This is a genomic window from Modestobacter italicus, assembly GCF_019799965.1.
GTDB classification, from domain to species: domain Bacteria; phylum Actinomycetota; class Actinomycetes; order Mycobacteriales; family Geodermatophilaceae; genus Modestobacter; species Modestobacter italicus_A.
The window spans coordinates 397,571-455,241 of record NZ_JABGCJ010000003.1; the positions used below are offsets into that span (position 1 = coordinate 397,571).

Here is a 57,671-nt window from a genome sequence, read left to right on the forward strand (position 1 = left end):
CACCGGCCACACCGAGACCTGGCCGAACGGCGAGCGCGCGACCTGGGCGGACAGCTCCCGCACCATGGCGACCCGCTCCTCAGCCAGCAGCGGGCCGTGCCGCTCGAGCAGGTCGGCCACCTCGTCCGGACCGTGGACGACGAAGACGCCCTTGCCGTCGTAGCCACCCCGCGGGGTCTTGAACACCACCGGCCAGCCGACCTCGTCGGCGAACGTGGTGGCGTCGTGGACCGTGCGCACCTCGGCCCAGGCCGGCTGCGGCTCCCCCGCCTCGGCCAGCGCCCGGCGCAGCACCAGCTTGTCCTGGGCGTGCACGAGTGCGGCCGGTCCGGGGGCGACCCGGGTGCCGGCGGCCTCGAGCGCGCGCAGGTGCTCGGTGGGGACGTGCTCGTGGTCGAAGGTGACCACGGTGGCGCCCTCGGCGAGGCGCTGCAGGTCGGCCAGCTCGTTGTGGTCACCGAGCTGCACGTCGGCAGCGACGAGCGCTGCGGACTCGGCGGGGTCGGCGGCCAGTACCCGCAGTGACTGCCCCAGCGCGATCGCCGCCTGGTGGGTCATCCGGGAGAGCTGGCCCCCGCCGACCATGGCCACCACGGGAAGGCCGGTCGTGCGGTGCAGGTACGGCTCGGACACGGTCCCGAACCCTAGTGACGAGACGGGGAGACCCTGCCACCGGTACCGCGGTGCGGCCGTGCACCTGCCTCTACTGCACGGCTCATCTGCATCTGACTTCCCACCTGCCCCATGCGGCGCGCATGCCAGCTCGCTTGGGCTCTCGACGACCCGCCTCGTGCAAACCTTCCCCGCGAGCCCAGCCGCGTCAGGTCGCTCCCCGCAGAGCCGCCCGACACCCGGCATGTGGACAGTCGAACGAGGGGTCTCATGCGAAGCAGTTACAAGGCGGCCTGTTTGGTCGCCTGCACATTGACGCTGGCATCGGCAGCCGCGTGCTCCTCGTCCTCCACCGAGGAGCAGCCACCCAGCGATGCAGAGCGACTGGCTGCAGCGGCCACCGCAGCCCCGGGCGAGTACGGCTCACCGGTCGATCCGTCGCTGCCGGCGCCGACCGACGTGGCCACCGACGCCCCGCTCGTGGGTACGGTTGCCGAGGGCACGGTGGTGGTGTCCTCGGCACTGTGGAACGGCGCCACCGCCGCCGTCGAGGTGGACGGTCTCGTCCCGGACGTGATCGAGTCCAGCGGCACCTGCACCCTCACGCTGTCGGGCGACGGGACGAGCGTCACGACGGAACGCCCCGGCACACCCGATGCCACCTCCACGGCTTGCGCCTCGCTGAGCATCCCTGGAGCCGACCTGTCCCCAGGGACGTGGACCGCCGTGCTGAGCTACGAGTCCCCCGTCTCCACAGCAGCGTCCAGCCCGGTCGAGGTGGAGATCCCGTGATGCGCATGCTGACCCGGGTGCTCGTCATCGCCTCGGTCGTCGCAGCGGCCTTGGTCGCACCCACCTCCGGTGTCGCGCCGACGAACTCGGCAGGGGCCGCGGACCTCCGGTACTTCGACCCGAGCAACATCATCAGCGACGCGGTCTTCTACGACTCCTGGTCGATGGACGGGCCGGCGATCCAGGCGTTCCTCAATGCCAAAGGCGCGAAGTGCTCCGCAGGCGAGATGCCTTGCATCAAGGACTACAAGCAGGACACCGCGGCCATGGCCGCTGACTCGCTCTGCGCCGGATATGCCGCGGGCAACGGGGAGAGCGCGGCGACCATCATCGCCAAGGTCGCCGTCTCCTGCGGGATAAGCCCGCGCGTCCTGCTGGTGCTGCTGCAGAAGGAGCAGAGCCTCATCACGCGGACCGCGCCAACGGTCTACGCATACACGCATGCCACGGGCTTCGGGTGCCCGGACACCGCACCCTGCAACCCGACGTTCTCAGGCTTCGTCAGCCAGGTCTACTTCGCGGCGCGCCAGTTCCAGAACTACCGCAAGAACGCGCAGAACTTCGGCAAGCGGGTGGGGCGGACCTCGACGATCTCCTACTACCCCGCCACCTCGGCGGCGAACAACCTCAACGACTCTCGCTGCGGCAACGCACAGGTCTACATGTCCAACGCAGCGACTGCAGGCCTGTACAACTACACGCCCTACCTGCCCAACCAGGCCGCACTCAACGCCGGCTATGGAACCGGCGACGCCTGCTCCTCCTACGGCAACCGGAACTTCTGGAACTACTTCACCGATTGGTTCGGCTCCACGCAGTCCACAGGCGGCGGTGCCATCATGACGAAGTACCAGAGCATGGGGGGGGAGAGCGGGGCCCTCGGTCCGGCCACGACGTCCTTCTACTGCGGCCTGGTCGGCGGCGGGTGTTGGCAGGCGTTCCAGGCGGGACGGATCTACTGGTCTCCGGCGACCGGGGCCAACGCCGTGATGGGTGAACAGGGTGAGCGCTTCCTGCAGCTGGGCAGCGAGAACGGCCTACTGGGCTACCCGGTCAGCGACAACGTGTGCGGCCTGCCCCAGGGGGGCTGTTATCAGCAGTTCCAGAACGCCACTCTGTACGGCACACCAGCCACGGGGACCCGCATCGTCCGCGGCGACATCCGCGCCGCGTTCCGCGCTCAGGGCTCGGAGTGGGGGCCGCTGGGCTACCCGACCACGGACGAGGTGTACGGCCTGCCGGGCGATGGCGTCTACCAGCAGTTCCAGAACGGCCGTGTCTACTGGTCACCGAGCACTGGAGCCCATCCGGTCGTCGGCGACCAGCTGGCCCGTCATGAGGCGCAGGGCGGCCCAGCAGGGCTCGGCTACCCGAGCAGTGACCTGACCTGCGGCCTGATCCAGTCCGGCTGCTACCAGGTCTTCACCGGCGGCAACATCTACACGACCCCCACGAGCGGCACTTTTGCGGTACGCGGCGGCATGTTGACCGCCTTCCGCGCTCAGGGTTCGGAGTGGGGGGCACTGGGCTACCCGACCGCCGACGAGGCCTACGGCTCCGCCGAGGGCGGCAGCAGCCAGCGATTCCAGAACGGCACGCTGTACTGGTCCCCCGCCACCGATGCCCATGCGGTGATCGGCGACCAGCTCGCGACCTATGTCGCCCAGGGGGCGGAGGCCGGCCCACTCGGCTACCCACGGAGTGAGCTGATCTGCGGGTTGATCCATTCCGGGTGCTACCAGCTGTTCACCGGCGGCACGGTCTACCGGACCGACGCCACCGGTACACACGCGGTGCGCGGCGGCATGTTGACGCTGTTCAAGGCCCAGGGCTCCGAGTGGGGCGAGTTGGGGTTCCCGACCACTGATGAGGTCTACGGCCTGCCTGGCGGGGGCAGCTACCAGGAGTTCCAGAACGGCCGCACGTACTGGTCACCGGCCAGCGGGGCACACGCGGTCACGGGACGGCTGCTGACCTACTGGCAGCAGCTCGGCGGCGAGAGCTCTGCCGCCGGGTATCCCGCCGGCGCAGCGAAGGTGAGCGGGACGGTCAGCACGCAGCAGTTCACCGGCGGACGGATCAGTTACGACACGGCCACCTCGTCCGGCACCTTCACCCCGCGCTGACCACCCGGTCACACGAACGGCCTGCCACGGGAGACACCGTGGCAGGCCGTTCGCGTTCCACCCGGGTCCGACGGAGGAGACGGACCGCGCGAGGCCTGCCAGCACAGGGTCACGCGGAAGTCCGGCACGACGGTGGGCGTTGTCGTTCGGGTACCGCAGGACCGTGGACACAGCCCCCCGCCCCGGGCCGAGCACGATCGGTGTTGCTCCACGGCGAACGGCGTGCCGAAGTCGGCCAGGCGGGACCGATGGCCGGCCCGGGGTCCCCTCGGCCAGGCGGACGCGTGTACGAGCCCCGCCGGTTGGCGGGGCCTGCGCCACGATGCCGTTCTAAGCGCGGCGGCGTCCCTGCCAGCGGGGACCCCGCTGTCCCGCAGTCAGTATGGTCGTGACGATGACGCCCCCCAGCCAACTGCGTCAGCGGGTCCAGTTGGCGTGGCGCACCCTCGCCAGGGAGCTCGGCGGCTTCGGCGTCGTCGGCGGCATCGCCTTCCTCATCGATCTCAGCGTGTTCCAAGCGCTCTACGCCCATGCCGGCATGGGCGCCGTCACGGCAAAGCTGAGCTCCACCCTCGTGTCGATGACGATCGCCTTCGTGGGGCATCGGTACTGGTCGTTCTCACACCGGGCGCGCACCGGCGTCAAGCGCGAGTACCTGCTGTTCGCCGTGGTCAACGGCCTGACCCTGCTGCTCGGTCTTGCCCTGGTTGCGTTCGTGCGGTACCCCCTCGGCCAGGAGAGCGCGTTCGTCCTCCAGGTCGCCAACATCGCTTCGATCGCGGTTGGCACCGTGATCCGGTTCTTCGCCTACCGACAGTGGGTGTTCCCTGTCGAGCACGCGGCCCCCGCGCCGACTCCGCGGTGCGAGCCACTCGACGGTGCCGCCTGAAACGCCGCTCCTGCCCTCCTGCAGAAACCGGCGCTGCCCCGGCACACGCCTCAACCGGCCAGGCGGGAGCCCTCCCGGCTGGCGATGACCTCCAGCCGGCTGCTGATCCGGCTGCGCAGCTCCTCCACGTGGCTGATGACGCCGACGGTGCGGCCGCCCCGGCGGAGCTCGTCCAGGACGGTCATCACCGCGTCCAGCGACCGCGGGTCGAGCGTGCCGAAGCCCTCGTCGACGAAGAGCGTGTCGATCTGCACCCCGCCGCTCTCGGCGGTCACCACGTCGGCCAGCCCCAGGGCGAGCGCCAGTGAGGCCATGAAGCTCTCCCCGCCGGACAGGGTCTTGGTGGGCCGCCGGACGCCGGTGTACTCGTCGAGCACGTCCAGGCCGAGCCCGCCGCGGGCGCCGTGCCGGCCCTGCGCATCGCTGTGCAGGAACGTGTAGCGCCCGCCGGACATGTCCCGCAGCCGCCGGCTGGCGACCTCGGCCACCTGCTCCAGCCGCGCGGCGAGCACGAAGGACTGCAGGCGCATCTTCAGGGTGTTGGCGCCCCGGCCGTTGACCAGGTCGGCGAGTGCGCTCGCCTGCTCGGCGACCGTGCGCCGCTCGTCCAGCTCCACCTCGACGGCGGTCAGCTCGGCGGCGAGGTCCTCCAGCGCCGAGGTGCAGCGCTGCACCTCGGCCAGGGCCGCGACGGCGTCCTCCCGGGCACGGGTGGTGGTCCGACAGGTGTCGGTCAGGGCCTCCAGGTCGGGCCGGGGGGCCAGGTCGGCGAGCTCGGGCTCGGCGAGGGTGGCGGTGACCACCGACCACCGCTCGTCGTGCTCGGCGACCCGTCGGCCTACGGTGGTGGCCTGCCCGCGCTCCAGCAGTGCGTCGGCCGCCGCGACCAGGTCCGGGAAGCCCGCCTCGGCGACCCGTTCCTCCGCATGCCGGCGAGCCGAGTCGGCGTCGACCCGGGCCCGCAGCTCCGAGGCCTCGGCCTCCATCAGCGCCTCGCAACGCTCGGCCACGTCGGTCAGTCGGCGGATCCGGGTGTGGATGTCGGGGTCACCACCCTGGGCGGCGGCGAGCCGCTGGCGGACCTCGGCCAGCGCCTCCTGCTGGGCAGCCAGCTCGGCCCGCCGCAGCACCAGCTCCTCCCGGGCCGCGGCGAGCCCGGCGACGGCTGCGTCGCGTTCGGCGGCCAGCGCGGTCAGCGCGAGGCGGGCCTGGTCGAGCGTGTCCGCCTGCCGGCGGACGGCGGCCTCCTGCTGCACGGCGGCGGCCACCGCGCGCTCCTGATCGGCCAGCGGTTCCTCGCCGGCCCGGGCGCGCAGCACCGCCAGCTCGCGCTCGCTCTCCTCCAGGGTCCGCTGGGCCCGCCCGTGCTCGGCCTCTCGTCGCTCCACCAGTGCCCGGGCGGCGTCCTCGTCGGCCTGGCTGACGACTGCACCCGCGGGTTCGGCCAGCCGCGGGTGCTCGACCGAGCCACAGACCGGGCAGTCGGCGCCGTCGACCAGACCGGCGGCCAGCTCGGCCGCCATGCCGTCCAGGCGGCGGGCGCGCAGGTCGAGCCAGTGCTCGCGGACGGTCGACCACTCTTCTCTGGCCGTGGCGGCCCGGGCGCGCTCCCCGTCCAGCCGCGTGGCCAGCGCAGCCACCGCACGGGCGGCGTCCAGCGCGGTCCGGCGGCGGGCCAGGTCCGCGGTCAGCCCGGGGAGTGCGGCTGCTGCGTCGGCGGCCGCAGCCACGACCTCCTCCTGGGCCGACAGGCGCGCGGGCCACTCCGCGACCGACTCCTCCGCACGGGTGCACCGGGTGACCAGGGCCTCGACCTGCCCGCGGCCACGGGTCACCTCGCCTGCGAGCCGGCCGGCGCGGTCGACCTCCGGCAGCAGCGCCCGCAGTGCGGCCACCTCGTCCCGCAGCGACCGGGCGAGCACCGCGTCGGCGGCCCGCCCGTTGGACACCGGAGTCCACGCCCGCTGCACCGCGGCCAGCCGCTCGGCGGCGACCTCGGCCGCCAGCGCCGCGCGGCCGGCAGCCTCCAGCACGTCCCGGACCGGCTCTGCCCGGTGGCCGGCCTCCAGCGCGGCACGCAACGGCTGCAGCTCGTCGGCCTCGGCCTGCAGCCGGGCCAGCTCCGCACGGGCGCGATCGCGCCTCGTGTGCCGCTCGGCCTCGGCGCGCGCGGCAGCGAGCAGGGCGTCGACCCGGGCCACCTCCGCGGCCGCCTGCTCCGCCGCCGCCTCCCGGTCGCGCAGCCGGCCGGCGACCTCCGCACGGACGCGTTGCAGCCAGGCACCGGCGCGCGCCGGCGGAGCTGCGCCGACCAGCTCGGCAGCCAGCTCCTCGGGCACGTCGACGTCGGCGACCTGGGCCACCCGGGCCAGCAGGTTGCTCGCCCGCTGGCCGACGTCCTTCAGCTGGTCCCGGGCGACACGGCGCTGCTCGTCGAGCCAGCCCTCGACGGAGGCGAAGCGCCCCACGTCGAACAGCGTGCGGAGCAGCCGTCCCCGGTCCTCCGGCTCGGCGCGCAGGAAACGCGCGAAGTCGCCCTGCGGCAGCAGCACGACCTGGCAGAACTGCTCGGCCGACAGCCCCAGCCGGCTGCGCAGGTGCTCGGACCCCTCGTCGATCCGGGTGCTCACCGGCTCCCACTGCTCCCCCACCCGGCGCTGCACGGTGAGCCGGGCCTGCTCGGTGGTCCAGCCGGTGCCCTTCAGCTTCGGCCGCTGCTGTTCAGGCCGGCGCGTGACCAGCAGCCGCTCACCGCCGAGGGTCACCTCGCACCGCACCTCCGTGCGCACCCCGGGGCCGGCGTGGTCGCTGCGCAGCCGGCGCTCCTCACCGCGGGCACCGGGGACGGTGCCGTAGAGCGCGTACACGACGGCGTCCAGCAGCGTCGTCTTCCCGGCCCCGGTCGGGCCCCAGAGCAGGAACAGGCCGTCGCGGCCGACGTCGTCCAGGTCGACCTCTACTCGGTCGGCGAACGGCCCGAATGCGGTCAGGCACAGGGTGTGGACCCTCACGCGAGCGTCTCCTCGTGCGCGGCAGCGGCCAGGGCGCGGCCGAGCAGGGCCAGCTCGCCGGGCGTCGCGGGGACGCCGCGGACGTGGCTGACGAACTCGCCGGCGACCTCCAGGTCACTGCGGCCGGACAGTCGCTCCTGGTAGCTGCGGGTGTCAGCGCCCTGCGCGGATCCCGCCCACTCCAGGTGGACGCAGTGCGGGAAGCGGGCCTGCAGCTGACGCATCGGGTCGACCGGGCGGACCGGGTCGGTCAGCTGCGCGGAGACGAAGTGCTCCTCGACCGCGGCCAGGTCGGGATCGGCGAGCAGCTCGGCCAGCTCGCCCCGCAGCACGGTCAGCTGACGCGGGGTCGGCAACGGCACGGCGCGCACCCCGGCCAGCCCACCGGCGTCCAGATCGACCAGCCAGGCCTGCTTCTGCTGCCCGGACTCGCCGAAGGAGTAGGCCAGCGGCGAACCGCTGTAGCGCACCCGGTCGCTGAGCGACTGCGGGCGGTGCAGGTGCCCGAGGGCGACGTAGTCGACCCCGTCGAACACGGGGGCGGGCACCAGGTCGACGCCACCCACACAGATGTCGCGCTCGCTGTCGCTGGGCACCCCACCGCCGACGAAGGCGTGCGCGAGCACGACCGAGCGGGTGCCCGGGCGGAGGAAGAGGTCGGCGCGCACCCGGTCCATCGCGGCGGTCAGCACCGCCTCGTGGCTGCGCGCCTCGCTGAGCCCGAGCTCGTGCCGGGCGACCTCCGGCTCCAGGTACGGCAGCCCGTAGACCGCGACGTCCCCGTGGGCGTCGGAGAAGAGCACCGGCTCGTCGAGCAGCCCGGTCGCGGCACGGACGTGCACGCCCGACACCGCCAGCAGCCCGGCGGCGAAGCCCAGCCGGCGGGCGGAGTCGTGGTTGCCCGGGGTCAGCACGACCGAGGCCCCGGCGGAGCGGAGCCGGGTCAGCACCCGGTCGAGGACGGCGGTGGCGTCGGCCGAGGGCACCGCCCGGTCGTAGACGTCACCGGCCACCAGGACGACGTCGACCCCCTCGGCCGCCACCACGTCGGCGAGCGAGCCCAGCACCGCCTCCTGCTCCGCGAGCAGGTCGGTGCCGTGCAGGGAGCGGCCGATGTGCCAGTCCGAGGTGTGCAGCAGCCGCATGTCCCGCACGGTAGGTCGACCCTCCGACAGAACCCGACCGGCACGCCGTGACGGACCGGTCCGGCCGGCACCGCCGGGGTGCCTGGGGCCGGTGGGTCAGAACTGCTGGGTCGGCTGCTGACCGTCCCAGCGGAACCCGCCGAGGTGACCGGCGGCTTCCTGCGCGCGGCGGTCGGCGTCCTCCTCGACGAGCTGGTTGAGCAGCTGCTGCACCCCCTCGCTGTCCGGGATGGACGAGAAGACCGTCGGGCCGCCCTCCCCCGCCGTCTCGATCGAGACCGTGCCGGAGTTGACCACCCGTTCCCACAGGCTCTGCCGGTAGGAGACGTCGGTGATCCGGGACAGGCCGATGTCCCGGCCGGACCGGGCCAGGATGCCGACTCGGTACAGCAGCCGATGGGTGGTGATCACGTAGTGCGTCGTCCGCCAGCGCAGCAGCGGGACGGCGACGAGGAACACCCCGAGGACGAGAGCGGCTGCCACGATGACCAGCCGCCAGGTCGCCTGCTGGTCCCCTGCCGGCACCAGCGCAGCCCCGAACGACGTCCCGCCGACCAGCACCAGGAACAGCACGATCGGCCAGAAGACGGTCAGCCAGTGCGGGTGCAGGTGACGGACGACCTCTTCGTCCTCGCCCAGCACCTTGTCGGGGTACGCCACCCCGCCAGGATGACCGACGACGCCGGCCCGGTCATCCGTCCCCGGTACTACTTCCTGCGGACGTGTCGCACGTCGCCCGAGGCGAGCTCGAGGACACCCGCCGGGGTGCGCACCACGAGCCGGCCGTCCCAGTCGACCGCCTCCGCCACGCCCTCGAGCGTCGACCCGTCCGGCATGGTCACCGTGACGGTGGTGCCGACGGTGCTGCACCAGGCGAGGTAGTCCTGTGCCAGCCCGGAGGCGACCGGGTCACCGAGAGCCGTTCCCCAGCGCTGGTACCGGCGCTCGAACGCCCGCAGGAAGGCCAGCAGCACCGTGGCGCGGTCGACCGGGGAGTCCGCGGCCAGCTCGAGCGAGGTGCCGGTGTCGGGCAGCTCGTCGCGGCGGGTGGAGACGTTGAGCCCCACCCCGACGACGACGGCGGTGCCCGCGGTCTCGGCGAGGATGCCGGCCAGCTTGGTGCCGTCGGCGGCGAGCAGGTCGTTGGGCCACTTCAGCGAGGCGCGGACGCCGGCGACCTCGGACACCGCCTCGGCCAGCGCGACCCCGGTGAGCAGGGACAGCCAGGCGCGCCGTGCGGCCGGGACGTCGGGGCGCAGCAGCACCGAGACGGTGAGCCCGGCCCGCGGCGGCGACGTCCAGACCCGGTCCAGCCGACCGCGCCCGGCGACCTGGTGCTCGGCTACCAGCACCAGCCCCTCGGGCTGGTCGCCGCCGGCCCGGGCGACCAGCTCGGCGTTGGTCGACCCGATCGCCTCGACCACCTCGACGGCGCGCCAGAGCCCGCTGGACCCGGCCAGCTCGGCGGTCAGCGCCGCGGCGTCCAGCGGCCGGCGGTCGGGAGGAGGAGCTGCGGTGCGGGAGCTGTCGGGCACGTCACCTACGCTACGGCGCTGTGAGTGCCGCCGAACTGGAGAGCGCGGGAGAACCCGTCCCCGCCGACGTCGACCTGCACACCACCGCCGGCAAGCTGGCCGACCTCGAGCGGCGGGTGGAGGAGGCGACGCACGCCGGGTCCGAGCGCGCCGTGGAGAAGCAGCACGCCGCCGGCAAGATGACCGCCCGGGAGCGGATCGACGCCCTGCTGGACCCGGGCTCGTTCACCGAGCTCGACGAGTTCGCCCGGCACCGGTCCACCAACTTCGGGATGGACGCCAAGCGCCCGTTCGGGGACGGCGTGGTCACCGGCTACGGCACCGTCGACGGCCGCCCGGTCTGCGTGTTCTCCCAGGACGTCACCGTCTTCGGCGGCAGCCTCGGCGAGGTCTACGGCGAGAAGATCGTCAAGGTGCTCGACCTGGCCGTGCGCAACGGCTGCCCGGTCATCGGCATCAACGAGGGCGGCGGGGCGCGGATCCAGGAGGGCGTGGTCTCCCTCGGCCTGTACGCGGAGATCTTCCGCCGCAACGTGCACGCCTCCGGTGTCGTCCCGCAGATATCGCTGGTGATGGGCGCCGCGGCCGGCGGGCACGTCTACTCCCCCGCGCTGACCGACTTCATCGTGATGGTCGACAAGACCAGCCAGATGTTCATCACCGGGCCCGACGTGGTGAAGACGGTGACCGGTGAGGACGTCACGCTGGAGGAGCTCGGCGGCGCCCGCACGCACAACACGAAGTCCGGCGTGGCGCACCACCTGGCCGAGGACGAGGCCGACGCCATCGACTACGTCAAGGCGCTGCTGTCCTACCTGCCCTCCAACAACCTCGACCCGCTGCCGGCCGTCGAGGTCCCTCCGGTGGACGTCGCGCTGCCCGAGGCGCTGACCGACGCCGACCGGGAGCTGGACACCTTCGTCCCGGACTCACCGAACACCCCCTACGACATGCACACCGTGATCGAGCACGTGCTCGACGACGGGGAGTTCCTCGAGGTGCAGGCGCTGTGGGGGCCGAACATCCTCACCGGTTTCGGCCGGGTCGAGGGCCGCCCGGTCGGCGTGGTGGCCAACCAGCCGACCCAGCTCGCCGGCACGCTGGACATCGACGCCAGCGAGAAGGCCGCCCGGTTCGTGCGCACCTGCGACGCGTTCAACATCCCGGTGCTCACCTTCGTCGACGTCCCCGGTTTCCTGCCCGGCACGTCCCAGGAGTGGGACGGCATCATCCGGCGCGGGGCGAAGCTGATCTACGCCTACGCCGAGGCGACCGTGCCGCTGATCACCGTGATCACCCGCAAGGCCTACGGCGGCGCGTACGACGTGATGGGCTCCAAGCACCTGGGCGCCGACGTGAACCTGGCCTGGCCCACCGCGCAGATCGCCGTCATCGGCGCGCAGGGCGCGGTGGGGATCCTGTACCGCAAGGAACTGGCTGCGGCCGAGGACCCCGACGCGCTGCGCGCCCAGCGGGTCACCGAGTACGAGGACACGCTGGCCAACCCGTACATCGCGGCCGATCGCGGGTACGTGGACGCGGTGATCCCTCCCTCGCACACCCGCATCCACATCGTCCGCGCGCTGCGGCTGCTGGCAAACAAGCGCCAGACGCTGCCGGCCAAGAAGCACGGGAACATCCCGCTGTGAGCGACGTGCAGAGCCCCCTGCTCACGGTGGTGCGGGGCGAGCCCACCGCCGAGGAGCTCGCCGCGCTGACCGTCGTCGTGGCGTCCCTGTCCCAGCGCCGTCCGCGGCGCCGGCCCACCCCGGTCGGTGCCTGGGCCGAGCGGGCCGACGTGCTCCGCCGTCCGCTGCTGACCGGCCCGGGTGGCTGGCGTGCGTCGGGGCGGCCGGCATGACCCGGCGCCTCGTCCTCGCCTCCCAGTCGCCGGCCCGGCTGCAGCTGCTGCGGCAGGCCGGGCTCAACCCGGAGGTGGTGGTCAGCGGCGTCGACGAGTCGACGGTGAACGCTCCGCGGGTCGGTGAGCTGGTCGCACTGCTCGCCGCGGCCAAGGCCGGCGCGGTGGCGAAGAACGAGACCGACGCCCTGGTGATCGGGGCCGACTCGCTGCTCGAGTTCCGTGGGCAGCCGCTGGGCAAGCCGGCCGACGCCGCCGATGCCCGGGTGCGGTGGCAGCGGATGGCCGGGCGCAGCGGCGTGCTGCACACCGGTCAGGCGGTCTTCGACGTGCAGGACGGCGGTGTGGTCCGGCGCGACGTCGGGGTCTCCTCCACCGTCGTCCACTTCGCCGACCCGACACCAGCCGAGCTGGACGCCTATCTGGCCACCGGTGAGCCGCTGGCCGTCGCGGGCGCCTTCACCCTCGACGGGCTCGGCGCCCCCTTCGTCCGCCGGGTCGAGGGCGATCCCGCCGCGGTCGTCGGCCTCTCGCTGCAGCTCCTGCGCACGCAGCTGGCCGCGCTGGGCCTCACGATCACCGACCTCTGGCAGCGCTGACCGTTCCGGCGCCCCCCCAGCCAGACATGCCACTCAAGGGAGTACTGACGTGCAGAAGGTCCTGATCGCCAACCGCGGCGAGATCGCGGTGCGGGTCGCGCGCGCCTGCCGGGACGCCGGGCTGACCAGCGTCGCCGTGTACGCCGAGCCCGACCGGGACGCCCTGCACGTGCGCACCGCCGACGAGGCCTTCGCCCTGGGCGGCAGCACCCCCGGCGACTCCTACCTGGTGATCGACAAGATCATCGACGCCGCCCGCCGGTCCGGCGCCGACGCAGTCCACCCCGGCTACGGCTTCCTCTCCGAGAACGCCGACTTCGCCCAGGCGGTCCTCGACGCCGGCCTGACCTGGATCGGCCCGTCCCCACAGGCGATCATCGACCTCGGCGACAAGGTCGCCGCCCGGCACATCGCCACCCGGGCCGGCGCACCTCTGGTGCCCGGCACCAAGGACCCGGTCGCGGACGCCGACGAGGTCATCGCCTTCGCCCGCGAGCACGGGCTGCCGGTGGCCATCAAGGCGGCCTTCGGCGGTGGCGGTCGTGGCCTCAAGGTCGCCCGCACGATCGAGGAGATCCCCGAGCTGTTCGACTCCGCCGTCCGGGAGGCGGTCTCCGCCTTCGGCCGCGGCGAGTGCTTCGTGGAGCGCTTCCTGGACAAGCCGCGGCACGTCGAGGCGCAGGTGCTGGCCGACACCCACGGGAACGTCATCGTGGTCGGCACCCGCGACTGCTCGCTGCAGCGGCGCAACCAGAAGCTGGTCGAGGAGGCCCCGGCGCCGTTCCTCACCGACTCCCAGCGCGAGCGGATCCACTCCTCGGCCAAGGCGATCTGCGCCGAGGCCGGCTACGTGGGCGCGGGCACCGTCGAGTACCTGGTCGGCACCGACGGCTCGATCTCCTTCCTCGAGGTCAACACCCGGCTGCAGGTCGAGCACCCGGTCAGTGAGGAGACCTCCGGCATCGACCTGGTGCGCCAGCAGTTCCGGATCGCCGAGGGCCTGCCGCTGGAGATCACCGAGGACCCCACCCCGCGCGGGCACAGCATCGAGTTCCGGATCAACGCCGAGGACGCCGGCCGCAACTTCATGCCCGCCCCCGGCCCGGTGACCCGCCTGGAGATCCCGCAGGGTCCCGGCGTGCGCTGGGACTCCGGCGTCCAGGCCGGCGGCGAGGTGGCCGGGGCATTCGACTCGATGCTGGCCAAGCTGATCGTCACCGGTGCCACCCGCGAGGAAGCCCTGCAGCGCGCCCGACGGGCCCTCGCCGAGCTGGTCGTCGAGGGCATGCCCACGGTCGTCCCGTTCCACCGCGCCGTGGTCGCCGACCCCGCCTTCACCAGCGAGCCGTTCACGGTGCACACCCGCTGGATCGAGACCGAGTGGGACAACCAGGTCCCGCCCTACGGCCCCGCCGCGGAGAGCGACGAGGCTGAGCCGCGCCAGACCGTGGTCGTCGAGGTCGGCGGCCGCCGACTGGAGGTGTCGCTGCCTGCCGGGCTGACCGCGGGGAGCGGCCCGGCGCCGGCCGCCGGTGGGGCCCCGCGGCGCAAGCGCAGCGGCAGCGGCGGGTCGGCCGCATCCGGCGACTCCCTGACCGCACCGATGCAGGGCACCATCGTCAAGGTCGCGGTGGCCGACGGCGCCACCGTCGCCGCCGGTGACCTGGTGGTCGTGCTCGAGGCGATGAAGATGGAACAGCCGATCGTGGCGCACAAGGCGGGCACGATTTCCGGGCTGTCCGCGGAGGTCGGCGCTGCCGTCACCAGCGGCGCCACCCTCTGCACCATCACCGACCCGGCGCAGTGACGTGCCGTTGACCCGGATCGGAGATGCTGACTTGGGTCAACGGCCCACCCAGACGGCCGTTCCGTCGCCCCGGTAGACGACCAGGTTCCCATCGTCCTGCATCACCATGGCAGAGGCGGAGTCGGGTCCGGTCCCGGTGGCCCAGAGCGCCGCCCCCCGGGTCGGATAAACCACCGCGTTGCCGTCGGTCTGCATGACCAGCCACGCACCCCGACCGCTCGAGCCCGAAGCCCACCGAACCGAACCCCCGGTTCGGTAGACGACGAGGTTCCCATCAGCCTGCATCACGGCCCGATATCCGCCGTTCGGCGACACCAGTTGGCCGGTGGACTGGAGTGCCCGGCCGGCCCGCAGCACGTCCATGCGCTCAGCTCGAGCCACCCACAGCGGACCCGCCGAGCCGTAGAGCACCAGATTGCCGTCGTCCTGCATGACCAGGACGGTCGACCCGGTGGCGCTGGTGCCGCTCGCCCACGCCGGGGCGCCTGAGGTCGCGTAGACCACCAGGTTCCCGTCGGGCTGGTTGACGAGCTGCCCCCCCGGAGCGGTCGACCCACTGGCCCAGACCACGCGCCCGCCACTCGCGTACACGACGAGGTTGCCGTCGCTCTGCATGATCACCCGGTAGGCGCCGTTCGGGGAGATCAGTGCCTGGGTGCTCCCCAGTCCCTGGCCGGTGGACAGGCGGTCGCGGCGGGCGCCTTCACTGGCCCAGACGACGGACCCGTCGGAGCGGGTGAGCACCAGCCTCCCGTCGTCGGCCAGAGCCAGCGAGACGCCGCCCACTGCGGCGGTACCGCTGGCCCAGACGGGGCTGCCGCTCGACGTGTAGATGACGAGGTTGCCGTCGGACTGCACGATGAAGCGGCCTCCAGCCGCCGCCGAGGCACTGGCCCAAACCACGCCACCATCGCCGTAGACGACGAGGTTGCCGTCGGACTGGAAGTAGGCCTCGTAGCGCCCGCTCGGCGAGACCAGGAACTCACCTGCCAGCATCGTGGTGCGGGAGCGCACCACGGCGACCGGTTCTGTCGCCCGCTGGGCGCGAGCGTCGGCGGCCGTGGTGACCTTCACCACCGTCCCGGCGGCGTCCACCGACTGCACGGTCACCCAGAAGTCGCCGTCGTCGACGGGTACCGCGGTCCCCACCGGGAGCACGACGCGGTTGTCGGCTGCCCAACCGGACCTGGAGGAAGGAGTGCCGTCGAGCAGGAGCGACGTGTCCGCGCCCCCGCGCGCCTGCCGCAGTGTGATCCCGCTCTGCAACCCGGGCCAGTTCGCCGAGGAGCCGAGCCAGCTGTCCTGGCCGACCGGCTGCCGGTTCTCGAGCCAGTAGACGTAGCCGCTGCCGTCGGTGTCCTTCAGGCGCAGGCCGCGGGTGCCGGTCGTGCCCCCCACCGGCGTGAGGGTGACACTCGTGCCGGGACCGGTATCGGTGAGCTCCGTGTAGCCGGCCGGGACCACTCCCAGGCGGGACGCCTGGACCGAGTTCAGCGTGCCGACCTGATCCCATGAGACGCCCATGACGTCGTAGTAGTCGTTGTAGGCCCTCACCTGGCAGGTGCCCACCTCGACCATTGCGTCACACTGCAGCGCCGAGGAGTGCCCCAGGCTCAGGTTGTGGCCGAACTCATGGGCGATGACCGAGGTCTCGGCCGCCTGCACGTACGACAGTCCCCCACTCCCCAGGCCGGAGCCCACACTGCCGAGGCCGTAGGAGCAGCCAGGCGTCCCGGCAGGCACGAACACGAGCAGGTGCTGGCCGTCGGCGGGCTGCAGGGAGGCCCATCCCGCCCGCTTCGCGGCCTCGGTCCAGAGTCCGATGGGATCCGTACAGCCGACCGAAGTGTTCGCCCAGTCGATGCCGCCGTGCAGGGACAGTCGCAGCCGCCCACCGGTCTGCTGCGACCAGAAGTCGGCGACGGGGCCACCGAGGACGGCCTGGACATCAGCGAGCGTGGTGGGATCCGCAGGCGCACCCGGCGGCCGCATCATGACCACCGTGATGCGGTGTTCGATCACGGCAGTAGACGGCGCCGTGACCGCGCTGTCGACTGCTGGCCGGGCCAGCACTTCGGCCGCCACCACCTCACGCGCCGGGGCGAACCCGGACTCGGCGGCTTCGTCGGTGACGAGCCTTCCGACGGTCACCTCGACCGTCGACCCGGAGTCGATGTCGGGGACGTCCTCGGTGTCGATGCGCACGGATGCACCAGCAGCGGGCTGGACCCAGCTCAACAGTCCCGCGGCCCGATCGTCCTCGGCGTGGTCGTGCACGGCCCCCGCGTCCGGACCGGGGTCGTCGTAGACCTGGACGAGTTCGCCGACGACCGTGTCCCCGGCGCGCACGCCCTCGGGCACTTCCTCGGCCCGGGCGTGCACGAGCGGGCCGGCGCCGGACAACGCCACGACGGCAGAGACCGCGACGAGCAGCGATGACCGGCGGCACCATGGCTGGGGAACGGAATGCACGCACGACTCCAGAGATGAGGGAACTCCTCACCTCATCGGCGGCTGGCACAAGAGACCGTACCGTTCTGTGCGGCGAGCCACCGGAAAGGGTCAGCTGTGTTCGTCGTCGATGCCCATCAGCCGGCGGCCGGCCTCGGTGATCGACCCGGACAGTGACGGATAGATCGCGAACGTCTGCGCCAGGTCGCCGGCGGTCAGCCCCTTGGTCACCGCCAGCGCGATGGGCAAGATGAGCTCGGAAGCACCGGGAGCGACGACCACTCCGCCGATGACCACGTCGGTCGAGCGGCGGGCGTAGAGCTTGACGAAGCCGCTGTGCAGGTCACCCATCTTCGCCCGCGCGTTGGTGACCAGCGGCAGACGAATGACCTCGACGTCCGCGCCCTCGGTGAGCGACTTCTCCTGCACCCCGACGGTGGCGATCTCCGGGTGGGTGAAGACGTTGGCCGAGACGGTCTTCAGCCGGATCGGCGCGACGGCCTCGCCGAGGGCGTGCCACATGGCGATCCGGCCCTGCATCGCCGCGACCGACGCGAGCTGGAACACCCCGGTGACGTCGCCGGCGGCGTAGATGCCGGCGACCGTCGTCCGGGACACCCGGTCGACGACGATGTGCCCGGCTTCGGTCACCTCGACCCCGCAGGCCTCGAGCTGCAGGCCGGCGGTGTTCGGCACCGTGCCCACGGTCATCAGGGCGTGCGAGCCCTCCACGACCCGGCCGTCGGTGAGCTCGACCCGCACGCCCTTCTCGGTGCGGACGACGCTCTTCGCCCGGCTGCGCTCGGCGATCCGGCCGCCGCGGGACTGGAAGACCTCCTCGACGACGGCAGCGGCGTCGGCGTCCTCCCCCGGCAGCACCTGGTCACGCGAGGACACCAGCGTGACCGGGACGCCGGCCTCCAGGTAGCCGGAGGCGAACTCCGCTCCCGTGACCCCGGACCCGATGACGACGAGGTGCTCGGGCATCTCGTCGAGGTCGTAGACGTCGCGCCAGGAGAGGATCCGCTCGCCGTCGGGCTCGGCACCCGGCAGCACTCGCGGGTCGGCGCCGGTGGCGATGAGGACGACGTCGCCCTCCAGCGTCTCGGTGACCTGCCCGTCGACGTCGAGGACCTCGACCCGATGCACGGTCAGCCCGCGCACCTCGTCGGCGAGCCGGGCGGCGCCCCGGATGATCCGCACGCCCTCGGACTCCAGGCGGTGGTGGATGTCGGTGGACTGGGCGACCGCCAGCCCCTTGATCCGGGTGTTCACCGCCCCCAGGTCGAGCGCAGCCCGGCCCAGTTCCGTGCCGGTGACGCCGAGGGTGACGGAGTCGCGGACCGCGGTCATCGCACCGGCGGAGGCGATGAAGGTCTTCGACGGCACGCAGTCGGTCAGCACGCTGGCCCCGCCGATGCCGTCGCGTTCGACGACGGTGACGTCCGCGTCGAGCTGGGCGGCGACGAGCGCGGCCTCGTACCCGGCCGGGCCGCCGCCGATGATGACGATGCGGGTCATGGGTGCTGCTCCAGTGCGGACTCGAGGCTGCAGATCAGGTCGTCTGCCATTGTCCCTGTCCCCGTGGACGTGCGGGGACAGGGACATGACTTCCGTGGGCGCCCGGTGCGCCGGCCTCTGCCAGGGTCTGCCCCGGCCCGAGGGTGGCGAGGGAAGAGACCAGGGTCAGGCCCCGCTGCCCGTCGCGACCACCCCGGGTTGCCCGGTCGACGGCTGCCTGTCAACCAGAGGACCCCGGCAGCGCGCCGTTCGCCGCACATCGTCACCCTGCATGGGTCTCGACCTTGGCCACCGACCCGAACTCCTCCCGGACGACGTCCTCGGACCCCGGGTCGGTGACGATGATGTACTCCTCGTCGTTGGCGGCGGCTATACGTGCACAGTCCTTGATCCCGCCTGGCAGCCACTCTTGCTCCGCCTCGGACCCGGTACCGAACGAGAGGGTGTCGTAGATCCTCCCGGCGCAAACCTTTGCGGCGTCCTCGTACTCGGACACGTCGTACTGCATCGCACCGGCCCAGTAGGCGATCTGCATGTGCGCGAACCACTTGTCCTGTTCGGCGTCGTAGTGCAGCAGCGTCGAGTTGTAGTGACTGATCTCCCCAGCCAGACCAAGCCGTTCATATGTGGCCAGGTCCGCGTCGAAGAAGGCCGGCTTCACCTGCTGCGCCTCCGTCCGGAACAGGTTCCGGACGTCCGTCACCGGATTGGTGGTCACCGCCAAGAGCGAGAAGACGACCACCGCCGGCACCACCGCGGCCACGCAGACCTTGCCGAGCGCACCGATGTCGACCTGACTCAGCGCAACTGCGATTAGGGAGGCCAGGAAGACGAAGTTCAGGGTCTCCAGCAGGAACGCACTCTTGATGACGTAGTACCGCACCTCCCCCTTGAGGAAGAGCTGCATGAGCGCGAGCACGCTGACGAACGCCAGGAGAGGCAGCAACAGGCCGATGCTCCTCTCCCGGACGTAGCGGTCGGTCTTCCGGTCCGCCGCCAGGGCCCCGATCACCAGGGCGCTCAGCAGGAGGCTGAGCCAATGGAAGTCGCGCAGGCTGCCCGTGAGGTTGATTCCACTGCCCCCCGCGGAGTACAGCAGCTGGAATGCGATGGGCACGAACTGGGCCACCAGGAGCACAACCAGTCCGAGCAGGTGAGGGTTGGGAAGCCCACGGAACTGGAGCAGGTAGCTCCGTTGGCACAGGACGATTAACAAGGTGGCAAGCACCGGGGGGACCAGGAGCGGCCAGGACATCCCGACCCCGAACAGCAGCACGAGGAACAGACCCGACGTCGAGAACAACCTGTCCTTCGATCCGGCGAGGAGGATCACGAAGGCGAGGAGGATCGTCGCGATGACGTAGTAGTAGTTGAGAAAACCCTGCTGCACGAACGGCCAGAGCAGGAACGGCCCGGCTGTGGCTCCCACCGCGACGCTCGTCGCGTACAACAGGAGACTGGCGTGCTGAACCTCGCGACGTCGGGAGAGAGTGGCGAAGACGGTGGCGAGGAAGTAGCCGATCGCACCGGCCAGCAACAACCCGAAGACCAGGTACTGGCCGATGAAGACGAATGTGCCCTCACGCCAGTCGGCGCTCACCTGCGGGATTGACCAAGCGTCCTGGAGGAACCCGAGGGTGATGTGAAAGCCCTGCGGGTAGTAATGCCCCTCGGAGTAGTTCAGACGCTGCTGGTCCATCATCTGCGCGGTGGTGATGTAGTGGTTGATCCCGTCGATCGCCTGACCGCCGCCGATCTGCGCCACCCTGGCCACGGTCTGATCACCCATGAGGAACGGTAGGAACGGCAACAGGAACACCGCCCCGACGATGACGCCCGGCACGTCGTGGCGGTTGCAGAGACCGTTGAACCGGTCGTTCAACGCATCGGGTGCACGACTCAGGACCACCGTGGCGACGAGGTAGGCCGCCGTGGTGAGGGCGGCCGACACAGGAAAGCGGGAATCGGGCAGGACGAGAAACAACAGCATCACGGCGCCCTGGAAGACGCCGAAGAAGACGAGGAAAGAGAAGAACAAGCGTCCGACGACGCTGTTGACGACCCCCAGCGGGGGCAGCAGGAATGCGCCGACGACGATGCAGACGATCGGCAGCACGAAGGTGATGTCCAGCAGGTACAGCCCGAGCGACACGACCAGCGAGACCGCGAGGATGAGGGTTGGCTTACCGATTCTTGTGATCACGTTGACCCCCGAGGAAGATGACGCGGCTGTAAAGGACGTAGTTCCACACGGTCGTGATCGCGATCGAGATCATCTTGCTCACCCGTGGGTCGACTCCCAAGTGCTGTTCCAGCGCCGCGATGAAGCAGTACGTGAAGGCGACGTTGAACGTGAGCAGTGCGACATAGAGGAAGACCTGCCTCATGCTGTGCGCGACGGAACTGTTGCTGTTCTCGAAGACCCACAGCTTGTTCAGGCCGAAGCTCACGATGAAGCCGGCCAAAAAGGACGCCACCGTTGCCACGCCGAGATCGACGTGACCAACGGTGAAGGTGAGGAAGAAGGTGGTGTAGTCGGCGGCCACCGTCAGCAGTCCGGTCGCGAGGAACTTCAGCTGCTGCACCGAGGCCAGCTTCCGGCGGAGCCGCCGGGTCACCCTCGCGTCCTTCGGTGACAACAGGGCACGGCGAGTACGGGACGCACGCGTGCCGACTCCGCGGCACGCTGGCGCAGCGTGTCTGTGTGCATCGTGAAGACTGTCGCTCCGATTGGTTCTGAACAGGGCCACACCGAGCAACGGCTCGCTCGACTCCTGCTCGCGGCTCGTCAGCTCCCGCCGCCGACGTGGTCAGGCGGGATCAGTGTCTGCGAGGTCTCGATTCGAGGCTAACACCGGCGAGACGCTGATCCGGGTCGTTGCCGACACCCTCGGCACACCCGTCCCGAGTGCACCAACAGCCTCGCCCCGCGCGGTCCGGGGCCGCTGATCGGGCCCTCGGTGACCGCCGGCGGGGACTGGCGGGGCGGTACGCGGTCCCGCACCGGCTGCCGCGTGCGCCGGGTCCGACGCCTTCCTCGATCAGGGGGCGGACCGGTGGCCGAACGCGCTGAGCATCCGCTGGGCGGCCTGAGCCGGCGTGAGCTCACCGTTCAGCACTGCCGCCTCGAGTTCCGGCGCCGCTGCCCGCACCGCCGGGTGCTCGCGGAGCTGGTGCTCCAACCCGTCGCGGACCAGCTGCCATGTCCAGCGCACCTGCTGACCCCGGCGCCGCTCATCCAGCTCCCCCGCGGCCCGCATCCGATCCTGGTGCTGGACGACCTGCGCCCAGACCTCGGCGAGCCCGGCACCGGTTAGCCCGGCGCAGGTGAGCACGGGCACGGCCTCCCCGCGCAGCATCCGCATCGCGCCGGCCAGCTCACGGGCGGCGCGGCGCGCGTCGACCTCACCCGGGCCGTCGGCCTTGTTCACCGCGATCACGTCGGCGATCTCCAGGATGCCGCGCTTGATCCCCTGGAGCTGGTCACCGGTGCGGGCGAGGGTGAGGAACAGGAAGGTGTCGACCATCTCGGCGACGGCCACCTCCGACTGCCCGACGCCGACGGTCTCCACCAGGACGACGTCGTGGCCGGCCGCCTCCACGACGACCATCGACTCCCGGGTCGCTTGCGCCACCCCACCCAGCGTCCCCGCGGTCGGCGCGGGCCGGATGAACGCGTTCGGGTCGACGGCGAGCCGGGCCATCCGGGTCTTGTCGCCCAGGATCGAGCCACCGGACCGGGCCGACGACGGGTCGACGGCGAGCACCGCGACCTTCGACCCCGCGGCGGTCAGGTCGACGCCGAGGGAGTCGATGAACGTCGACTTCCCGACCCCGGGTACCCCGCTGATCCCCACCCGCCGCGCCTTCCCGGCGTGCGGCAGCAGCTGCACCAGCAGCTCCTGGGCCGCCTCCCGGTGGTCGGCCCGCCGCGACTCGACCAGCGTGATCGCCCGCGCCACCGCCCGCCGCTCCCCGGCCAGCACCCCCTCGGCCAGCCCGAGGACGCCGACGGACCGGCCAGCCGAGCGGCCAAAGTCGCGACTTTGGCCCTCGGTCACGCGTGGCCGAGCCGGGTGGACAGGGTGTGGAGCAGGTCCTGGGCGGCGTCGGCGATCACCGTGCCGGGCGGGAAGACGGCGGCCGCGCCCATCTCCTTCAGGGTCGGGACGTCGTCGGGCGGGATCACCCCGCCCACCACGACCAGGACGTCGTCGGCGCCGAGCTCGGCGAGGGCGTCCCGCAGCGCCGGCACCAGCGTGAGGTGACCGGCGGCCAGCGAGGAGACGCCGATGACGTGCACGTCGGCCTCGACCGCCTGCCGGGCGACCTCCTCCGGGGTCTGGAACAGCGGGCCGACGTCGACGTCGAAACCCAGGTCGGCGAAGGCGGTCGCGATCACCTTCTGCCCGCGGTCGTGCCCGTCCTGGCCCATCTTGGCCACCAGGATCCGCGGCCGGCGGCCCTCCGCCTCGGCGAAGGCGGACGCCAGCGCGCGGGTCTCCTCGACCGGGCCCGAGGCGCCGGCTTCATCGCGGTACACACCGGAGATGGTGCGCACCTGCCCGGAGTGCCGCCCGTAGACCGCCTCCAGCGCGTCGGAGATCTCCCCCACCGTCGCCTTCGCCCGTGCCGCGTCGACCGCGAGCTTGAGCAGGTTGGCGTCCAGGTCGTTGCCGCGCCGTCCCTCGGCCGCGGCCCGGGCGGCGTCGGTCAGCCGGCCCAGCGCCTCGGTCACCGCACCGGTGTCTCGGGTGGCGCGCAGCTCGGCCAGCTTCGCCTTCTGCTGGGCGAGCACGTCGGCGTTGTCGACCCGCAGCACCTCGACCGCCTCGTCGGCCTCCACCCGGTACTTGTTCACCCCGATCACGGGCTGGCGGCCGGAGTCGATCCGCGCCTGGGTGCGGGCGGCGGCCTCCTCGATCCGCAGCTTCGGGATGCCGTCGTCGATGGCCTGCGCCATGCCCCCGTGCTCGGCGACCTCGGCGATGTGCGCCCAGGCCCGGCGGGCCAGGTCGGCGGTCAGGCGCTCCACGTAGGCCGATCCGCCCCACGGGTCGATGACCCGCGTCGTCCCGGACTCCTGCTGCAGCAGCAGCTGGGTGTTGCGGGCGATCCGGGCGGAGAAGTCCGTCGGCAGCGCGAGCGCCTCGTCCAGGGCGTTGGTGTGCAGCGACTGGGTGTGCCCCTGGGTGGCGGCCATCGCCTCCAGGCAGGTGCGGACGACGTTGTTGTAGACGTCCTGTGCCGTCAGCGACCAGCCCGAGGTCTGGCAGTGGGTGCGCAGCGACATCGACTTGGGGTTCTGCGCCCCGGCTTCGCGTACGAGCTTCGCCCACAGCAGCCGACCGGCCCGGAGCTTGGCGACCTCCATGAAGAAGTTCATCCCGATGCCCCAGAAGAAGCTCAGCCGGGGCGCGAACGCGTCGACGTCCAGACCCGCGGCCTTGCCCGCCTGCAGGTACTCCACCCCGTCGGCGAGGGTGTAGGCCAGCTCCAGGTCGGCCGTCGCCCCGGCCTCCTGGATGTGGTAGCCGGAGATGGAGATCGAGTTGAACCGCGGCATCCGCGCCGCGGTGAAGGCGAAGATGTCGCTGATCACCTGCATCGAGGGCTTCGGCGGGTAGATGTAGGTGTTGCGGACCATGAACTCCTTGAGGATGTCGTTCTGGATCGTCCCCGTGAGCTGCTCCGGGCTCACCCCCTGCTCCTCTGCCGCGACGACGTAGAGCGCCAGCACCGGCAGCACGGCGCCGTTCATCGTCATCGACACGCTCATCTTCTCCAGCGGGATGCCGTCGAACAGCTGCCGCATGTCCAGGATCGAGTCGATCGCCACCCCGGCCATCCCGACGTCGCCGACCACCCGCGGGTGGTCGGAGTCATAGCCCCGGTGGGTGGGCAGGTCGAAGGCGACGCTCAGCCCCTTCTGCCCGGCGGCCAGGTTGCGCCGGTAGAACGCGTTGGACTCCGCCGCGGTGGAGAACCCGGCGTACTGCCGCACCGTCCAGGGCTGGGTGGTGTACATCGTCGGGTAGGGCCCACGCAGGAACGGCGCGATGCCCGGATAGGTGCCCAGGAAGTCGATGCCGTCCAGGTCCTCCGGGGTGAACAGCGGCGGGACGGCGATCCCCTCCGGCGTCTGCCAGGTCGCCTCACCGACGTCCCGGCCGGTGGCGTCGGCGTACGCCTTCGCCCAGTCGTCCCGGGTCGCCGCGGACCCCGGCCTGCCCAGCTCCAGGTTCCCGAAGTCGGGCATCCCGCTCATGCCGACACCTCCTGGGACCCATGGTGACCGACCTGGCCGCCTTCCCGGCCATGTTGGCGAACATGGCCGGGCAACAGCTCGTCGAGGACGGTCCTGAGCACGGCCAGGGCGTCGCAGCCGGCGTGCACGTAGCCGTCGACGCCGTCCACCGCCAGGGACGGCGGCCCGGCCAGCCACACCTGGGTGGCCCCGGCGGCCCGCAGCTCCGCGGCGAGCGTGGCAGCGGAGGCGTAGTCGCGGTCGGTGCCGCAGATGCAGGCCACCGTCGTTCCGGCGAGGCCGTCCACCCCGTCCCCGGTCGGGGCCAGGAGCCCGCCGGCGCCGAACAGGTTGGCGGCGAAGGTGGCCCGGGCGGTGTGCCGGGCCACCGGCCCGATCGTGGCCAGGTGGACCCGCGGCCGGGGGTCGACGGCCGCCACCCGGTCGCGGAGCTCCTCGAACGCCTGCGCGGCCCGCACCCGCGGCAACCCACCCGGGGCCGGCGGCAGCGCCTCGGCCGCGGGACGACGGACCGGCAGCACCTCGGCCGGGTTCGGGAACTCGGTGACGCCGGTGATCGCGTCGCTGCGGTGCGCCACCCGCTGCTGACGCTCCGCCCAGGCGGCACCGATGCGCTCGGCGACCAGCCCGGAGGACAGCGCCGCGGCCAGCCCACCGGCCCGCTCGATCTCGGTGAACCAGGCCCACGCGGCCTGCGCCAGGCTCTCGGTCAGCGACTCGACGTACCAGGAGCCACCGGCCGGGTCCAGGACGCGGGCGAGGTGGCCCTCCTCGACCAGCAGGCTCTGGGTGTTGCGGGCGATCCGCCGGGCGAAGGCGTCGGGCAGCCCGAGCGCGGCGTCGAAGGGCTGCACCGTCACCACGTCGGCGCCGCCGACACCGGCGGCGAAGCAGGCGACCGTCGTCCGCAGCATGTTCACCCACGGGTCGTGCCGGGTGACCATCACGTTCGAGGTGACCGCGTGCTGGCGCATGGCCCGGGCCTCGGCCGGCACCCCGCTCGCCTCGCCCACCCGGTCCCACATCCGGCGGGCGGCCCGCAGCGCGGCGATGGTGGTGAACTGGTCGGCGCCGGCCGACAGCCGGAACTCCAGCTGGCCGACGGCGTCGGCGACGTCCAGCCCGCCCTCGGTGAGCGCCCGCAGGTAGGCCACCCCGGCAGCGACCGCGCACCCGAGCTCCTCCACCACCGAGCCACCGGCGTCGGCGAAGACGGTGCCGTCGGCGACGACGGTGCGCCAGCCCGCGGGGGCGCAACGGGCGAGGTCGGCCAGGCCGGTGAGGTCCTGCGGCTCCCCGGTCGTGGCGTGCACGCCCAGCGGGTCCAGCCCGAGGCAGCCCCCGGCGGCGAGGTCGGTGCGGCCGGCGACCAGCGCCAGGAACGCCTCCGCCGCGGCCACCCCGCCCTGCAGGGTCACCGGCGCGAGGTCCAGCAGCACGTCGGCCAGCACCTCGCCCAGCGCGTCGGCCGGCACGGCGCCCTCGCCGACCACCAGCCACAGCGAGAAGACGCCGTTCTCCAGGTCCGCGGCGATCGCCTCCCGGGTGCGGGCCACGTCGGGGTCGGCGTGCCGCTGCCGCACGTCCCAGCCGGCGGGCACGTCCGGGTCGGCGCCCCCGGCCGCGGTGACCCCGGCGGCCCCGGCCCGCGAGCCGCGCACGAACGGCGGCAGCCCGGGCACCCCGGCCAGCGTGGGCAGGTCGCCGGCGTCCTCGGCGGTGTAGAGCGGGGCGACGGTGACCCCGGTCGCGACGGTGCGCGCCAGCGCGTCCTCGACCGGGTCGGGCAGCTCCTCCCGCCCGGCCTTGCGCAGCACGCCAGTCACCAGCTCGCGCCACTGGTCCCGGGTCGCGGCGGGGAACTCCCCGGCCAGCGACAGGACGTCGGGCGCCGGTGGCTCGGCGGGCGGCCGGCCGGCCGGCGCGGTCGGGTGGTCGGTGGAACTCATCGTCGGGTCCCCGCCTCTCGTGGACGACGCGCGTCAGCCCAAGATCTACACGATCCGCGGCTCTTCCCTACCGTGCGGGTGCCACCGCGTCGGCGGTCAGTGCGTGCAGCGCGGTGCGGGCCAGCAGCCGCACCCCGACCTCGATCGCCCGCTCGTCGACGTCGAACGTGCCGCGGTGCAGGTCCAGCGGGGTCCCACCGCCGTGCGTCCCCAGCCGGGCGAGCGCGATCGGCAGCACCTCAGCGAACCAGCCGAAGTCCTCCCCGCCCATGCTCTGCGGGGAGACCGCGACGCCGTCGCTGCCCACCGTCTCCAGCGCGGCCGACCGCAGCAGGGCGACGCTGCGCGGGTCGTTGACCACCGGCGGCACGCCGCGCACGTACTCGATCGACACCCCCGCCCCCGACGACCCGGCCACCTCGGTGACCAGCCGGCGGACCAGGTCCTCCGCCTCGTCCCAGACCGACCGGTCGAGCACCCGCAGCGTGCCGCGCAGCTGGCCGGTCTCGGGGATCGTGTTCGCCGCGACCCCGGCGGTGATCGCGCCCCAGACCAGCGACAGGCTGGCCCGCGGGTCGACCAGCCGGGACAGCAGCCCCGGGACCTCGGTGGCCACCCGCCCCATGGTGTGCACCAGGTCGACGGTCAGCTGCGGCCGCGCGGTGTGCCCGCCCGGCCCGGTCAGCGTCACCTCCACCCGGTCGCACGCGGCGGTGATCGCCCCGGTGCGCAGGCCGACCGAGCCGGCGGTCAGGGACGGGTCGCAGTGCAGCGCGAACGCCCGGGTCGCCCCGGCCAGCACGCCCTCGTCGACGACCTCCAGCCCACCGCCGGGGACCTGCTCCTCGGCGGGCTGGAACACGCAGCGCACGGTGCCGGGGAGCCCGTCCAGCGAGGCGAGCGCCAGGGCGACGCCCAGCAGCACGGTCGTGTGCACGTCGTGGCCGCAGGCGTGGCAGAGCCCCTCGCGGGTGGAGGCGTACGGCACGTCCTTGAGGTCGGTCAGCGGCAGCGCGTCGATGTCGGCGCGCAGCACGACGACCGGGCCGGCGTCCGGGTCCCCGCCCACGTCGCAGACCAGCCCGGTGCCCGACGTCAGCCGCCGGGGGGCCAGACCGGCGGCGGTGAGCCGCTGCTCCAGGAAGGCGGTGGTCTCGTGCTCGGCGAAGCCCAGCTCGGGGTGGGCGTGCAGGTGCCGGCGTACCGCGACCAGTTCCGGCTGGTGTGCCTGCGCCCAGGCATCGACCGCCCGGCCTGCGTGGTCGTGCCGGTCGTCGAGGGGCGGTGCCTCGGTCACGCCGGCGCCGTCCCGGGCAGCCCGTCGCGCAGCTCGGCCAGCAGGCTGTCGACCACCGGCGCCAGCTCGCCGTCGTGCGCGGCCGCGACCGCCCGCTGCCGCTCGTAGGACCCACCGGCGGCGAGCACCCGCCGCACGTCGGTCAGCTCTGCCTCGCAGCCGAGCTTGCGCGCCGTGGGCAGCAGCTCCTCGACCACGTCGGCGATCGCCTCGCGCACCGGCCGCACGGTGCCCTGCTCGTCGACGACGATCTCGGCGTCCAGGCCGTAGCGCACGGCCCGCCACTTGTTCTCCCGCACTACCCAGTCCGCCGGAGAGGGCAGCGTGTAGCCGCGGTCGAGCTGGGTGTCGAACTGCTCGACCAGGCACTGCGCGAGCGCGGCGACCGCGCCGACCTCGTCGAGGGTGGGCAGCCCGTCGCAGATCCGCAGCTCCACGGTGCCGAAGTCCGGGTGCGGGCGGATGTCCCACCACACCTCGCGGACGCTCTCGATCGCCCCGGCGTCGATCAGCGTGCCCATGTACTCCTCGAACTCGCCCCAGTCGGCGAGCTGGTAGGGCAGACCGGCGGTCGGCATGCCCTCGAAGACCTTGGTGCGCGCCGAGGCGAGCCCGGTGTCGCAGCCGGCCCAGTAGGGCGAGGACGCCGACAGCGCCAGGAAGTGCGGCACGTACTGGGTGAGCGCGTTGACGATCGGGATGATCTTCTCCGGCGACCGGACGCCGACGTGCACGTGCACGCCGAAGATCTGCAGCCGCCGGGCCAGCCACTGCATCCGCTCGACCAGCTGGGTGTACCGCTCCTTGGGCGAGATCGCCTGGGAGTCCCACCGGGTGAAGGGGTGGCTGCCGGCGCACATCACACCCAGGCCGCGGCGCTCGGCGGCGGCGACCACCTCGGCGAGCGTGCCGGCCAGGTCGGCCTTGGCCTCGGCGACCGTGGTGCAGACCCCGGTGATGATCTCCACGGTCGACTGCAGCAGCTCGTGCTTGGCCTTGGGGTGCTCGTCGAGGCCCTCGGGGGTGAGCTCGGCGAGGATCTCGGTTGCGCCGGCGGTCAGCTCGCGGGTCTGCGGGTCGATCAGCTGCAGCTCCCACTCCACCCCCAGACTGGCCCGCTCGGAGGCGTGGAAGGGGATCTGCACCTCGGCGAGTCTAGGGACGGCGCCCGACACCCGCCGGACGGCGCCGCCCAGTCACGTGCACGTGCGATGGCCGTGCAGACCCAATCGTCGGTGGAACGGTGGTCTCGACGCCGCTACCGCTCTCGCCGACGGACATCAGGGCAGGGTCGCCGACCTGCGGCCACCTGCGCGGGCGACGACGCGCACGACCTCAGCGATCAGCGGACCGAGGCAGGAGCTCCGCCACGGCGCTCCACCTGGTCGACGCCTTCCCGCTGGGACGCTCCGTCGTACGGGACGGGGATGCGTGCTGTCGCGGGGACGCCCTCGTGGGCTGCCGCGACGCGCGTCGGTGTCCAGCCGGAGGTCGACTCCGTCGAGACGTCCCCGACCCCGTGCCGGCCGCGCGCCGTGCCCCGTCGTCCGGCGCGGCTCCCGCCGGACGTGAACCTGCGCCCCAACTGGATGAAGGGAAGCTCGACTCCTCGGTACACCAGATCAGCGATGAGCGTCGATGCGATCACCACGGCCAGGGCGGACAGCAGACGCGGTGGGCCGAACACGGGGACGGCCATGGCGACCAACCACCCGGCGAGGCCCTGGACCAGGTAGAGCGAGTAGGAGCGCTCCCCCACCCAGGTCAGGAACCGGCCGCCGAACAGCCGGCCCAGGGCGGGCAGCAGCACGAGCGACGGCATGATGAGCCCCACGGCGAACCCGTAACCCAGGATGACCAAGGGCTCACCGCCGGCAATCCGGACCAGTGTGGGAACTGCCAGTTGATAGGCCAAGAACAGTGCCCAGCAGGCGGCGGCCACGCCCGGGCGAGCCAGCAGGGCCGTGTACTGGAAGGTGCTGGGCCGGTGCAGCAGCACCGCGACGAGGCAGCCGACGGCGATGACGAGGTAGCTCACGACACGGCCGTCGGTGACGTCCCACGAGGCCGCGCCCACGACGAACAGGCCGGCGATCAGCGCGAGGCGGTTCCGCCGTAGCCCGGGGACACCCGGCAGGAAGGCCAGCAGTGGCCAGAGCAGGTAGAACTTCTGCTCGATCCCGATCGTCCACGTCTGGATGTAGAGGATGTCCCCATGCGGCCAGAGGTCGACGTTGAAGGTCGCGTACCACGGGAGCGCGGCGCCGATCTCACGAGCCTCGTACTCGCCCCGCAGAACGAACAGCCCCACCAGGACGGCGAGGACGGCAAAGTACGCCGGCCAGATGCGGAAGACGCGGCGGACGTAGAAGTCCCGGAGACTGATCTTCCCCCGCCTGTCCTCTTCCCTGAGGGCCAGCGTGGTGATGAGGAACCCGGAGAGCACGAAGAAGACGTGGACGCCCAACCACCCCGACGCCCAGGCGAAGGACGGGCCGCCGAAGTGGAAGACGACGACGGCTACCGCCGCCACCGCACGGACTCCGTCGAGTGCTGGGAATCGACGGGATTCGCGATGGGCGACGAAGTCGACGGGTCCGTGCATTTTCAATCCTCCTAGGCGCCCCAGGGGGCGCAGCACCCTCCGACCGAGAAGACAACGGCCAGCGTGGCTGACGATAAACGAATCGTGGCTCATCGCCCCGATTCGCCGGACCCGGTCGCCTCGGGCGCCCCACGCACCCCGTGCGGCCCGGGCACAGCCCCACCACCGCATGCTGCAGCTCAGGATGGGCCACCCACCAGTCCGCCCAGGTGAGTCCGCGCGGCCCCCGCCTCTTCGACGTCGGCCCGCAGGCCCCGCCCGCACCATCTGAGCTAGTTTCGGCGGGTGCCTGAGCGGACCGACCTGACTCCCACCGACCCCACGGCCACTAACCCCGGGAGGATCGCCCAGCGAGCCGCCGAAGACATGCAGGCAACTCTCGGCGAGGGTCATGACGTCGCCGTGGTGATGGGCTCGGGCTGGGCGCCCGCCGCCGACGCCTTCGGCGAGACGCTGGCCAGCGTCGCGATCGGTGACCTGCCGGGGTTCGCCGCCCCGACCGTCACCGGGCACGGCGGGGAGATCCGTTCGGTCCGGGTGGGCGAGCGCAAGGTGCTGCTCTTCCTCGGCCGCACCCACCTGTACGAGGGCCGCGGGGTCGAGCCGGTGGTGCACGGCATCCGCACCGCCGCGGCGGCCGGGGTGCGCACCGTCGTGCTCACCAACGCCGCCGGCGGGCTCCGCCCCGAGCACCGGGTCGGCCAGGCCGTGCTGATCAGCGACCACCTGAACATGACCGCCCGCTCGCCGCTGGTGGGCGCCACCTTCGTCGACCTGACCGACCTGTACTCCGCGCGACTGCGCACGCTGGCCAAGGAGATCGACCCGTCGCTGGCCGAGGGCGTCTACGCCGCCCTGCCCGGCCCGCACTTCGAGACCCCGGCCGAGATCCGGATGCTCACCACGCTGGGCGCGGACCTCGTCGGCATGTCCACCGCGCTGGAGGCGATCGCCGCCCGGGCGGCGGGCATGGAGGTCTTCGGCCTGTCGATGGTCACCAACGCCGCGGCCGGCATCACCGGTGAGGCGCTGGACCACCTCGAGGTGCTGGAGGCGGGCAAGGCCGCGGCCGGCCGGCTCGGCAGCTTCCTGGTCGAGCTGATCGGCCGCATGCCGTGACCGGTCCGGTCCTGGTCACCGGGGCGGCCGGCGGGCTCGGGACGGCGCTGCGCGGCGGGCTACCCGAGCGGGGCTGGGCGCTGCGCAGCCTGGACCTGGTGCCGGTCCCGGACCCGCGGCCGGGCGAGGAGCACCTGGTCGCCGACGCCGCCGACCTCGATGCGGTCACCGCGGCGGCCCGGGGCGCCGCGGCGGTGGTGCACCTGGCCGGGATCCTCGGCGAGGCGACCTGGCCGGCGATCGTGCGCTCGCACATCGAGACCACCCGCACCGCGCTGGAGGCCGCCCGCCGGGCCGGCGTCGCGCGGGTCGTGCTGGCCAGCAGCAACCACGCCAGCGGCTTCACTCCCCGGCCGGCGTCCGGCCTGCTCACCGAGGCCGATGCCCCGCCGCGGCCGGACACCTACTACGGGGTGGCCAAGGTGACGATGGAGGCGCTGGGCTCGCTGTACGCCGACCGGTACGGCCTGGACGTCGTCTGCCTGCGGATCGGCAGCGCCTTCCCCCGGCCCACCTCGGTGCGCCAGCTGGCCACCTGGCTCTCCCCCGGCGACACCGTGCGGCTGGTCGACGCCGCGCTCCGCACGCCCTCGCCCGGCTACCGGGTCGTCTGGGGCGTGTCGGCGAACACCCGCGGCTGGTGGGACCTCACCGCCGCCCGCGCGCTGGGCTACGAGCCCGCCGACGACGCCGAGGTCTACGCCGCGGAGCTGGTCGCCGCCCAGGGCGAGGCCGACCCGGCCGACCCGGTGCACGCCCGGGTGGGCGGGGAGTACACGCTGCCCGGCGTGGACGTCGACGTGGTCGAGGCCGCCCAGGGCCCGGTCCAGCCGAGTGGAGGCCCCCGATGACCGACCTGCTGGACGCCGCCCGCGCCTGGGCCGCCGCCGACCCGCACGACGGCGACCGCGCCGAGATCGAGGCGCTGGTCGCCGCCGACGACGAAGCCGAGCTGGCGCGCCGGTTCACCGGGCCGCTGACCTTCGGCACCGCCGGGCTGCGTGGCCCGCTGCGCGCCGGCCCGGCCGGGATGAACGCCGCCGTGGTCAGCCGCGCCGCCGCGGGGCTCGCCCGGTACCTGACCGACTCCGGGCAGGGTGGTCGCGGCGTGGTGATCGGCTACGACGCCCGGCACCGCTCCGACGAGTTCGCGCACGTCTCGGCCGCGGTGCTCGCCGGCGCCGGGTTCGCCGTGTCGGTGCTGCCCCGCCCGCTGCCCACGCCGGTGCTGTCCTTCGCCGTCCGGCACCTGGGCGCGGTCGCCGGGGTGATGGTGACCGCCAGCCACAACCCGCCGCAGGACAACGGCTACAAGGTCTACCTCGCCGACGGCGCCCAGCTGGTGCCGCCGGCCGACCGGGAGATCGAGGCCGCGATCGCCGCCGCCGGCCCGGCCCGCGAGCTGCCGCGCTCCGACGACTGGAACACCCTCGGCGACGACGTCGAGGACGACTACGTCGCCGCCGTGGTCCGGGCGCTGGACCCCGACCGGGTGGACGCCGCGGCCCGCCGGCGTCTCGTGGTGGCCTACACCGCGATGCACGGCGTCGGGTCGGCGACCACCCAGCGGGTGTTCGCCGCCGCCGGCTTCGCGCCGCTGCACGTCGTTCCCGAGCAGGACCGGCCCGACCCGGCCTTCCCGACGGTCGCCTTCCCCAACCCGGAGGAGCCGGGCGCGGTCGACCTGCTGACGGCACTGGCCACCCGCACCGGCGCCGACGTCGCGATCGCCGAGGACCCGGACGCCGACCGGTGCTCGGTGGTCCTGGGCGGGCGCCAGCTCACCGGCGACGAGGTCGGCGTGCTGCTGGGCGACTGGCTGCTCCGCCGCGGGGCGCGCGGCACCTACGCCAACTCGCTGGTCAGCGGCTCGATGCTCGGCGCCCTCGCCGAGGCGCACGGCGTGCCGTTCGAGCAGACCCCGACCGGCTTCAAGTGGATCATCCGGGCCGGCTCGGCCGCGGCGCCGCTGGCGTTCGGCTACGAGGAGGCTCTGGGCTACGCGGTGTCGCCCACGGTCGCCCACGACAAGGACGGCGTCTCCGCGGCGCTGGCCGTGGCGCTGCTCGCCGCCGACCTCGCGGTCGAGGGCCGGACGCTGGCCGACCGGCTCGACGAGCTGGCGGTGGAGCACGGCCTGTTCGCCACCGGCCAGCTGTCGGTGCGGGTGGAGGACCTCACGCTGATCTCCGACGCGATGGCCCGGCTGCGCGCGCAGCCACCGGCCCAGCTGCTCGGCCGACCGGTCACGGTGGTCGACCTGGCGGACGCCGACCCGCCGCTGGACGCCGTCCGGCTGACCGGGGACGGCGTGCGGGTGATCGTCCGGCCCAGCGGCACCGAGCCGAAGCTCAAGGCCTACCTGGAGGCCGTCGTCCCGGTGCCCGACGCCACGGAGCTGCTGGCCGCCCGCACCCGCGGAGCGGCCGAGCTGGACCGGCTGCGCACGGAGATGGCCGCCGCCCTCGGGCTCTGAGGGTCGACGCGACCGGTCAGCCCCAGTAGGGCGGCGCGGACGGCGGCGGGGCCGGCGGCCCGGGCGGGGCAGCCGGCGGCAGGGAGTGCGGCCGTGGTGCGGGGGTCTGGTCCCCTCCGGTCGGCGCCACCGTCGTGCCCGGGGCGGGGCCGTAGCGGTTCGGGCCGCCGTCCCCGCGCAGGAAGCCGGTGAGCACGAGCAGGGCCACCGGGCCGACCAGCGGCACCAGCCCGATCAGCAGCCACCAGGCGGCCATCCCGCGGTCGTGCAGCCGGGTGACCCCACCGGAGATCGACGCCGGCAGGGTCAGCAGGCCCGTGGCCGTGACGAGCGGGCCGTAGCCGGTCTGCCCGGTGGCGATCCGCTCGACGTCGCTGTTGCCCAGGGCCACGTCGGCGAACAGGGCCAGCACGCTGAGCAGCGCCAGCGGCAGGGCGTACTGCAGCCACCAGGTGCGCCGGTCGATGCGCCCGCGGCGCACGTACCACTGCCAGAAGCTCACCCCACCAGTGTGCCTGGCGCAGGCACGGGTCAGCGAGGAGGCGGCCCGTACCGGTTGGGCTGGGGCTGGGTGCCGAGCAGGCCGGCGGTGACGAACAGCACCAGCACGCCGAGCGGACCCAGCAGGAGCCACAGCAGCCACCAGGCCGAGTGGTCCCGGTCGTGCAGCCGGGTGACCAGGCCGGCGACGTTCGGCACGACCAGCGCCAGCGCGACGACCGCGGTGACCGGGCCGCCCTGGTCGGGGAAGAACCAGAGGACGTCGGCGACGTCGAGGGCACCTTCCCGGTCCTCGAAGCGCGGGAAGGTGCCCGGGAACCACTGCGCGTCCACGGCCGAGGCCATCAGCCCGAGCAGGGCGATCAGCAGCACGTACCGGACCCACCACTCGCTGCGCCGGATCCGCCCGGTGGGCACGTACCAGCCGAGCAGCCCTCCGCGGCCGGTCATCCCGCGACGGTCTCCCGGCAGCCGGAGCGCAGCGACCGCTGCGCGGCGTCCAGCACCCGGACGACGTCCCGGCCGAACGCGGCGTCGCAGGGGTGCGCCCCACCGGTGAGCGCGGCCGCCTGCAACTCGTCCACGGCCACCGCGTGCGCCTCGACCGCGGTGCCGGACTCGGGCAGCAGCACCAGCCGGCCGGCGTCCCCGTGCACCCAGGTGTCGATCCCGGTGGCCAGCTCGGCCACGGTGGCCGAGACGGTCACCGTGCTCGCCCGGCCCGCGGGGTGGGTGAGCACCAGGTGCACCGTGTCGCCCTGCCCGGCGCCGGCCTGCACCGCGGTGACCGGCCCGAGCGCCGGGACGAGCAGCGACAGCGCGTGCGGGCCGACGTCCCACAGCGCGCCGTGCTGCCGCCGCCACGGGGTGTCGAACGGCCCGCCGGCCAGCCGGCCCAGCCAGGTGACCGCGCCGCCGGCCAGGGTGGTGCGGCCGGCCTGCTCGAGCCAGGTGGAGGTCGCCGTCCGGAAGCGGTTGGTGAAGAACACGACCGAGGCGACGCCGGCGGTCTCGACGGCGGCGACCACCCGGTCGGCGGCCTCGATCGACAGCGCGACCGGCTTCTCCAGCAGCAGGTGCTTGCCGGCCGCGGCGGCGCGCTCGGCCAGCGGTGCCTGCACGTCCGGCGGCAGCGCGAAGCTCACCGCGTCGACGTCGGCCAGCAGCGCGTCGACGTCGTCGGTGCCCGGGACGTCGAACTGCGCCCCGGCCGCCTTGGCCTTGGCCAGGTCCCGGCCCCACACGCCGACCAGCTCGGCGTCCGGGTGTCCGGCCAGGGAGGTGGCGTGCACCTCGGTCGCCCAGTGGCCGGTGCCCAGCACTGCGAACCGCATGTCAGACGGCGCCGAACTGGCGGTCACCGGCGTCGCCCAGGCCCGGCACGATGTAGGCGTTCTCGTTGAGCCGCTCGTCGATGCTGGCGGTGAACACCCGCAGCGGCAGCCCGCTCTCCTCCAGCCGCTGCAGCCCCTCCGGGGCGGCGAGTGCGCAGAGCACGGTGATGTCGGTACAGCCGCGGTCGGTGAGCAGCGTGCAGCAGTGCACCAGCGAGCCGCCGGTGGCCAGCATCGGGTCCAGCACGAACACCTGGCGGCCGACGAGCGACTCGGGCAGCGAGGCCATGTAGGCCTCTGGCTGGAAGGTGACCTCGTTGCGGGCCAGCCCGACGAAGCCCATCTGCGACTCCGGCAGCATGCCGTGAGCGGTGTCGGCCATGCCCAGGCCGGCGCGCAGCACCGGCACGATCAGCGGCGGCGCGGCCAGCCGGTAGCCGGTGGTCTCGGTGACCGGCGTGGTGATCGGCTCCTCGGCGACCGCGAGATCGCGGCTGGCCTCGTAGACCAGCATCTGGGTGAGCTCCCGCAACGCGGCCCGGAAGGCGGCGTTGTCGGTGCGCTCGTCGCGCATCCGCGACAGGCGGGCGCGGGCGATCGGGTGGTCGACGACGGTCAGCTGCACGGCGCACACGGTAACGGCCGCCGTCGACCGGTCAGGAGCGGAGCCGGACGGCGGCCTCGGGTGCACCCGCGCCGGTCAGCGGCGACCAGGAGTGCACCGTCGGGCCGACGGGGGCGGGCGGGAGCCGACGTCCCGGCGTTGCAGTGGAGAATGCGGCGCATGACCCACGTGCTGGACCCGAGCGCGCTGACCGGCGGAGGCAGCCTCACCGGCGCCCTGCCGGACCCGTTCGCCGACGTGACCCGCTCGAACGACGCCTTCCGTGCCTTCCTGCACGGCCTGCCCGGCGTCGACCAGGTCGGCGCTCAGGCCCGGGTGACCCAGCTGGGCACCCGGTCGATCAAGAGCACCGCGAAGGCCTGGGCGATCGACACGGCCATCTCGATGGTCGACCTGACCACGCTGGAGGGCTCGGACACCCCGGGCAAGGTGCGCAGCCTGGCCGCGAAGGCCCGCCGCCCCGACCCGGAGGACCCGAGCTGCCCCGCGGTCGCCGCGGTCTGCGTCTACGGCGACCTGGCCGGCGTGGCCAAGGAGGCGCTGGCCGGCACCGGGATCAACGTCGCCGCGGTGGCCACCGCGTTCCCCAGCGGCCGGGCCAGCCGCGAGGTCAAGCTCGCCGACGTCCGGGACGCCGTCGCGGACGGCGCCGACGAGATCGACATGGTCATCGACCGTGGCGCGTTCCTGACCGGCCGCTACCTCGACGTGTTCGAGGAGATCGTCGCGGTGAAGGAGGCCTGCGGGCCGGCCCACCTCAAGGTGATCCTGGAGACCGGCGAGCTGGTCACCCTCGACGCCGTCCGCCGCGCCTCCTGGCTGGCGATGCTGGCCGGTGGCGACTTCATCAAGACCTCCACCGGCAAGGTCTCCCCCGCCGCCACCCTGCCGGTCTGCCTGGTGATGCTGGAGGCCGTGCGCGACTTCCGCGCCGCCACCGGCCGCCAGGTCGGCGTCAAGCCCGCCGGCGGCATCCGGACGACGAAGGACGCCGTCAAGCACCTGGTGCTGGTCAACGAGACCGCCGGGGCCGACTGGCTGACCCCCGACTGGTTCCGCTTCGGCGCCTCCAGCCTGCTCAACGACCTGCTCCTGCAGCGCCAGAAGCTCCGCACCGGCCACTACTCCGGCCCCGACCACGTGAGCGTCGACTGATGACCATGTTCGAGTACGCGCCCGCCCCCGAGTCACGGTCGATCGTCGACATCCGCCCCAGCTACGGGCTGTTCGTCGACGGTGAGTTCACCGACGGCACCGGCACACCGCTGAAGACGGTCAACCCGGCCACCGAGGAGGTGCTCAGCGAGGTCGCCGTCGGCACCGACGCCGACGTCGACCGTGCCGTGCGCGCCGCACGCCGGGCATTCGTCAAGACCTGGGGCCCGATGCGCCCGGCCGACCGCGGCAAGTACCTGTTCCGCATCGCCCGGCTGCTGCAGGAGCGGGCCCGGGAGTTCGCCGTCCTGGAGACGCTGGACAACGGCAAGCCGATCCGGGAGAGCCGGGACGTCGACGTCCCGCTGGCCGCGGCGCACTTCTTCTACCACGCAGGCTGGGCCGACAAGCTCGAGCACGCGGGCCTCGGCCCGGCCCCGCGCCCACTGGGTGTGGCCGGTCAGGTCATCCCGTGGAACTTCCCGTTGCTGATGCTGGCGTGGAAGGTCGCCCCGGCGCTGGCCACCGGCAACACCGTCGTCCTCAAGCCGGCCGAGACCACGCCGCTGACCGCGCTGCTGTTCGCCGAGGTCTGCCAGCAGGCCGACCTGCCCCCGGGTGTGGTGAACATCGTGACCGGCGCCGGCGAGACCGGCCGCGCGGTGATCAGCCACCCGGACGTGGACAAGGTGGCCTTCACCGGCTCGACCGAGGTGGGCCGCTCGATCGCCCGCGCGGTCGCCGGCACCGAGAAGCGGCTGACCCTGGAGCTGGGTGGCAAGGCGGCGAACATCGTCTTCGACGACGCACCCGTGGACCAGGCCGTCGAGGGCATCGTCCGCGGCATCTTCTTCAACCAGGGCCACGTCTGCTGCGCAGGCTCCCGGCTGCTGGTGCAGGAGTCGGTGCACGACGACGTCGTGGCCGCGCTGCAGCGGCGGATCGGCACCCTGCGGGTCGGTGACCCGATGGACAAGAACACCGACCTGGGTGCGATCAACTCCCACGCGCAGCTGGAGCGGATCCGCGAGCTGGCCGCGTACGGGGAGACCGAGGGGGCCACCTGCTGGCAGCCCGAGGGCGACCTGCCCGACCGCGGCTTCTGGTTCAAGCCGACCGTCTTCACCGACGTCTCCCCCGCCCACCGGATCGCCCGGGACGAGGTGTTCGGCCCGGTGCTGTCGGTGATGACCTTCCGGACGCCGGACGAGGCGGTCGCGAAGGCCAACAACACCACCTACGGGCTGTCCGCCGGCATCTGGTCGGAGAAGGGCTCCCGGATCCTGCAGGTCACCGACCAGCTGCGCGCCGGCGTGGTCTGGGCCAACACCTTCAACGAGTTCGACCCGACCTCGCCGTTCGGCGGCTACAAGCAGTCCGGCTACGGCCGCGAGGGCGGCCGGCAGGGGCTGGCCGCCTACCTGAGGAGCGACTCCTGATGAGCGACCGGCTGCCGGTGCGCAAGACCTACAAGCTCTACCTGGGCGGGGCGTTCCCCCGCTCGGAGTCCGGGCGCACCTACGAGGTGCACGACGCCAAGGGGCACTTCGTGGCCAACGCCGCCTGGGCCTCCCGCAAGGACGGCCGGGACGCCGTGGTCGCCGCCCGCGGCGCGTTCGCGAAGTGGTCGGGTGCCACCGCCTACAACCGTGGCCAGGTGCTCTACCGGGTCGCCGAGGTGATGGAGGGCCGCGCCGCCCAGTTCACCGAGGAGGTGGCCGCCGGCGAGGGGCTGTCCACCGGCCGGGCACGCGCCGCGGTGGACGCCGCGATCGACCGGTGGGTCTGGTACGCCGGGTGGACCGACAAGCTCGCCGCGGTGCTGGGCAGCACGAACCCCGTCGCCGGGCCCTACTTCGGCTTCTCGGTGCCCGAGCCCACCGGCGTGGTCGCCGTCCTGGCCCCGCAGCGGTCGAGTCTGCTCGGCCTGGTCAGCGTGCTGGCCCCGGTGCTGGCCGCGGGCAACACCGCCGTGGTGGTCAGCTCCAAGGAGCGCCCGCTGCCGGCGATCACCCTCGGCGAGGTGCTGGCCACCTCCGACGTCCCGGGCGGGGTGGTCAACCTGCTCACCGGGGACGCCGCGGAGATCGGCCCGTGGCTGGCCGAGCACGCCGACGTCGACGCGATCGACCTGGCCGGCGCCCCGGCGCCGCTGGCGATGGAGCTGGAGCGGTCCGCCGCGGGCACGGTCAAGCGCGTGCTGCGCGCGCCGGCCGACGAGCCGGACTGGTCGGCCGACCCGGGCCTCTCTCGGCTGCGCCCGTTCCTGGAGACCAAGAGCGTCTGGCACCCGATCGGCGTGTAGCGGAACCGGACCGGCCACAGTCATACCGGCCTGCGGGGACACCGCCCCACCGGGCAGGATGGACGGGTGTCCAGGCCCAGCATCGTCCCCATCGCCCTGACCCTCGACGACCGCACGGGCTACACGCTCTGGGCGCCGCCGTGGGAGGAGGACGGCGAGGAGTGGCAGGCGTTCCTCGGCAGCACCGTCGACCTGCCGGCCGACATCAACGACGACGACCCCGAGGCTCCCGGGCCGATGGCCGTCGTGCACCTGTTCCCCTCCCCCGCCGCGCTGGCCGCGTTCTGCCGCACCGCCACCGACCACGACCTGGTCGACCACCCGGTCTGGCCGGTGGTGTCGACGCTGGGCGCCGCCGACCTCACCCCGGACGAGGACCACCGCTTCGACCTCGACGGCGTCTACGACGTGGTCGCCGAGAACCCCGACCGCTGGGCGGTCGACGAGCTCGCCGCGGTGGTCGACATGGTGGGGCGGCTGGCCGAGTGCTGCGACACCGCCGGTGACGACGAGGACGACGAGGACGACGAGGACGACGACGAGACCGGCTTCGAGGCGGTCGCCGAACTGGTCGCCAAGCCGGAGGTCGCCGCCCTCGGCCTGGGCATCGACGCGTTCCTGGGCCGGACCGGTGAGGAGAGCTGGGCACGGCTGGGCACCGCGATCGACGAGCTGTGGGAGGACGTCCTCGAGGAGCTCGACGAGCACCTGGACTGGACCGGCGCCGGCACCGTCTCCGGGGACGCCTACCCGTCGGCCGCCGAGGAGGCCGAGGCCCGCGCCGCCGAGCCCGAGGACCTCGACGACCTCGCCGAGGACGACGACGAGGACGACGACGCCCCGGTGGCGCGACCGGCCGCCGGCTCCACCGCGGCAGCGCCGGCCCAGGCGGCCACCGCCGGGGTGCGCGCCGTGCACGGCAGCAGCCGGCTGACCGCCAGCCCCGCCGCGGTCGCCGCGGCCCAGGAGTTCTGGGAGGCGGTCGGCATCCTGCCGGTCGAGGTCGTCGTCCCCGGGGGCTCGGGGCTCACCCTGCGCTGCTACGTCGAGGACCGCGCCCGGTTCCTGGGCCGCGAGGGGCAGGTGTTCGTCTTCCCCACGCCGGTCGACCTGGCCCGCTTCTGCGCCGGCGACGAGCCGCACGACCTCACCGAGATCGCCTCCTGGCCCGAGGTCGCCGACACCGACACCCTGCCGCTGCCCGCCGACCAGGACCGCTACGACCTGACCGCGCTCACCGAGGTGCTCGCCGAGGTCGCCCGCGGCGCGGGCGGGCTGGCCACGCACCAGGCGCTGGTGCAGCCCGCCGAGGGTGTGTTGGACCTCGCCGAGTACGCCGGGCTGCCCCGGGTGCAGCAGCTGCTGGGCCCCGCCGCGGCGCTGGGCCGGGCCGTCGCGCGTGGCGAGTCCGAGCCGACCGCCCCGCTGGCCGCCGAGGAGGCGCCGGCGCTCGCCGCCGCCTGGGACGACGTGGTCGAGGACGTCGGCACCTGTCTGGTCTTCCGCAGCGACGTCACCCACTGACGAGCGGTCCCGCTGCCCCGGCGCTCGCACGGGGCAGCGTGACCAACGGCAACGGCCGGCCCCCGCAGTGCGGGAGCCGGCCGTTGCCGTTGCTCACCCGTCCGTCAGGACGGGTGGGACCTCAGTACGAGCGGGCCGGGCGCGGGGGCCGGCCGCCGGAGCGGTGCCCCTCGCTCGAGCCGCGGTAGCCACCGGTGCGCCGGTCGCCGCCACCGGAACGATCCCGATCGCCGTAGGAGCGCTCGCCCGAGGGGCGGTCTCCGTACGAGCGGTCGCGGTCGCCGGAGGGGCGGCCACCGGCACTGCGATCCCGATCGCCGTAGGAGCGCTCGCCCGAGGGGCGGTCTCCGTACGTGCGCTCGCGGTCGCCGGAGGGACGGCGCGGGCCACCGCGGTAGCCGCCGGGACGCTCACCGGAGGGACGACGCCCGCCCGCGCCGCCGGCCGGACGGCGCGACTCGCGCACCGGCCGGACGATCGGCTCGACGAACGTGCCACCGGCGACGAGGTCGGCGATCGCGGCGTCGCCCGGACGGATCCGGGTGACCTGCGGGTCGACCTTGGCCTGGCGGAAGCGTCGCTTGGACTGACCCACCTGGTCGGGCAGCAGCAGGGAGACCACGACACCCGCGGCACCGGCGCGCGCGGTGCGGCCGGAGCGGTGCAGGTAGGTCTTGTGGTCTGCCGGCGGGTCGTAGTGCAGGACCAGCGAGACGTCGTCGACGTGGATGCCACGCGCGGCGACGTCGGTGGCCACCAGCACCGGGCTGCGGGCGTCGGTGAACGCCTCCAGCGCCCGACGGCGGGCCGCCTGCGGCAGCCCACCGTGGATGGGCTCGGCGTTGATGCCGACGTGCTTCAGGTTGTCGGCCAGCCGGTCGGCGCCGTGCTGGGTGCGCACGAAGATGATGATCCGGCCCGGACGGGCGGCCATCGCCTCGGTGACCTTCAGCTTGTCCGGGAAGGACACGCTGTAGGCCAGGTGCTCGGCCTTGGGGCCGTTGTCCTCGGCCTTGACGACCTCGTGCCGGGCCGGGTCCTTGAGGTAGCGGCGGACCAGGGTGTCGACCTCGCCGTCCAGGGTGGCCGAGAACAGCAGCCGCTGGCCGTCGTTCCGGGTCTGGTCGAGCAGCTCCTTGACCACCGGGAGGAAGCCGAGGTCGGACATGAAGTCCGCCTCGTCGATCACCGAGACGACGACCTCGGACAGCGTGGTCTCGCCCTGGTTGATCAGGTCCTGCAGGCGACCGGGGGTGGCGATGAGCACGTCCACGCCGCGGCGGAGCTGCTGGATCTGGCGGTACATCGAGGCGCCGCCGTAGACCGCGGCCAGCTGGACGCCGATCGACTGGCCGAGAGGGGCCAGGTTGTCGTGCACCTGCTGGGCCAGCTCGCGGGTCGGGACCAGGATGAGCCCGCGCGGTGCGCGGCGACCCTGACCCGGCTCGGCACCGAGACGGGAGAGCAGCGGCAGGCCGAAGGCCAGCGTCTTCCCCGAGCCGGTGGCGGCCTTGCCGAGCACGTCGCGCCCGGCGAGGGCGTCCGGCAGGGCGGAGGTCTGGATGGCGAACGGGTGGCGAATGCCCTTGCGCTCGAGCGCGGTCACCAGCGGCTGGGGCAGGCCCAGCTGGGCGAAGGTCGGGCCGGTGGGCTCGGGAGCGACCTCGACCGCGGGGGCCTCGGCTGCGGGCGTGTCGAGGACGGCGGTCGCGACCGCGGCGTCCTGGTCGTTCTGGGTGTTCTGGGTGTCGACAGAGTCGAACGAGGACAAGCGGGAACTCCGATACAGATCGGTGCGCGTCCCGTGATGATGCTGATCGCCGGGGGTCCCGGCGTCCACACTGGTGATCGCGGCCGTCTTCTGTGACGCGTGATCTGCACGGATGCGCTGTGCCCGGACAGGACCGTCCGGGAGGATGACCGGCACGCGCCGGCACGATCAGGTTAGCAGCGCCGCGCCCGGATTGATTCCCGAGTGGTCAGGCCCACGTGCGGGGACCCGCCGCGAGCCTGCGAGCGGTGGGGGGCAAGGAGTCCTCCAACCGCTCGCCCGGGTGGCTCAGCGGCCGGCGCGGAGGGCGTCGTAGGCCGGGCGGACGACCTCGGTGGCGATCCGGGCCCGCACCGCATCGTCGGCGAAGCCGGCCCGCAGTGCCCGCTCGGTCACCGTCTGCACGTCGTCCCAGGTCCACCCGAAGGCGCGCACCACGTCGGTGACCTCGCTGGTCGCCGACACCCCGCTCATCAGCCGGTTGTCGGTGTTCAGCGTCACGGCGAAGCCGGCCCGGTGCAGCCGGTCGACGGGGTGGCCGGCGAGCGAGGGGTAGGCGCCGGTCTGCACGTTGGACGACGGTGCGACCTCCAGCACCACCTGCTCGTCGCGCACCCGCTCGGCCAGCTCCCCCAGCGGCCCGTCGACCGGCACCTCGTCGGCGATCCGCACCCCGTGGCCCAGCCGCTCGGCCCCGGCGCCGTCCAGCGCGGCGCGGATGGAGGCGATGCCGGCGGCCTCACCGGCGTGGATCGTGCGGTGCGCCTCGGCCCGGTCGAGCAGCTCGATGGCGGCCGGGATGCGGTCCGGCGGGAAGCCGTCCTCCGGCCCGGCCAGGTCGAAGCCGACCACCCCGGCGTCCCGGTGGCGCACCACCTGCTCGGCCACCTCGACCCAGCGGTCGGCCTGGCGCATCGCGCACAGCAGCGTGCCGACGACGATCGGGTGGCCGGCGGCCGCGGCCTCCCGGGTGCCCTGGGCGTAGCCGTCGAGCATCGCCTCGACGACGTCGTCCAGCGACATCCCGCCGGCGGCGAGCAGCTCCGGCGCCATCCGCACCTCGGCGTAGACGACGCCGTCGGCGGCGAGGTCCAGCGCGCACTCCCGGGCCACCCGCTGCACCGCCTCCGGCCGCTGCATCACCCCCACCGTGTGCGCGAACGTCTCCAGGTAGCGGACCAGCGACCCGGAGTCGGCGGACTCCCGGAACCAGCGCCCCAGCGCCGCCGGCTCGTCGGCCGGCAGCTGCCGGTACCCGGCCTCCTCGGCCAGCTCGAGGACCGTCTGCGGCCGCAGCCCGCCGTCCAGGTGGTCGTGCAGCAGCACCTTCGGCGCGCGGGCGAGGGTCTCGACGTCCAGAGGCGCGGCGGGCATCCCCGCACGCTACCGGCGCGGTCCGCGGCGGCTGCTCAGCGGTCGACGCGGTCCTGCCAGCGGAAGGTGCGGACGCACAGCAGCAGGCCGATCACGCACCAGGCGGCCAGCACCAGCGCGACCCGGCCCAGCTCCCAGCTGCCGGCGGGCTCCTGGGCGGCCAGGGCGTCGGGCAGGAAGACCGAGCGCAGCCCCTGCGCCATCCACTTGAGCGGGAACACCGCGGCGACCGTCTGCAGCCAGGTCGGCACCTCGCTGAACTGGAAGAACACCCCGGAGATGAACTGCAGGACGAGCGCCACCGGGGTGACGGTCGCCGAGGCCGAGCGGCCGTTGCGGGCCAGGCTCGAGATGGCGATGCCCAGCAGCGTGCAGGCCGCCGAGCCCAGGGCCGCGACCCAGGCGAAGGTCAGCCAGCCGGGGCCCGAGGGCAGGTCGATGTCGTAGAACACCGCGCCGATCGCCAGCAGGATGGCCACGATCGCCACCGTGACGACGAAGACCTGCACGACCTTGCCGACGAAGTAGGCGCTCTTGGGCATGGGCGTGCCGGCCAGCCCCTTGAGCGTGCCGTCGCTGCGCTCGGTGGCGATGCCGATCGCCATGTTCTGCAGGCTCGCGCCGAGGATGCCGGCCGCGATCACCCCGGCCATGAAGTACTGGGTGAAGCTGACCCCGCTGCCCAGGTCGTAGTCCAGCACGGCGCCGAACACCAGCAGCAGGATCACCGGGAAGAACAGCGTGAAGACGACGGACTCGCGCTGCCGGAAGAACTCCTTGAGCTCCACCCCGGCCCGGGTCCGGCAGACCCGGGCGATCGACGGGAGCGGGCGCACGGTGACGGCGGTCATGCCGGGTCTCCGATCATGCGCAGGTAGACGTCCTCCAGGGTGGGCCGGGCGACCGCGAGGTCGGGCACCTCCCCGGGGAACCGGGCGGCGAGCGCGGCGACGAAGGCGGTCGGGGTGGCGGTCTCGGCGGTGCGCCGGGCGCCGTCCTCGCTCCAGGAGACCACCGCGGGCGCCTGCCCGCGGCCACCCAGCGCGGACGGGACGGCCACCTCGACCAGCCGGCCGCGGGTGATGACCCCGACCCGGTCGGCCAGCTCCTCGGCCTCGTCCAGGTAGTGCGTGGTGAGCAGCATGGTGGTGCCCAGGTCCCGCAGCGAGCGGATCAGCGACCAGAACTGGCGGCGGGCCTCCGGGTCGAAGCCGGTGGTCGGCTCGTCGAGGAAGAGCAGCCGGGGGCGGCCGACGATGCCCAGGGCGACGTCCAGCCGGCGACGCTGCCCACCGGAGAGGGTGCGGCCCCGGGAGCCGGCCTTCTCGGTGAGGCCGACCAGCTCCAGCACCTCGGCCGGGTCGCGCGGGTCGGGGTAGTACGCGGCCTGGGCGCGCAGCAGCTCCAGGCAGGTCAGCTGGCTGTCCCCGGCGCCGGACTGCAGCACGATGCCCAGGTCGGCCTTCCAGCTCCGTCCGCCGTCCGCCGGGTCGACGCCGAGCACCCGCACGTCGCCACCGTCCCGCTGCCGGTAGCCCTCGAGCACCTCGACGGTGGTGGTCTTGCCGGCGCCGTTGGGGCCGAGCAGGGCGAAGATCTCCCCGCGCCGGATGTCGAGGTCCAGGCCGTCGACGGCGTTGCGGTCGCCGTAGCGCTTGACCAGCCCGCGCACCGAGATCGCGGCGTCCGGGTCCAGTTCCATCGGCCGCCTCTCGGGTCCCGCCGCGAGCCTGCGAGTGGTGGGGAGGAGGCGGTCCTTCTGCACGAGCGGTCAGTGTCCTCCACCCACCTGTGCGCCCGCGCCACCCCTCCCCCGGCGATCACGGCCAGGAGGAGGCGGGCGGGGATCAGGCGGTGATGCGGTCCAGGAGCAGCGGGAGGGGCTGGTCGGCGGTGTCGATGCCGATGGCGCCCTCCAGGGCCTCCAGGGCGCGGGGGATGCGGGCGACGTCGTCGGTCTGCAGCTCGAGCAGCGGCTGACCGGCGGTCACCTGCTCCCCCACGCCCGCGGTCCAGACGACCCCGGCCGCGGCGGACACCGGGTCCTCCTTGCGGGCCCGGCCGGCGCCCAGCCGCCAGGCGGCCACGCCGAGGGCGTAGGCGTCCAGCCGGGTCAGCGTGCCGCTGGCCGGCGCGGTCACCACGTGCCGCTCGGCCGGCTGCGGCAGCGGTGCGTCCGGGTCACCGCCCTGGGCGCGGATCATCCGGCGCCAGACGTCCATCGCCCGGCCGTCGGCCAGGGCGTCGGCGGGGTCGACGTCGTCCCGGCCCACGCCGGCCAGCATCTCCCGGGCCAGCGCCAGGGTCAGTTCCACGACGTCGGCCGGACCGCCACCGGCCAGCACCTCCACCGACTCGGCCACCTCGACGCCGTTGCCGGCGCTGCGGCCCAGCGGGCGGTCCATCGCGGTCACCAGTGCGACGGTGTTGACCCCGGCCGCCTCGCCCAGTCCGACCATGGTGCGGGCCAGCGTGCGGGCGTCGTCCGGGTCGCGCATGAACGCGCCCGAGCCGGTCTTGACGTCCAGCACCAGCGCGTCGGCGCCCTCGGCGATCTTCTTGCTCATGATCGAGCTGGCGATCAGCGGGATCGACTCGACCGTGCCGGTGACGTCGCGCAGCGCGTAGAGCACCTTGTCCGCCGGGGCGAGGTCGGCACCGGCGGCACAGATGACCGCTCCCACCTCGCGCAGCTGCTCGAGGTAGGCCTCCTCGTGCACGTCGGCGCGCCAGCCGGGGACCGCCTCCAGCTTGTCCAGCGTGCCGCCGGTGTGCCCCAGACCGCGGCCGGACAGCTGCGGTACGGCGACGCCGCAGGCGGCCACCAGGGGGGCCAGCGGCAGGGTGATCTTGTCGCCGACGCCGCCGGTGGAGTGCTTGTCCGCGGTCGGCCGGCCCAGCGAGGAGAGGTCCTTGCGGACGCCGGAGTCGATCATCGCCTGGGTCCACACAGCGAGCTCGTCACCGGACATCCCGCGGAAGAACACGGCCATGAGCAGCGCGCTCATCTGCTCGTCGGGCACCACGCGGTCGGTGTAGGCGCGGATCACCCAGCGGATCTGGTCGGCGGTCAGCGTCCGGCCGTCGCGCTTGGCGCGGATGACGTCGATCGCGTCGAAGGGCTGCGTCATGCTCGCTCGGCCGCCTCGACCGCGCCGCCGGCAGAGCGCGTGGCGGCAGCCGTGAGGTCGTCGGGCCCGAACGCGTCGGGCAGCACCTCGCTCATCGGCACGATGCCCAGCGACACCGTCTCGATGAGCATGTCGCGGCCCCCGTGCTCCCAGAGCAGCTGCCGGCAGCGCCCGCAGGGCATCAGCGGCTGCCCGTCGCCGCCGACGCAGGCCACCGCGACCAGCCGGCCGCCGCCGGTGCGGGCCAGGTCGCTGACCATGCCGCACTCGGCGCACAGCCCCAGGCCGTAGGAGGCGTTCTCCACGTTGCAGCCGGTGACCACCCGGCCGTCGTCCACCAGGCCGGCGACCCCCACCGGGAACTGCGAGTACGGCGCGTAGGCGTGGGTCATGGCCTCGCGGGCCCGGGTGCGCAGCGCGTCCCAGTCGACGTCCATCAGTGCTCTCCTCGTCGGTAGACCAGACCGTCGGCCTTCGGCATCCGCAGCCGTTGCGAGGCCAGCGAGAGCACCAGCAGCGTGGTCAGGTGCGGGGTGAAGGAGACGATGCCCTCGGGCAGCTCGTCGACGGTGAGGAACCCGGCCAGCGCCGCGGCGGCGAAGGCCGCGGCGATCACCGACTGCACGTACCGGCGCCGGACGGCCTGCCAGATGGCCACGCCGGCCAGCAGCACGGCGATCAGGAGCAGCAGGGCGACGACGGCGGTGGGGCTGCGCAGCTGGAGGGCGTCGGAGAACCCGAACAGCCCCGCGCCCGCGGCCAGCCCACCGGGCCGCCAGTTGCCGAAGATCAGCGCGGCCAGGCCGATGAAGCCGCGGCCGCCGGTCTGGCCCTCGCGGTAGATGTTGGCGACGAATACCAGGAAGACGCCACCGAGCCCGGCGAGCGCGCCGGAGATGATCACGGCGACGTACTTGAGCCGGTAGACCGGCACGCCGAGGGAGTCCGCGGCCGCCGGGTTCTCCCCGCAGGAGCGCAGCCGGAGGCCGAACGCCGTGCGCCACAGCAGCAGGTAGGTGGCGGGGACGAGCAGCACCGCGAGCACGGTGAGCACCCCGACGCCGCTGGTGAAGCCGCGCAGGATGCCGGCGACGTCGGAGACCAGGAACCAGTGCTGCTGCTCGAGGTCACCCAGCAGGTCCGGCCCCGAGGACAGCACCGGCAGCGAGAAGCTCGGCGGCCGGTTCGACAGCGCCGGCGACTGGGTCACCCCGCCGCCGGCCGGGTTGTCGCTGAAGAACAGCTCGGAGAGGAACCGGACGACGCCGCCGGCCAGGATGTTGATCGCCACACCGGAGACGACGTGGTCGACCCCGAAGGTGACCGTGGCGATGGCGTGCAGCAGGCCGCCCACCGCGCCGAAGACCGCGCCACCGATCAGCGCGCCGGCCCAGCCCCACTGGTAGCCGGCCCAGCCGGCCCCCCAGGTGCCGAGGATCATCATCCCCTCGAGGCCGATGTTGACCACGCCGGCCCGCTCGGAGAAGAGACCACCGAGGGCGACCAGCCCCAGCGGGACGGCGAGCAGCAGTGCGGCGGAGAACGTCGAGGACGACGTCAGCGCCTGCTCACCGGAGATGACCCGGACCGCCGAGACCAGCACGAGCAGCCCGACCAGCAGCCAGGTGATCCGGCGCGCCCGGCCGCCGCCGAGCAGCAGCTCGGTGACCGGCCCCCGGCTCGGGGCAGAGGTGGTCGTCGCGGTGCTCACTGCTGGCCTCCTCGGGTGCCGTCGGCGGCGCCGCTGCGCACGCCCGGTCCGGTGCCGGTGCCGACAGCGGCGCCGGGGTCCGGCGGCGGGCCGCCGGGGCCCTGGCCGCCGTCCGTGCTGCCGTCGCCGGAGGTCGGCGGGGCGGACTGGACGCCGCCGCGCTCGGCCTGCCGCCGGGTGATCCGGCGGGCGATCTCGTTGGCGACGACGACGGCCAGCACGATGGTGCCCTGGATGATCGTGACGACCGAGGCGGGGATGCCCTCGAACTGCAGCGGGATCGCGGCGCGGTCCAGGAAGCCGAACAGCAGCGCACCCAGTGCGATGCCGACGGGTGAGTTGCGCCCCAGCAGCGCCACCGCGATGCCGAGGAAGCCCAGCCCGGTGGTGAACTCGGTGCCGTAGTGGTGCGAGCTGCCCAGCAGGTCGGGCAGGCCGATCAGCCCGGCGACCGCGCCGGAGATGAGCATCGTCTTGATCACCATGCCGCGGGCGTCCACCCCGCTGGCCGTCGCCGCCGACGGCGACATGCCGGTCGCCCGCAGGTCGAAGCCGAAGCGGGTCCGCTTCACCAGCACCGCGATCACGATCCCGGCGACGGCCGCCACCAGCAGGAAGCCGTACAGCTCCGAGCGCGGCTCGGCCAGGCCCAGCGCACCGAAGACGCCGTTGAGCCCGGGGAACCAGCCGGACTCGGGGATGTCCGCGGTGGTGATGATCGACGCGCCCGGCTCGCTGCCCCGCAGCGGCCCGGTGAGCAGGAAGGACGCCAGCCCCAGCGCGATGAAGTTGAGCATGATCGAGCTGATCACCTCGCTCACGCCCCGGGTGACCTTCAGGACGGCGACGATCCCGGCCCAGAAGGCGCCCACCAGCATCGCGACCACGATGATCAGCAGCACGTGCAGCGGGGCCGGCAGCGCGACGGCGGCACCGGCCGCGGCCGACAGGATGGTGGCGAGCCGGTACTGGCCCTCCACGCCGCTGTTGGACAGCCCCATCCGGAAGGCCACCGAGACGGCCAGGCCGGCGAGGAACAGCGGCACGGCCCGGTTGAGGATCACGACCATGGCCTGGGTCTGCTGCGACGGGCTGTCCCCGACAGTCGAGCATGACCTCGACCGCGCGGAGCGGGTTCTCCCCGATCAGCACGATGACCAGTGCGGAGATGGCCAGCGCGACGACGATGGCCAGCACCGGCGCCAGCAGCGCGGTGCCCAGGCGGCGCAGGGTGCTCACGCGGCACCTGCCGTGCTGGCGGCGCCGGTCATGTGGGTGCCCAGCTCCTCCGGTGTGAGCCTCGCCGGGTCCAGCGTGGCGACCAGGCGCCCGCGGAGCATGACGTGCAGCGTGTCCGACAGGCCGATCAGCTCGTCGAGGTCCGCTGAGACCAGCACGATCCCCATCCCCTCCGCGCGGGCGTCCTTGAGCAGCTCCCAGATGACCGACTGCGCGCCGACGTCGACGCCGCGGGTCGGGTGGGCGGCGATGAGCAGCCGCGGCCGGGCGCTCATCTCCCGCCCGACGATCAGCTTCTGCTGGTTGCCACCGGACAGCGCCATGGCGGCGGTGTCCGGGCCGGGTGCCCGGACGTCGTACTCGCGCATGATCCGCGCGGTGTCGGCGCGAGCGCCCTTGCGGTCGATGAAGGCGCCCTTCACCGCCGGGGGGCGGGTCTGGTGCCCGAGGATCCGGTTCTCCCAGAGCGGGGCCTCCAGCAGCATGCCCTGCCGGTGCCGGTCCTCGGGGATGAAGCCCAGCCCCTGCTCACGGCGGTGCCGGGTCGACCAGGCGGTGATGTCATCGGCGCCCAGCAGGACGGTTCCGGAGCTGAGCGGCCGCAGCCCCATGATCGCGTCCACCAGCTCGGCCTGGCCGTTGCCCTCGACGCCTGCGATGCCCACGACCTCGCCCTCGCGGACGGTCAGCGAGACGTCGTCCACCGCGGGACGGCCGCCGGGCGCGGCGACGCTCACCTCGCGCAGCTGCAGCACTGCGGTCTCCCGGACGGTGGAGTCGCGCTTCTGGGCCACGGGCAGCTCGGCGCCGACCATCAGCTCGGCCAGCTGCTTGGCCGTGGTGGTCGCCGGGTCGGCGGTGCCGACGGTGGTGCCCCGGCGGATCACGGTGATCGAGTCGGCGACCTTGCGCACCTCGTCGAGCTTGTGCGAGATGAAGATGACGGTCAGGCCCTCGCGCTTGAGCTCGGCGAGGTTGCCGAACAGCTCGTCGACCTCCTGCGGCACCAGCACGGCGGTCGGCTCGTCGAGGATCAGCGTGCGGGCGCCGCGGTAGAGCACCTTGGCGATCTCGACGCGCTGCCGGTCACCGACGCCGAGCTCCTCCACCAGGGTGTCGGGGTCCAGCCCCAGGGCGTAGGCGTCGGAGATCTCCCGGATGCGGCGCCGGGCCTCGGCGCGGTCCAGCCGGCCGCCCCTGGTGGGCTCGCTGCCCAGGACGACGTTCTCCAGCACGGTGAAGTTGTCGGCCAGCATGAAGTGCTGGTGGACCATGCCGATCCCGGCCTCGATCGCGTCGGCCGGGCTGCGGAAGCTCACCGGGCGGCCGTCGACGAGGATCTCGCCCTCGTCCGGGCGGTGCATGCCGTAGAGGGTCTTCATCAGCGTCGACTTGCCGGCGCCGTTCTCCCCCACGATCGCGTGCACCTCACCGCGGTGGACCCGCAGCTGGATGTCGGAGTTGGCCACCACGCCGGGGAAGCGCTTGGTGATGCCGCGGAGCTCGACCGCGAGCGGTGCCGACTCGGTCAACGGGGACTCCTCGGGGGACCGGCGTGGGTTGCGCGGGATGGGCCGCCGGCCGGAGGTCTTCCGGCCGGGGGTGGTTCTCGGGTGTCGTCGTCCGACGCGCAGACGGTACACACGGAAAACGGCGGGCTCGGGGGCGTGTGCCGCCCCCGAGCCCGCCGCTGCCCGTGCTGCTCAGGGCGAGCGTGTCACGGGGTGGTGGGAACCGTGATGGACCCGTCGACGATCTGCTGGCGGTAGTCCTCGACGACGTCGGCGATGTCGTCGATGTAGCCACCGGAGGTGGACAGGCCGACGCCATCGGACTCCAGGTCGTAGACGACGTCCGTGCCGCCCTCGGCCTCGTCGTTGGCGACGGAGAGGATGGACTCCATGACCGCGTTGTCGACGCGCTTGATCATCGAGGTCATGATCACGGCCTGCTGCTCCGGCGAGGCGGTCTGCCACTGGTCGGAGTCGACGCCGATGGCGCGCTTGTTGGCCTCGACGGCCGCCTGGAACACGCCCTCGCCCGAGCCACCAGCGGCGTGGAAGACGATGTCCGCGCCGTTCTGGTAGAAGCCCTGGGCCACGCTGTAGCCGCGGTCCGGGGCGCCGAAGCCGCTGAAGTCACCGGCCGGGGACAGGTACTGGCTCTGGATGGTGATGTCCGGGTTGACCGCGCGGGCCCCGGCCTCGAAGCCGGCCTGGAACTTCTCGATCAGCGGGCTCTGCACGCCACCGACGAAGCCGATGTTGTCGGTCTCGGTCTTCGACGCCGCGGCCACGCCCGCCAGGAAGGAGCCCTGCTCCTCGGCGAACAGCAGGCCGGTGACGTTGTCGCCCTTGGCGCCGTCGGCGTTGGAGCCGTCGACCTGGGCGAAGGTGACGTCCGGGAAGTCCTGGGAGACGTCGGCGATGATCTCGTCGTAGTTGAAGCCGACGGCGATCACCGGGTCGTAGCCCTGCTCGGCCAGCTGGGTGAGCAGCTCGCCGCGGTTGGAGGCGTCGTCGTTGGGCGACAGCGTCTGGACGTTGTCCTCCATCGACAGGCCGAGCTCCTCGACGGCGGCCTCGACCCCAGCGTAGGCGGAGTCGTTGAACGACTTGTCGCCACGGCCCCCGGTGTCGAAGGCCAGTCCGATCATGAGCTCGTCGTTGCCGCCGCTGCCGCTGCCGCCGCCCGAACCGCTGTCGCTCTCGTCGCTGGCGCAGGCCGCCAGGGCCATGCTGCCGGCCAGCAGCAGTGCTGCGGCCTTCATCCCACGCACTCGGCGCAAGACGGTCTCCTCTCTCAGAGGACCCCCGCCGACCCGTGGTCGGTGCGAGTCCCGGTGCGGTGTGTTCCAGGCTTCCCCCGCCGTCCGGCTCCCCCGCGCGAGCGGGGCGCCAGGCGACGGCGACCCCGGCACGCTAACCGCGGGGCCGACGCGGGTGACCTGTCGCAGAACGGATAGAGACCCGATCGTTGCCAACGGGCGACACCGGGCCGCTCCAAGCGCCTCCCGGTGAGACCGCGACCACACCGGGTCGGTCCGGCCGGCCACCTGGGACGGGCCCGGCGGTCGGTCCGGGGCGGGCGTGCTCGGAACAGCGCCGCCGGGCGGGTTAGCGTGCCGGTCATGCGCCGTCCCCCGCCGCTGCGCCGGCTGACCGCCGCGATGGCGACCGCCACGCTCTCGGTGGGGCTCCTGCTGGGCGGCCCGGCCGGCCCGGCGGCGGCCGAGGGGCCGCGCCCCACCGTCGACCCGACGGCGCCGACGCCGACGGCCCCGTACCCGGCCGGCCCGCCGCAGGGCAGCGCCCCCGACGGCAGCACCGTCGGCGGGGAGGGGCTGGACACCCGCGGTGTGGTCACCGCCCCGGAGGCGCCACCGCTGCCCGAGGGCATCGACGCGCACGGCTGGCTCGTCGCCGATGCGGGCACCGGTGCGGTGCTGGGCGCCCGCGACCCGCACGGTCGCTACTACCCGGCCAGCACGCTGAAGACGCTGACCCTGCTGACCCTCGCCCCGCTGCTCGACCCCGCACAGGTGGTCCAGGGCACGGTGGAGGACGAGGCGATCGAGGGCAGCCGGGTCGGGCTGGTGCAGGGCGGGCAGTACCCGGTCGACCTGCTCTTCCGCGCACTCGTCATGCAGTCGGGCAACGACGTGGCGAATGCCTTGGCCCGGACCGCCGGCGGGGTCGAGGCCACGCTGACGGCGATGAACGACACGGCCGCCCGGATCGGCGCGTACGACACCGTCGCCGGCACCCCCTCCGGTCTGGACGTCGCCGGGCAGTCGTCCTCCCCCTACGACCTGGCGCTGGTGCTGCGCCAGCTGATCGCCGACCCCTACGCGCTGGACGTGCTGCAGACCCGGACCGCACAGATCCCGGCCGTCGGGGCCTACGCCGGCTACCAGATCCAGAACCAGAACACCCTGCTCAGCACCTACCCGGGCACCCTCGGCGGCAAGACCGGGTTCACCGACGCGGCCCGGCACACCTTCGTGGTCGCCGCCGAGCGGGACGGCCGCCGGCTGCTGGTCAGCGTCATGCAGGCCGAGCGGCGACCGGTGCACGAGCTGGAGCAGGCCCGGCGCCTGCTGGACTGGGGCTTCGCCACCCCGGCCGGCGCCGAGGGCGTCGGCCGGCTGGTCACCCCCGCCGAGGTGGCCGCCGACGCTGCCGCGGCGGAGGCGGAGGCCGCCGCCGAGGCCGCCGCGGCGAGTGCGCCGACGCGCTCTCCGGCCGCCGGTCCCGACACCGGCTCCGCCACCGCGGCCGCGGTGGGTCCCACGACCGGCGGGTCCTCTCCGCTGCTGCCCGCCGGCCTGGCCGTGAGCGCGCTGGTCGTCGTGGCGGCCACCGTGCTCGGACGGCGCCGGGCGATGCGCCCCGTCGCGCACCCCGGCCGGCCGGTCAGCCGTGCGGCTCGGGGCTCGGCGGCCGGCGGGTCGACGACCGACCACCACCGGCCGCCCCGGGCCTGAGCACCCGCCGGGCGAGCAGCCGGCCGCCCAGGAGCCCGGCCAGCGCTCCGGTGCCCAGCAGCCCCAGGGCCACCCGCGCCGGGGCGGGCCCCGCCGTCCGCTCGGCCACCAGGGCGACCTCCGGCAGCGGGGTCGGCCGGGGCGGGCCGTGCGGCACCCGGGTGCGCGCGTGCTCGATCGCCGGGATGGTCGCCGTCCAGCAGGCGGTGTAGAAGGCGAACCGGGCGACCACGTTGATCCAGACGATGAGCCCGACCAGCCCGCCGAACGTCGAGGCGGTGACGTTGCCGCTGATGATCGTCAGGTAGAAGCCGCCGACCAGCTTGAGCACCTCGAAGCCGACGGCGCCGAAGACGGCGCCGGGCAGCAGCTGCCGGTAACCGAACGGGTTGCCCGGCACCCCCTTGAGCAGCCAGAGGAACAGCAGCGTGTCGCCGGCCACGGCCAGCACGATCGGCAGTGCCCGGGTGAGCAGGAAGAACCCGGGGACGTCGTCGATCTCGGTCAGGCCGAGCAGCCGCCCCACCGCCGTGGTCGCCCCGGTGGTCAGTGCGATGCTCAGCGCGCCGGCGACCCCGAACCCCAGCAGCGCGACCAGGTCCTTGCCCCGGTCGGCGAGGAGGTCCGGCGGGTCGGGGCGGCCGCGCCAGACGATGTCCATGCCCACCCGCAGCTTGTCCATCGCGCCCAGGCCGACGAACACCACGCCGGCCAGCCCGAGCACCCCGAAGGTGGTCGCGCTGTCGATCGCGGAGGTGACGCTGTCGGCCAGTCCCTCCCCCGTCTCACCCGGGACGGCGTCGCGCAGGGCGGCCAGCAGCTGGTCCTGCAGCAGCGGGTTGCCCCGGAGCACCAGCCCGGCGACCGCGGCGAGCAACAGGGTCACCGGGGCGAGGGCCAGGAACACGTAGTACGTGACGCCGGAGGCCATCAGGTCGGCCTGCACCCGGTTGTAGCGCCCGCCCGCCCGCGCCAGGTGGTCCAGCCACGGCCGACGGGCGCGCTGCCGGCGCAACAGCTCCCTCGCCGCACCGGCCAGGCGGCCGACGGGGTTGCTCACCGGTGCCAGTCTGGTTGCTCACCACCGGTCTCGCGCGGCGGGCCGGCCCCGGCCCCCGCGGCGCGGGTCAGCGCGGCGGGCCGGTGAGGCGGTACTCGCGGGACACGGCCCACGCGCCGTCGGGCAGCTGCTCGAACTCGGTGAAGGTGTCCACCCGGAACTCGGCGTGCACCTCGGCCAGCCCCGCGTAGGCCATGTCCAGCATGTCGGCGGGGACGTCGTGGGCCACGGTGACGTGCGGGTGGTACGGGAAGCTGAGGGTGCGGTGCAGCGGGCCGCTGCGGACGTCGCTGGCGATCAGCTCGCAGTCGGCGATGCCCTGGGCGACCGCCACGAACACCACCTCGGAGATCGGCCGGAAGGTGCCGGTGCCGGACAGGTGCATCACGAACGGCGGGTGCTGCCGCGCCACCTCGGACAGGTGGTCGCTGATCGCGCCGCGCTGGGCCACCGGCACCTCCGTCGGCGGCAGCAGCGTCACGTGCGGCGGGACCAGCCGGGCCTGCGGATCACCGCACTTCCCCCGCCACTCGACCAGCAGCTGCGCCCACGGCTCGGGCACCGACACCACGACGCCCAGCACGCACGTCTCGACCGACCCGGGCACCGACGCGGCGGGGCGGTGGACGAACGTGTCGTCGGCGCGCAGCGGACGGTCGGTCACGCCGACGGAGCCCCGACCGAGGGCAGGAAGCCCACCCGCTCGTAGACGGTGGCCAGCATCGGCGCGGCGACCTCGCGTGCCCGGGCGGCTCCGGCGGCCAGCACCCGCTCCAGCTCGGCGGTGTCGGCCAGCAGCTCGGCGGTGCGCTGCTGCACCGGGGCCAGCGCCTCGGTGACGACCTCGGCGAGCTCCTTCTTCAGGTCGCCGTAGCCGCGGCCGGCGAAGTGCTCCTCCAGCTGCGCCACGCTCTGCCCGGACAGCGCCGAGTGGATCGCCAGCAGGTTGGTCACCCCGGGCTTCTCCACCGGGTCGGCGACGACCTCACGGCCGGTGTCGGTGACCGCCGACCGGATCTTCTTCGCCGTCACCTTCGGGTCGTCGAGCAGGTTGACGCACCCGGCCGGCGGCAGGCTCTTGCTCATCTTCTTGTCCGGCGACTGCAGGTCCAGCACCTTCGCCGCCCCCGGCGGCACGTAGGCCTCCGGCAGCACGAAGGTGTCGCCGTACCGGGAGTTGAACCGGGTGGCGAGGTCGCGGGTGAGCTCCAGGTGCTGGCGCTGGTCCTCGCCCACCGGGACCCGGTCGGCCCGGTAGAGCAGGATGTCGGCGGCCTGCAGGACCGGGTAGGTGAACAGCCCGACCGACGTCGTCCCGGCGCCCTCGCGGGTGCTCTTGTCCTTGAACTGGGTCATCCGGCTGGCCTCGCCGAAGCCGGTGATGCACTGCAG

General features: G+C 73.4%; 47 protein-coding genes (2 of these 47 running past the window's edge). 15 read left to right on the top strand and 32 right to left on the bottom strand.

Annotation, left to right across the window (positions count from 1 at the left end; all coding sequences use genetic code 11):
- On the bottom strand, positions 1-633 hold the 5' portion of the coding sequence (locus tag HLA93_RS09480) for a 5-(carboxyamino)imidazole ribonucleotide synthase (protein WP_222194131.1). It extends 576 nt beyond the left edge of the window; 633 of the gene's 1,209 nt are visible here — the first part of the coding sequence; the start codon lies at positions 631-633; the stop codon falls past the left edge of the window.
- 249 nt (positions 634-882) lie between these two features.
- Between HLA93_RS09480 and HLA93_RS09485 the strand changes: the two genes are divergently transcribed.
- The 3 genes from HLA93_RS09485 (at position 883) to HLA93_RS09495 (ending at position 4,419) form a co-directional block, all read left to right on the top strand.
- Positions 883-1,404 (top strand): hypothetical protein, encoded by a 522-nt coding sequence (locus tag HLA93_RS09485; RefSeq protein ID WP_222194132.1) that lies wholly within the window; start codon positions 883-885, stop codon positions 1,402-1,404.
- Complete coding sequence (locus tag HLA93_RS09490; RefSeq protein WP_246626326.1) at positions 1,404-3,530, top strand: LGFP repeat-containing protein; 2,127 nt, start codon at positions 1,404-1,406, stop codon at positions 3,528-3,530. Before HLA93_RS09485 ends, HLA93_RS09490 begins: the two co-directional genes overlap by 1 nt.
- A gap of 394 nt (positions 3,531-3,924) precedes the next feature.
- Positions 3,925-4,419 carry a GtrA family protein gene (locus HLA93_RS09495; RefSeq protein WP_222194134.1) on the top strand — a complete coding sequence of 165 codons (495 nt, stop codon included), beginning with the start codon at positions 3,925-3,927 and terminating at the stop codon, positions 4,417-4,419.
- A 50-nt stretch (positions 4,420-4,469) separates the two neighbouring features.
- On the opposite strand, the gene HLA93_RS09500 is transcribed toward HLA93_RS09495, so the two are convergent.
- From HLA93_RS09500 to HLA93_RS09515, 4 genes are all read right to left on the bottom strand, one after another.
- Positions 4,470-7,430, bottom strand: a complete 2,961-nt coding sequence (locus HLA93_RS09500) for an AAA family ATPase (RefSeq protein WP_222194135.1) — start codon at positions 7,428-7,430, stop codon at positions 4,470-4,472.
- The gene (locus HLA93_RS09505; protein ID WP_222194136.1) at positions 7,427-8,575 is read right to left on the bottom strand and encodes an exonuclease SbcCD subunit D; all 1,149 of its coding nucleotides are present in this window, start codon (positions 8,573-8,575) and stop codon (positions 7,427-7,429) included. Before HLA93_RS09505 ends, HLA93_RS09500 begins: the two co-directional genes overlap by 4 nt.
- A gap of 96 nt (positions 8,576-8,671) precedes the next feature.
- Complete coding sequence (locus tag HLA93_RS09510) at positions 8,672-9,235, bottom strand: PH domain-containing protein (RefSeq protein WP_222194137.1); 564 nt, start codon at positions 9,233-9,235, stop codon at positions 8,672-8,674.
- Positions 9,236-9,282: 47 nt separating this feature from the next.
- Entirely contained in the window at positions 9,283-10,110 is an 828-nt protein-coding gene (locus HLA93_RS09515) for a biotin--[acetyl-CoA-carboxylase] ligase (RefSeq protein ID WP_222194138.1), read from the bottom strand.
- 20 nt (positions 10,111-10,130) lie between these two features.
- Between HLA93_RS09515 and HLA93_RS09520 the strand changes: the two genes are divergently transcribed.
- The 4 genes from HLA93_RS09520 to HLA93_RS09535 are packed head-to-tail and all read left to right on the top strand — an operon-like array spanning position 10,131 to position 14,377.
- Complete coding sequence (locus HLA93_RS09520) at positions 10,131-11,759, top strand: acyl-CoA carboxylase subunit beta (protein ID WP_222194139.1); 1,629 nt, start codon at positions 10,131-10,133, stop codon at positions 11,757-11,759.
- Positions 11,756-11,971: an acyl-CoA carboxylase subunit epsilon gene (locus HLA93_RS09525; RefSeq protein WP_308128037.1), complete on the top strand. Its 216-nt coding sequence runs from the start codon at positions 11,756-11,758 to the stop codon at positions 11,969-11,971. The genes HLA93_RS09520 and HLA93_RS09525 overlap by 4 nt, the downstream gene beginning before the upstream one ends.
- On the top strand, positions 11,968-12,570 hold the full coding sequence (locus HLA93_RS09530; RefSeq protein WP_222194140.1) for a Maf family protein: 603 nt from the start codon (positions 11,968-11,970) through the stop codon (positions 12,568-12,570). The genes HLA93_RS09525 and HLA93_RS09530 overlap by 4 nt, the downstream gene beginning before the upstream one ends.
- A gap of 49 nt (positions 12,571-12,619) precedes the next feature.
- Entirely contained in the window at positions 12,620-14,377 is a 1,758-nt protein-coding gene (locus HLA93_RS09535; RefSeq protein ID WP_222194141.1) for an acetyl/propionyl/methylcrotonyl-CoA carboxylase subunit alpha, read from the top strand.
- Between the two features lie 36 nt (positions 14,378-14,413).
- On the opposite strand, the gene HLA93_RS09540 is transcribed toward HLA93_RS09535, so the two are convergent.
- The 10 genes from HLA93_RS09540 to HLA93_RS09585 form a co-directional block, all read right to left on the bottom strand.
- Entirely contained in the window at positions 14,414-16,786 is a 2,373-nt protein-coding gene (locus tag HLA93_RS09540; protein WP_222194142.1) for a hypothetical protein, read from the bottom strand.
- A gap of 153 nt (positions 16,787-16,939) precedes the next feature.
- Complete coding sequence (locus HLA93_RS09545) at positions 16,940-18,349, bottom strand: NAD(P)H-quinone dehydrogenase (RefSeq protein WP_222194143.1); 1,410 nt, start codon at positions 18,347-18,349, stop codon at positions 16,940-16,942.
- 262 nt (positions 18,350-18,611) lie between these two features.
- Complete coding sequence (locus tag HLA93_RS09550; protein WP_222194144.1) at positions 18,612-20,552, bottom strand: hypothetical protein; 1,941 nt, start codon at positions 20,550-20,552, stop codon at positions 18,612-18,614.
- The gene (locus HLA93_RS09555; protein ID WP_222194145.1) at positions 20,533-20,967 is read right to left on the bottom strand and encodes a GtrA family protein; all 435 of its coding nucleotides are present in this window, start codon (positions 20,965-20,967) and stop codon (positions 20,533-20,535) included. The genes HLA93_RS09550 and HLA93_RS09555 overlap by 20 nt, the downstream gene beginning before the upstream one ends.
- 423 nt (positions 20,968-21,390) lie before the next feature.
- A complete protein-coding gene (gene meaB / locus HLA93_RS09560; protein ID WP_222194146.1) occupies positions 21,391-22,410 on the bottom strand; it encodes a methylmalonyl Co-A mutase-associated GTPase MeaB in 1,020 nt (339 codons plus the stop codon).
- On the bottom strand, positions 22,407-24,617 hold the full coding sequence (scpA, locus tag HLA93_RS09565) for a methylmalonyl-CoA mutase (RefSeq protein WP_222194147.1): 2,211 nt from the start codon (positions 24,615-24,617) through the stop codon (positions 22,407-22,409). Before scpA ends, meaB begins: the two co-directional genes overlap by 4 nt.
- Complete coding sequence (locus HLA93_RS09570; protein WP_222194148.1) at positions 24,614-26,566, bottom strand: methylmalonyl-CoA mutase subunit beta; 1,953 nt, start codon at positions 26,564-26,566, stop codon at positions 24,614-24,616. The genes scpA and HLA93_RS09570 overlap by 4 nt, the downstream gene beginning before the upstream one ends.
- Positions 26,567-26,633: 67 nt before the next feature.
- Positions 26,634-27,863 carry an amidohydrolase gene (locus HLA93_RS09575; RefSeq protein ID WP_222194149.1) on the bottom strand — a complete coding sequence of 410 codons (1,230 nt, stop codon included), beginning with the start codon at positions 27,861-27,863 and terminating at the stop codon, positions 26,634-26,636.
- On the bottom strand, positions 27,860-29,008 hold the full coding sequence (locus HLA93_RS09580; RefSeq protein WP_222194150.1) for a glutamate--cysteine ligase: 1,149 nt from the start codon (positions 29,006-29,008) through the stop codon (positions 27,860-27,862). Before HLA93_RS09580 ends, HLA93_RS09575 begins: the two co-directional genes overlap by 4 nt.
- A gap of 197 nt (positions 29,009-29,205) precedes the next feature.
- Complete coding sequence (locus HLA93_RS09585; protein ID WP_306433326.1) at positions 29,206-30,861, bottom strand: acyltransferase family protein; 1,656 nt, start codon at positions 30,859-30,861, stop codon at positions 29,206-29,208.
- On the opposite strand from HLA93_RS09585, the gene HLA93_RS09590 reads away from it, so the two are divergent.
- The 3 genes from HLA93_RS09590 to HLA93_RS09600 are packed head-to-tail and all read left to right on the top strand — an operon-like array spanning position 30,754 to position 34,063.
- Positions 30,754-31,587, top strand: a complete 834-nt coding sequence (locus HLA93_RS09590; protein WP_222194152.1) for a purine-nucleoside phosphorylase — start codon at positions 30,754-30,756, stop codon at positions 31,585-31,587. The genes HLA93_RS09585 and HLA93_RS09590 overlap by 108 nt on opposite strands.
- Entirely contained in the window at positions 31,584-32,438 is an 855-nt protein-coding gene (locus HLA93_RS09595) for an NAD-dependent epimerase/dehydratase family protein (protein WP_222194153.1), read from the top strand. Before HLA93_RS09590 ends, HLA93_RS09595 begins: the two co-directional genes overlap by 4 nt.
- The gene (locus HLA93_RS09600) at positions 32,435-34,063 is read left to right on the top strand and encodes a phospho-sugar mutase (RefSeq protein WP_222194154.1); all 1,629 of its coding nucleotides are present in this window, start codon (positions 32,435-32,437) and stop codon (positions 34,061-34,063) included. The genes HLA93_RS09595 and HLA93_RS09600 overlap by 4 nt, the downstream gene beginning before the upstream one ends.
- Positions 34,064-34,079: 16 nt before the next feature.
- Here HLA93_RS09600 and HLA93_RS09605 read toward each other — a convergent pair whose 3' ends face one another.
- The 4 genes from HLA93_RS09605 to upp are packed head-to-tail and all read right to left on the bottom strand — an operon-like array spanning position 34,080 to position 36,523.
- On the bottom strand, positions 34,080-34,565 hold the full coding sequence (locus HLA93_RS09605; protein WP_222194155.1) for a DUF805 domain-containing protein: 486 nt from the start codon (positions 34,563-34,565) through the stop codon (positions 34,080-34,082).
- Positions 34,566-34,594: 29 nt separating this feature from the next.
- Complete coding sequence (locus tag HLA93_RS09610) at positions 34,595-35,014, bottom strand: DUF805 domain-containing protein (protein WP_222194156.1); 420 nt, start codon at positions 35,012-35,014, stop codon at positions 34,595-34,597.
- A complete protein-coding gene (locus HLA93_RS09615; protein WP_222194157.1) occupies positions 35,011-35,898 on the bottom strand; it encodes a Gfo/Idh/MocA family protein in 888 nt (295 codons plus the stop codon). The genes HLA93_RS09610 and HLA93_RS09615 overlap by 4 nt, the downstream gene beginning before the upstream one ends.
- 1 nt (position 35,899) lies before the next feature.
- The gene (gene upp / locus HLA93_RS09620) at positions 35,900-36,523 is read right to left on the bottom strand and encodes a uracil phosphoribosyltransferase (RefSeq protein ID WP_222194158.1); all 624 of its coding nucleotides are present in this window, start codon (positions 36,521-36,523) and stop codon (positions 35,900-35,902) included.
- A 159-nt stretch (positions 36,524-36,682) separates the two neighbouring features.
- Between upp and deoC the strand changes: the two genes are divergently transcribed.
- The 4 genes from deoC (at position 36,683) to HLA93_RS09640 (ending at position 41,507) form a co-directional block, all read left to right on the top strand.
- Complete coding sequence (gene deoC / locus HLA93_RS09625; protein WP_246626152.1) at positions 36,683-37,678, top strand: deoxyribose-phosphate aldolase; 996 nt, start codon at positions 36,683-36,685, stop codon at positions 37,676-37,678.
- Positions 37,678-39,117 carry an aldehyde dehydrogenase family protein gene (locus HLA93_RS09630; protein ID WP_222194160.1) on the top strand — a complete coding sequence of 480 codons (1,440 nt, stop codon included), beginning with the start codon at positions 37,678-37,680 and terminating at the stop codon, positions 39,115-39,117. Before deoC ends, HLA93_RS09630 begins: the two co-directional genes overlap by 1 nt.
- Entirely contained in the window at positions 39,117-39,983 is an 867-nt protein-coding gene (locus HLA93_RS09635; RefSeq protein WP_222194161.1) for an aldehyde dehydrogenase family protein, read from the top strand. Before HLA93_RS09630 ends, HLA93_RS09635 begins: the two co-directional genes overlap by 1 nt.
- A 66-nt stretch (positions 39,984-40,049) precedes the next feature.
- The gene (locus HLA93_RS09640) at positions 40,050-41,507 is read left to right on the top strand and encodes a hypothetical protein (protein ID WP_222194162.1); all 1,458 of its coding nucleotides are present in this window, start codon (positions 40,050-40,052) and stop codon (positions 41,505-41,507) included.
- A gap of 121 nt (positions 41,508-41,628) precedes the next feature.
- Here the strand turns inward: HLA93_RS09640 and HLA93_RS09645 are convergent, their stop codons facing one another.
- From HLA93_RS09645 to HLA93_RS09690, 10 genes are all read right to left on the bottom strand, one after another.
- The gene (locus HLA93_RS09645) at positions 41,629-43,278 is read right to left on the bottom strand and encodes a DEAD/DEAH box helicase (protein WP_246626153.1); all 1,650 of its coding nucleotides are present in this window, start codon (positions 43,276-43,278) and stop codon (positions 41,629-41,631) included.
- A gap of 288 nt (positions 43,279-43,566) precedes the next feature.
- Positions 43,567-44,652: an adenosine deaminase gene (locus HLA93_RS09650; RefSeq protein ID WP_222194163.1), complete on the bottom strand. Its 1,086-nt coding sequence runs from the start codon at positions 44,650-44,652 to the stop codon at positions 43,567-43,569.
- 35 nt (positions 44,653-44,687) lie between these two features.
- Complete coding sequence (locus tag HLA93_RS09655) at positions 44,688-45,503, bottom strand: ABC transporter permease (RefSeq protein WP_222194164.1); 816 nt, start codon at positions 45,501-45,503, stop codon at positions 44,688-44,690.
- Complete coding sequence (locus tag HLA93_RS09660) at positions 45,500-46,354, bottom strand: ABC transporter ATP-binding protein (protein ID WP_222194165.1); 855 nt, start codon at positions 46,352-46,354, stop codon at positions 45,500-45,502. Before HLA93_RS09660 ends, HLA93_RS09655 begins: the two co-directional genes overlap by 4 nt.
- Before the next feature lie 145 nt (positions 46,355-46,499).
- Positions 46,500-47,783: a thymidine phosphorylase gene (locus HLA93_RS09665; protein ID WP_222194166.1), complete on the bottom strand. Its 1,284-nt coding sequence runs from the start codon at positions 47,781-47,783 to the stop codon at positions 46,500-46,502.
- A complete protein-coding gene (locus HLA93_RS09670) occupies positions 47,780-48,220 on the bottom strand; it encodes a cytidine deaminase (RefSeq protein WP_222194167.1) in 441 nt (146 codons plus the stop codon). The genes HLA93_RS09665 and HLA93_RS09670 overlap by 4 nt, the downstream gene beginning before the upstream one ends.
- The gene (locus tag HLA93_RS09675) at positions 48,220-49,494 is read right to left on the bottom strand and encodes an ABC transporter permease (RefSeq protein WP_222194168.1); all 1,275 of its coding nucleotides are present in this window, start codon (positions 49,492-49,494) and stop codon (positions 48,220-48,222) included. The genes HLA93_RS09670 and HLA93_RS09675 overlap by 1 nt, the downstream gene beginning before the upstream one ends.
- Positions 49,491-50,564 carry an ABC transporter permease gene (locus HLA93_RS09680; RefSeq protein ID WP_246626154.1) on the bottom strand — a complete coding sequence of 358 codons (1,074 nt, stop codon included), beginning with the start codon at positions 50,562-50,564 and terminating at the stop codon, positions 49,491-49,493. Before HLA93_RS09680 ends, HLA93_RS09675 begins: the two co-directional genes overlap by 4 nt.
- A gap of 165 nt (positions 50,565-50,729) precedes the next feature.
- Positions 50,730-52,265, bottom strand: coding sequence for an ABC transporter ATP-binding protein (locus HLA93_RS09685; RefSeq protein ID WP_222194169.1), 1,536 nt, complete (start codon positions 52,263-52,265; stop codon positions 50,730-50,732).
- A 185-nt stretch (positions 52,266-52,450) separates the two neighbouring features.
- Positions 52,451-53,512 (bottom strand): BMP family lipoprotein, encoded by a 1,062-nt coding sequence (locus HLA93_RS09690; RefSeq protein WP_308128050.1) that lies wholly within the window; start codon positions 53,510-53,512, stop codon positions 52,451-52,453.
- Positions 53,513-53,863: 351 nt separating this feature from the next.
- On the opposite strand from HLA93_RS09690, the gene HLA93_RS09695 reads away from it, so the two are divergent.
- Positions 53,864-55,219, top strand: coding sequence for a D-alanyl-D-alanine carboxypeptidase family protein (locus HLA93_RS09695; RefSeq protein ID WP_246626156.1), 1,356 nt, complete (start codon positions 53,864-53,866; stop codon positions 55,217-55,219).
- Here the strand turns inward: HLA93_RS09695 and HLA93_RS09700 are convergent.
- The 3 genes from HLA93_RS09700 to trpS form a co-directional block, all read right to left on the bottom strand.
- A complete protein-coding gene (locus HLA93_RS09700) occupies positions 55,149-56,279 on the bottom strand; it encodes a YihY/virulence factor BrkB family protein (protein WP_308128038.1) in 1,131 nt (376 codons plus the stop codon). The genes HLA93_RS09695 and HLA93_RS09700 overlap by 71 nt on opposite strands.
- Before the next feature lie 67 nt (positions 56,280-56,346).
- Positions 56,347-56,943 (bottom strand): 2'-5' RNA ligase family protein, encoded by a 597-nt coding sequence (locus HLA93_RS09705; RefSeq protein WP_222194170.1) that lies wholly within the window; start codon positions 56,941-56,943, stop codon positions 56,347-56,349.
- A protein-coding gene (gene trpS / locus HLA93_RS09710) for a tryptophan--tRNA ligase (protein WP_439957972.1) crosses the window boundary here: on the bottom strand, positions 56,940-57,671 show its 3' portion. 297 nt of this gene lie beyond the right edge of the window; 732 of the gene's 1,029 nt are visible here — the last part of the coding sequence; its start codon lies beyond the right edge, outside the window — the gene reads right to left on this strand; the stop codon is at positions 56,940-56,942. Before trpS ends, HLA93_RS09705 begins: the two co-directional genes overlap by 4 nt.

Coding starts and splice junctions, on each gene's coding strand:
- HLA93_RS09570 (WP_222194148.1), bottom strand. CDS start 26,566: ATGAGTTCCACCGACCACCCGACCGCGCCGGCCGGCCGGCCGCCCGCC.
- HLA93_RS09495 (WP_222194134.1), top strand. CDS start 3,925: ATGACGCCCCCCAGCCAACTGCGTCAGCGGGTCCAGTTGGCGTGGCGC.
- HLA93_RS09545 (WP_222194143.1), bottom strand. CDS start 18,349: ATGACCCGCATCGTCATCATCGGCGGCGGCCCGGCCGGGTACGAGGCC.
- HLA93_RS09530 (WP_222194140.1), top strand. CDS start 11,968: ATGACCCGGCGCCTCGTCCTCGCCTCCCAGTCGCCGGCCCGGCTGCAG.
- HLA93_RS09505 (WP_222194136.1), bottom strand. CDS start 8,575: ATGCGGCTGCTGCACACCTCGGACTGGCACATCGGCCGCTCCCTGCAC.
- deoC (WP_246626152.1), top strand. CDS start 36,683: ATGACCCACGTGCTGGACCCGAGCGCGCTGACCGGCGGAGGCAGCCTC.
- HLA93_RS09610 (WP_222194156.1), bottom strand. CDS start 35,014: ATGACCGGCCGCGGAGGGCTGCTCGGCTGGTACGTGCCCACCGGGCGG.
- HLA93_RS09660 (WP_222194165.1), bottom strand. CDS start 46,354: ATGGAACTGGACCCGGACGCCGCGATCTCGGTGCGCGGGCTGGTCAAG.
- HLA93_RS09655 (WP_222194164.1), bottom strand. CDS start 45,503: ATGACCGCCGTCACCGTGCGCCCGCTCCCGTCGATCGCCCGGGTCTGC.
- HLA93_RS09585 (WP_306433326.1), bottom strand. CDS start 30,861: ATGACCCTCGCCGAGAGTTGCCTGCATGTCTTCGGCGGCTCGCTGGGC.
- scpA (WP_222194147.1), bottom strand. CDS start 24,617: ATGAGCGGGATGCCCGACTTCGGGAACCTGGAGCTGGGCAGGCCGGGG.
- HLA93_RS09665 (WP_222194166.1), bottom strand. CDS start 47,783: ATGACGCAGCCCTTCGACGCGATCGACGTCATCCGCGCCAAGCGCGAC.
- HLA93_RS09670 (WP_222194167.1), bottom strand. CDS start 48,220: ATGGACGTCGACTGGGACGCGCTGCGCACCCGGGCCCGCGAGGCCATG.
- HLA93_RS09680 (WP_246626154.1), bottom strand. CDS start 50,564: ATGGTCGTGATCCTCAACCGGGCCGTGCCGCTGTTCCTCGCCGGCCTG.
- HLA93_RS09600 (WP_222194154.1), top strand. CDS start 32,435: ATGACCGACCTGCTGGACGCCGCCCGCGCCTGGGCCGCCGCCGACCCG.
- HLA93_RS09615 (WP_222194157.1), bottom strand. CDS start 35,898: ATGCGGTTCGCAGTGCTGGGCACCGGCCACTGGGCGACCGAGGTGCAC.
- HLA93_RS09490 (WP_246626326.1), top strand. CDS start 1,404: ATGCGCATGCTGACCCGGGTGCTCGTCATCGCCTCGGTCGTCGCAGCG.
- HLA93_RS09695 (WP_246626156.1), top strand. CDS start 53,864: ATGCGCCGTCCCCCGCCGCTGCGCCGGCTGACCGCCGCGATGGCGACC.
- HLA93_RS09485 (WP_222194132.1), top strand. CDS start 883: ATGCGAAGCAGTTACAAGGCGGCCTGTTTGGTCGCCTGCACATTGACG.
- HLA93_RS09650 (WP_222194163.1), bottom strand. CDS start 44,652: ATGCCCGCCGCGCCTCTGGACGTCGAGACCCTCGCCCGCGCGCCGAAG.
- HLA93_RS09630 (WP_222194160.1), top strand. CDS start 37,678: ATGACCATGTTCGAGTACGCGCCCGCCCCCGAGTCACGGTCGATCGTC.
- HLA93_RS09635 (WP_222194161.1), top strand. CDS start 39,117: ATGAGCGACCGGCTGCCGGTGCGCAAGACCTACAAGCTCTACCTGGGC.